The organism is Streptomyces sp. NPDC004658, assembly GCF_040609555.1.
In the GTDB taxonomy this organism is placed as follows: Bacteria; Actinomycetota; Actinomycetes; order Streptomycetales; family Streptomycetaceae; genus Streptomyces.
This window is the reverse complement of the sequence record NZ_JBEXKG010000025.1, coordinates 1-56,827: the sequence shown is the minus strand read 5'-3', so window position 1 is coordinate 56,827 and position 56,827 is coordinate 1. Positions and strand designations below refer to the sequence as shown.

Genomic DNA, 56,827 nt, shown 5'->3' with positions numbered 1-56,827 from the left:
GTGATCCGGTCCAGACGGTCCTGGTCGAACGGGCGGTACGGGGGTTCGGCGTCCCTGTGGCCGAGGAGGATCCGGTCGGCCGCCAAGGGCGCCAGGGCGGCGGCGCCTTCCCGGTTGCGCAGGTCGGATACGACGGACTCGGTGCCGTAGGCGTCTTCCAGGGTCGGGTGGACGCTGGTGGAGCGGGTGAACACCGTGGTCACGGTGAGCGGTCGGGGATGGGCGAGGAAGGTGCCGGAGGCGGACAGGGCGAAGTCGTCGTGGTGCGGCTCGATGACGAGCACGGGGCGGCCGGCCGGGCGGCGCATCTCGATGAGGTAGCGCTGCCCGCTGTGCGGGGCCTTGAGCTCGATGATCCGGTGGTCGTGTGCGCGGTGGCGTTCGGCCAGCTGCTCGGTCCACTGCCGGTGGGCGTGCATGAGGTCGTCGGGGAAGGTGTAGATCCCTTCCGCATCCGGTACGGGCAGCGTCACGGTCATGGTGGGCTCCGAGGTCATCGGACGGTGGTCTCGTACCAGTGGCGCCACATGCGTGGGGAGCTGAGCCGCAGCCGGGCGGTGACGGGGTTCTGCCACCACAGCATCCGGAGGCTGGACCACTGGTCGTAACGGCGGGTGGAGGGGCGTACGCGCAGCTCGTCGAGGATCACGACCAGTGCGTTCGTGCTGCGGCCGTGTGCCGTTAGGCGGCGGAAGAACTCGACGTCCTCGCTCATGAACAGGTCGTCGCGGTATCCGCCGATCTCCTGGAAAGCAGCGGCCGTGGCGAACTGGGCGACGCCTTGCGCGCCGCCGTGCGTTTCCCGGTAGTGGTCCCAGTAGGCACAGAGCAGCCGCGCGCCGAGCCGCTCGGGGGTGTACAGGGGCGGGATGGCCCCGCCGACGGCGCCGCTGTCCATGGCGGTGGCCGCGGCGGTGATCGCCTCCATGGGCAGAGCGACGTCGGCGTCCGTGAAGAACAGCCTGCGGCCCTCGGCGGCAGCCGCGCCGGCGTTGCGGACCCGGCCGATATTGCGGACGGTCTCGCTGATCACTCGGACGCCGAACGAGGCGGCCATGTCGGCAGTGGCGTCGGTGGAAGCGTTGTCCACCACGACCACCTCCCCTCGTTCGCCGCTCGTCTCCTCCCAGCGTTCGAGGGACGAGAGGACGGTGGGCAGGTAACGAGGCAGGTAGGCGGCTTCGTTGTGGGCTGGAATGACCACCGTCAGTCCAGGGCTGGTCATCGCTGTGTGCCTTCCCTTCGGGCCGTGCGGAAGAGGTGCGGTGTCTGACGGGCCAGGTCGGCCAGGCGGTCCGACCACAAGTGGCGGCTGGTGCCGGGCGTGGCGTGAACCCAGCAGCGCGCCGTGTGGACGACCACCCACGCCGAGAGCCGGGTGTCGTCCAGGGGCGCCGCGTAGGCGTCGAGCAGGGTGCGGCGGTCCCATGGAGTGTGGGCCGCGGTCATGACGAGGGCGTGAGCGACGTCTGCCTCTCGTAGGCCGGGCGCGGCATCGGTGAAGTCGACCAGATAGCGCGTGCCGTGCGGGCCGGAGAGGACGACGTTGTCGAAGTGGATGTCGCCGTGGCACCACACGCTGGGTGCTCGTTCCGCTGTGTCGGCGATGACGGCGAGAGCAGGGCCGATCTGATTCAGCAATTCTGGAGGGCAGCGGCGGGTCAGAGGGGAGAACGAGTCGAAGAACGGGCGGCGGGGCACTACCTGCTCGACAGGTGCTCGGTGCAGGCGCGCGAGGAGGCTGCCGAGGTCTTTGAGGGCTTGGGCATGCGGAATGCGGCCGGAGCGCACGGAGACCCCAAGTGTGTGCCCGCCGAGGTCGCAAGTGATGAGCGCGGTGGCTCCCTCGCTGGAGATGGTGCCGCTACCGAGCACCTGCGGGACAGGCACAGTGACGCCGGCCGCGCGGATGGCGACGGCCTCGGTCAGCGCGTTGCGGCGGGCGGTGTGGTCGTGCAGCTTCACGATCACTCTGCGGCCGTCGCGGAGGCCGGCCCGGAACACGGCCGTCCGGGAGCCCGCCGACAGGCGCTCCGCGGTCCGGGCAGGTGTTCCGAGCAGGGTGCTGCATGCGCGGGAGACCATCGCGGGCGGCGTAGTCATCGAAGCCCCACCGGCTCGGGATGGGCGGCGCCCAGCGCACGGACGTGCCGCAGGGTCCGCTTCAGAAGAGTGCGGTACTCCTGCACGTCCTCCGTACTAGGACACGCCGCCTGCCAGGGCTTCTCTGGGCCTACGAAGTGGAGCAGGCGCGCGGCCGGGTCCGACCGCAGGGGTCGGGTGACGACGCGGTGCACCCAGTTGCCGCGTTCGAGGTACCGGCCTACTTCGAACCGGTTGTAAGCAGCGTCGACCGCTCGCACGCGGCCGGCGTGGAGGAGCCACAGGTTCAGGGCGTCCTGGTCGTTGTGGAGGATGTGTCGGTGGTGTCTGACCAGGGCCTGCTCGACGCCCTGACGGATCCGCGGCAGATCGGCGGTGTGAGCCCACAGGAGACCGGCGTTGTAGTAGGGACGGTCCCTCAGAAGCGGCCAACGTTCCGCGGCACCCGGCAGGGCGGGACAGCGGCCGACTGCCGGGTTGAACTCGTCGCGTACGGCGCCGACCTCGCCAGGGCGGAGAGCGTCGAGCGGGGTGGTCAGGTCGCCGCGGACCAGAACATCGGCGTCTACATAGATCAGGTACGGGCGGCGGACGAACTCGGGTGTGAACTCGAATCGCAGGTAGGTGGTGACGGTGATGTACGAGGCGTCCGCCATCTGAGCGGAGCGCAGTGGGGAGCGACGGGCCAGGGCGAACGAGCCGAAGCCGACCCGCTTGGCGAGGTCGGCCAGGAGCAGCATCTCGGACGCTCCCAGGTCGAAGCTGAGGAGGCGCAGCGCCGCGGACTCGCGGGCGCTGGGGCTGAGACTGTCCGCCAGGGAGGCGATCGTGGCGAGGCCGGGGGTGAGGTAGTGCCGGTCGATGCAGATGCCGAATGCGTACACGGCGAGTCCGCCTTCCGGGCGTGGTGGAGGGAAAAGATCTGGCGATGAGCTGTGAGTCGTCGATGTCCGCGCACCGTGCGGCTGAGGAGCGCCGACAGCGGCGAGCAGGACTAGAACGCGCCGTCGGCCTCGTCCGGGCTGGCGTCCGGCTGGCTGACTGTCGGCCCCTGGCCGGCGGCGAGGTCCTGATGGTCGTTCGTAATCAGCGTGCCGAGCGTGACTGCGGCAGCGAGATGGCCGGTGAACCACACGCCGATGCAGAACCGCTCGACGGAATCGACGGCCCCGCCAGGGGCCTTGTGGCGGCTGCGCATCAGGTGGTCTTCTCTCGGCTCAGGCGTTCTGTGCGCGTCTCGATGACGTGGAGGGTGTCCGGCTCGTCCGTCTCCCACTGAATCGTGGGGCTGCCCGACTCGGGCCGCAGGACCCAGTCGGTGTCCTGCCTGATGTCGGTGACGATGGCGTGACGTCCGTCAGCGTCCTCGACCAGGTCACCGACCTCCGCCCGTGCCCGGGTCACGAGGCGGCTCCCGGCACGAGGTCTCCCCACAGCCACCAGCCTGAGGAGGCTTCGAGCAGGATGCGGCGGCGTTCGTGCTGCGCCGGGGTCTGGCGGGCCGGCGGCGACGTCGCCTCGGCGAGGAAGCCGCCCCGGTCACGGATGAGGACGCCGAGCGCAGCGAACTGACCGGCTTCTTCAGCGAGGTGGGTGATTCCGGCGACGACGATGCCGCGGATCAGACCGGAGGACAGTGCGCTCGTGACAGCCGCCCAAGCCGGGCGGGCGTCCAAGGGCACGCTCGGGTCGTCATCGGACCAGGTGCCGGCCACATGCCAGTGCCGGGCGTCGGCGTATTGGCGTGCGCGGCGCTCGGCCTCGCGGACAGCGGCCGACTCGGCCGCACAGGAGTAGACGGCAACCGGTACGTGTCCGATGCCGCCGGATGGGGATTTCGGCATGCGCTCAGCGTGCTGCCGATCCTGTGCGCGGGACAGGCACGGCTCGTGGCGGCGCCAGGAACTCGTGTGGCGATGGGCTGCCACGTCCCGTGCTGTTGCGCTGTCGTCCTGCGGCAGGACTGCCATGGAGCGTGGCAGTGGGGCTGATGGCAGCTTCCGGGCTGCTACGGGGCGTGGCGGTGGGCGGTCAGCGCACGGCGAGGGGCACACCGGCTGCGTGGGCGAGCCCACGGAGCCGCGCAACGGACACGCCCGCGAGGCGAGAAATGATCACTCCAGGGAGCATTTGGTGCCGCACCCACCCCGGCGCCATGCCGCAGACCTTTTCCAGGGTGTCGGCAGCCTGGTCCCATCGGCGGCAGTCCACGTGCGTCAACGCTACGTCGAGGCCGTACCGGGCCCGAGTGGCGAGGGGCACCGTCTCGTCCAGCCGGATGGTGTCCATGAGCCGGAGCGCACCGCCGGTGTCGCCGAGGGCGACGGCGATGCTCATCGCCTGCGTGGCGGCGTAGAGCGGCCCGAAGGGCTGGGCATGCCGACCACGAGCATGCTCCGCCCCGAGGCGGGCGCCGACTGCGTGCGCCTGAGAGAGGTACTCCCGCGCGGTGTCCGGCGCGGCGCCACCCCGGGATGCCGCCACAGCAGCGTTCGTGACGAGCTGCCCGTACACCGACAGCCGGTCCGGATCATGCTCGGACATCTTCGGCTCGATCCGGTCGGCCTGCGCGGCGGCGAGCGCGAAGCCCTGCGCGGTCCGCCCGTCGCGGAGATTCACCCACGCTGTGGTGGCGGCCAGGTGGGCATCCCTCAGATCGTCGCCGGCCTGGACGGCGATCTGCCGGCCGTAGGTGAGTGCCGCGTAGGCCAGGTCCCGTGAACCCCACACGTTCGCAGCCATCCCGGCAGTCTGGAAGACATCGGCCAGGACGCCGGCCGCTGCCTCCCACTCGCGAGCGTCCGCAGCGTCGTACCGGGCGCGGGCTTCGGGCAGCAAGGCACCGAGCAGCGCACCGAGTTCGGTGTAACGGCCCGCCCAGTAGGCCGCATCAGCACGCCGAACGACAGCACGCAGCTCCTCCACGGTGCCCGGCTCACTGTCGGTGGGAATGCCGATCGCGGCGTCGTGCGTGGCAGCAGACAGCGCGCGCAGCGCTGCGCGCTCGTCACGGTCCATGGCGCGACGGGGCGCCTGCTGGCCGAGAAGGACGGCGATGTCCGTCCCGAGGGCGGAGGCGATGGACAGAAGCGAAGGAAGGGAAGCGGTGCCGCCCCGTTCCAGCTTGCGCACGACACCAACGGAAACGTTGGCGGCTTCTGCCAACTGCTCCTGCGTCATGGGGCCACGCAGCCTCTTGATGCGTTCAGCGGTGCTGTACTCGGACCACTGCATGGCAGCAACTCCTCCCCGTCCGGCCAGGCACGGACCGTACCCACTGCTTTACGACGGGCAACACCCATGGGTACTACAGGAGCCGTTAGTTGGCTGGAAGTCGCCGCTAGACAGAAAGCACGGCGCTCACTCCGAGCAATGCCTCAAGCTCGGCCACCGTTGCGACTTCATCCGTCGCAAGGACGGTAGTGATGCCCAGGGCCTCGGCAGGTGGCAGATTCCGAGGGTGGTCATCGACGAACACGCATGCCTGCGCAGGAAGCCCGAGACGTTCCAACGTCAGCTTGTAGATGGCAGGGTCGGGCTTCGCCATGCGGACCTGCTCCGAAATGACGCGCACATCGAACAGATCCCAAATCCCGGCCTGCACGTATGGGTTGAAGGGATCGGTGCCGAAGCTGTTCGACAGGAGGGCGAGACGGTACCCCGCGCTCTTGGCGGCTCGCGCGAGTGCGGCCATGCGCCGGGCTGGGGGCACTGCGGCCCATGCCCGCCCCATCAGGTTGTCCGGTGCGACATGCGCACCGAGAAGAGCCGCAGTGCGCTTGTTCCACTCGGCCTGGTCGATCTCACCGACTTCCAGCGCCGCGTACAACCGCCGGCCTTCAGGGTGGTCGTTGAGAGTGGCACGCCATGCTTCTGGGGGAAGCCCTTCAGACTCGCACCAAGCGCGGTGCACGGAACGCGGATCAGCGGTCAAAACCCCGGCGAAGTCAAGGATGAGCCCATGCTTGGCTTGACGGTCCGTGGTACCCATGGGCTGCGGCATACTGAGTGCTCCCTCTCCCTTGGCCTCACAGAGACGCTACCGCGCACCGAGGACGCGGATGCCGCCAAGCCTTGCACTTCGTCCAACGACTCCGGCCCTACTGATGCGTTTCATGGCCGTGCTCCAGGCTGGAGGGGTGTACGCACGCCACTAGCGGAGGTCGTTCCAGCACGCCACCACCGGTTCGGTACGTCACTTTGCAAGCCGCACAATCACCCTTTCGTACTTCCGAAAACGACCACCGGCGTGTCCGGCATGAGAGATCATCTGATGACATGAGTCAGAGTGAGTCGCATGGGTAAGCGCCAACGCCGTCGCCAGCGGGCACAGGCGAACAAGAAGCTGACTGCCCCATCCCCGCTGATCATCGAGTTCCCGCCCGGCGAGCCGCGCATTCGCGCCGTCATCAAGGCCGACTGTCCCAAGCATGCACGGGAAGTTGCCGCCCAGTACTGGGAGATCACCGAGGAAGGCACCTGGACCCGCACGGTGGGGAGCATTGGTGACCAGCAATGGGTTGCAGCGACGGCCACGTCCGTCTCCCACGCCGTTCTGCTCAAGTCGCTCTGTCGGAACTGTGATGAACCCATCCGAGTCACCAACCGGTCGTGGGCCGTCAGGGTCGGCGGCAAGTACTTGGACCGGCTCAACGACAGGTACCTCTGTCCAGAGTGCAGCGACGTCCAGCGGCGGGACGAGGAACGTGAGCGCGAGCGGAGACTGCAGGCGGTGCGCGCCGAGAAGGAACGGGAGAAGCTGAAGGCCGAGGAAGAGGCGCGGACCATCGCCGCGGCCCTCGCCGACGAAGAGGCGAAGGACGGATCAACGAGCCGTCTGCCCTACCGCCGTCCGACCGCTCTCGCCCTGTACCTGGTCCTGGTCAATCACGCCGCATACAACCCTGGCAAGCCCCTGCCCAGCGTGGCCGACCTGGGCTCGCTCGGATGGACAGGCGACACAGAAAGGGACACAGAGGCCCTTCTCGATTTGTACCGTGCCCACCTGGTCGCCATCGCCTCCGAGACGCCGAGGAAGGCATTCGACGTCTCCGAGGAGGACGGCGAACTCCGCTTCTTCGGCCCGGAGGTGAAGTGGCGCCTCGTAGGCGGAAGCACGACGGCCACAGCCAACGCGCGGGCTGTCAGGACACACTTCATGACCGCTCCCGGCCAGGAAGCTCACGACGACCGTCAGGCGCTGGCCGAGCTCGTCGACCGCATGGAGATCATCAACGTCATCTCCTACCTCGACGGGCTTCTGACCAAGAAGTACGACTATCCCGCCGTGCCTGAAGGCCGGCGCCAGGAACTGGCCGACATCGTCAGGAAGGGATTCGCGGCGGGATACACGTCGGGGCAGATGATCTGCTTCGCCTGGCGGGCAGCGGACTCGGCGGCGGCTTGGAAAGAGCGCAACGCGCACATGGGCCCGCCCGAGGCGTCCTCTGGCGCGGTCACCATCCTCAACAACAAGATCGACACCGCGATCGAGGTCCACCATGCCATCCCGGAGTACGACCCGCCGCGCTGGCACCAACAGCCGCCTGCGCTGGCAGTGCTCAGGCAGTTGAATGCTGAGGTCGAGCGAGTGCGGGACCGCTCCGTGATCAGCGCCTGCCCCCAGTGTGACCACCAGGGGTTGCGCGAGACGGACACGGGGGCCATGGTCCGCTGTATTCACACGGCGACCGTCCCTGAGCAGCCTGAATCACAGGAGGATCCGGCAGAAGCCTGATCAGCGGAGACGCGTCTGGGGCCACTGCCGAAGCGGTGCCGACCTGGGCCTGGGTGTGGGCGAGGCTCCTTGGCAGCCACTCCCGTTTGGCTGTCAGTCCTGTTCGTGCAGGTAGCGGTATCGGAAGGGGTCTCGCGCGCGGAGGGCTTCGACCAGGCGCCCGCATTCGGCGTAGTCCTCGTCGGTCATGAGGGCGTAGACGTTGCTGGGCATGGTGCCGTCGGGGAGCGGGTCGACGTACTTCAGGCACAGGTTGACCAGGGCTGTCTGCAGGGCCCGATGTTCGATCACCAAGTCGTTCGCAAGCCGCTTCTGCGCGAGCGCGGCGTCTATCTCTGCCTGGGTGCAGGTGTAGATGAGGTCGTGTTCGGCAGGGGTGAACGGGCTGCCGTCGCGGCGGTACAGGAGATCGGGGTCGCGGCGGGAGGTGTCCCATTCGGTGAGGAGGACAACGACGTCGGGGCGAAGGGAGAGTTCGGGCATGGGGTGATTCCTTGAGGTGCCTTGGTCGAGACGGTGTGGGCTGCGAGGGCGAGGGCCCTGGCGTTGGGTTGTTTGTCGGACGCGGGCGTGCGGCAGGCGCGACGCGGGCTCGACTGCGGTGGGGAGACGGCGCCAAAGACGTGGCGGGGGGCATCTGGACACCAAATGCTCCGGAGGATCCCCGGTCTTGGTAACCGGGGATCCTCGGCTGCCTTCCGCCTGCGCTTGTCCGGTCAGCGCCGACGGGCGGTGCCGTTCGCTGCCCCGTTCGCGGGTTGTGCGGTGGGCGCAGGGGAGGGGGCGCGGTGCCTTGTCTCGGGTGGTCGTGTCCTGGGGCTTTCCGGGGCGGCGGGCAGGTGGGCGCTGCGGCGCAGGCGCCAGATGAGGACGTCGCTGATCGAGGTGGCGCTCTCGAGTTCTCGCCGTCGTGTGGCCTCGGCAAGCAAGGTGGCCGGGTTCTGGCCGGCGTCCTGGGCGTCGGCGAGGGTGGCGGCCAGGGCGGGCCAGCCGGGTTCGGCCAGAATCTGTTCGGCCAGGTCGGGCACTGCGTGGTGCAGGACGGCCACCTGCCGGTGCTGCAGGGGTTGGGGCATGCGGCGGCCTCGCTGCTGGAGCACGTCCATGGGCTGGCCGGCGGCGGCCTGGTAGGCGGCGCGGAGGTGTTCGGCCGCCTGGCGGGCGGCCTTCGCCTGCTGGGCGTGATGCCTCTTGGCATGCCAGTTCGCCGCGGCGATGGCGAGGAAGAAGGCCATGTCGATGAGCATGGCGGTGGTGGCGCCGTCTTCCCCTCGGCCCAGGGCAGGTCCGCTGAGGACGAGGTCGCGGGCGGCCTGGCGCAGGGCGCGGTCGTGCCCGCTTACAGCCTTCACGTGGGAGCGGCTCGCCCGCTCGAACACGGAGGCCGCCTCGCGTAGCTGAGCGCGGGTGTGGGCGGCGGAGGTCTTGGCCAGCGCGTCCAGCACCTCTCCCGCCGCAGCGATCTGGGCCGCTGCTGCACCGTCGTCGCCGTGGTCGATGATCAGAAGTGCCTGCCAGGTAGCCGCGGTGGCCCGGCGCCGCGCGAACGCGGCACCTGTCACGTCCGGCAGAGCGGACTGCTCCGGCCGCGAGCCGTCCGCCGAAGCGGTCTCCGCAGGAAGCGTCCAGCGTTCGCGGATGCGGGGCAGGGACAGGTCGGGTGCGAGCGTGGAGCCCGCGTAGAACACTGGCTCCTTCTCACCGTTGCGGTCATCGGGCAGGGCGACCTTGTAGCCGATCAGGTCGCCGGAGGGTGCGACGCGCTTGCGGATCAGCAGACCGGCGGCGGCCAGCCGGTCGAAGAACTCCTCCTCGCTCGTCGCGCCGGCGACCGCTCGCCGTACGGTCTCCCGCAGCTCCTCGCGCGCCGGACGCTCCCTGCCCGTGCGTTCGGCCTTGTGCCGCTCGGCGCTGGTGGCCCGCTTGGCGGCGGTGCCGTCCCCGGGCGCGACCTGGTGCAGGCCGAGTTCCTTTTCGATCAGTCGGCACTCGGCCTGGGCGCGTTTGCCGGAGCGGTGGTGATCGGGCCGGCGTCCGTCCTCGCGGACGAGGGTGGCGATGATGTGGATGTGGTCGTCGGCGTGCCGGACGGCGGCCCAGCGGCAGCCGGCGCCGTCGCCGGGGTCGATGCCGGTGGCGGCGACCATGCGGCGGGCGATGTCGCCCCACTGTTCGTCGGACAGGATCGGGTCGCCTGGAGCGGCGCGCACCGAGCAGTGCCAGACGTGCTTGTCAGGACGCCGGCCCGCGTCGAGCAGCGACAGGGGCTGGTCTAGGAGATGCTGGAGGTCCCTCTTCGTGACCGAAGGGTCACGGCCGGGGTCGGGGGCCATGCCGTCGAAGGAAGCGACCAGGTGCGGGTCGACATGCTCCTCGTGGGTGCCCTTGCCGTACAGGTAGTGCAAAAGTCCGAGGGTGTTGCTGCCCTGCTGGTGGATCCGAGGGATCAAGCCGCCTCGCCCTCCTGCCCGTTGGCGACCCTGTCGGCTGCCCGCTGGACCGCCTGTGCGGCACGCTGCAGGTCGGCGAGGACGGCGGCGAAGTGCGGTGCATCGACACCGGAGTTGAGTGCCTTGGCGATCTGGTTGACGTTGCTGCCCGCCCAGCCGAGCTGACGGCGCACACCGAACAGCGCGGTCAGGATGTCCCACTCGGTGGCGATGGCCGCTGCGGTGCGGGACTGGTCGCGGGCAGCGGCCAGGGCAGAGTGGGCCAGGAACCCGGCCACGCTCATGCCGACGTGGTCGGCGCCGGACTGGATCAGAGCGAATTCCTGGTCGTTGAGGCGGACACTGTGAGCGGGGCGCTGCTTCTTGTCACGCGGACGCGACCTCCCCTTCCTGGCCCTGCCCTTGTGGCCGGCCTTGCCTGGCTGCGGTCCGCCCTCGGTCGCAGCCTTCCCGTCCGGTGCCCCCTGGTGCCGGACGGGACCCGCCATCCCAGGGTCGGGACCGGGTTCGGGCGCTCCCCCCGCGGGGGAGTGTCCGGACCTCCAACTTGCTCCGCCTGGGGCCAGGGTGTTGGTGTCCTGGCGGATGCTGGGGGGCGCTTCGCGGTTTGTCTGGTGCACGGAAGTCTCTCTCGGCCAGTTGAGGCATGGCGTGTGGTGTGGCGCTGTGTGGTTCGCGGGGCGGGACGCTGGGACGGACGGGCCAGGTGGGTGGTGTGTCCTCAGGCCCGGGCCGAGAGTGGGGACCGGTCCCCACTTCTTCTGGCTTCTGACGTGCGGGACTGGGCGCGGGTCGTTGGCGAATGCCGGTTCCGAAAGTGCGGGGACCGGTGGTCTCGGTCCCCACATCCGATGAGTCCGTTGGGGACCGGTCCCCAGGTTCGGTCCCCGGTCCCCGGGTTTCGTCCCGACGGTCACGCCGGTCCCCGGGCAGGTGACGTGGGCCCCCGTCGCAGCCCCACTTTCTACGCAGTCATAGGCCGCGTGACCTGCTGCTTCGCCGGGACCGCTCCCCGCGTCCGATGACTGCGTGGGGGACCGGTCCCCGGCCCCCAGGCTCGGTCCCCGAGTCGGACCTCGGTCCCCAATGGGTTGTCGCTGCGTTGGTCCCCGGATGGTCCCCGCACGTTGGGGGCCGGTCCCCGCGCCTGGTCCCCGGTCCCCGGAGTCGGTCTTCGGCCCCGCGTTCGGTCCCGAGGCCACTCCGGTTTCCGGACGAAGGCCCCTCGGGAGGTCCGTCCCCGTGATCGGCAGCCTGCCGCCGGGTCAGGTGGGGCGGTGACGCCTTCGGTCGGGGCCGTCGAGGATGACGCGTTCGGTCATCTCGGCGAGGCGGGAGGCGACGCGGTCACCGAGGGTGACGCGCAGCTGCTCCATCGGAAGGTTGGTGGTGATGAGGGTGGGGAGCATGTGCTCGTACCGGTGGTTGATGAGCCGGTAGGTCAGCTCCTCGGTCCATTCGCTGGTCTTGGCCGCGCCGAGGTCGTCCAGGAGCAGCAGCGGGCTGCGTGCCAGGGTCTGCAGGTCGCGTTCGGTGTCGTGGCCGGCGCGGGGGCGCAGGCGGGCGTGGAGGTCCGCGGTGGTGGTGGCTTCCCAGCGCAGGCGGACCCCGCGGGCGAGGAGGGTGCGGATGGCGCCGTACGCCTGGTACGTCTTGCCCGTGCCCGTGGGGCCGGCGATCAGCAGCGACGGGCCTTCGGCGATGCCCGGTCCGCCGGGGCCGGGGCGTCCGGCGCGGGTGATCTCGTCGGCCCAGGCGGTGATCTGCGGATGGCCGGCCAGGGCGCGGCGGTAGCGGGCGGGGATACGGGCGTCGGCCAGCTCCAGAGCGGTGACCGGCTCGGCCGGGGATTCCCCGGCAACCGCTGCGGCGGGGTCGATGCCCCGCCTGGCCAGGATGCCGTTGAGGCGGGCGGCGACGGGGCCGACCTGCTGGGGCTCGCGGGTGAGGGTGGCGGTCAGAGCTGCTCTCCATAGGCGGCGGCGACATCGGCGGGGTTTGTCCACGCCCTGTGGGCAACTGTCCCGGCGGGGGTGGCGTTCATGGCCTCGTGCACGAGGCTCGGCAAGGTGCTGGGGTGCAGACCCTTGGCGCGGTGCCGTTCGAGGCCGGCCCGGATGTGTGCGGGGTCGATGCCCTCGTCGAGCAGCTTTCGCACCTCGCGACCGAGGTGGCCCAGGACGTCCTTGGGCGGACGGTGTGTGCAAGCGGCGGCGTACTCGGCGATGAGGTGCTGGGCCGAGACGGTGTCGGGCGCGGGGGCGCTTGCGCCCCCCGAAGGGGTACTTCCTAGATCCATGTTCCTAGGTCCTAGATCCGGACCCTGAGGACTCACGGACGGCTCCGTGAGCCTGTCGTGCGCCTTCACGGAAGGCTCCGTGGAACCGCCCTGACCTGCGGTTTCGCTGACGTCTTCGATATTCGCCGCCGTCTCCTGCCGTTGGCGGGAGCCCTCACGGACTGTTCCGTGAGGCAGCGCTGCGGCCTCGGTGAGACCGAGCCCAGCTCGTGGGGTGCCACCGACGGCGTCGTGGTGGGGGCATGTGGGGAGCCTGCTCTTGCTGGGCCGGTTGATTTTCTGGTGCTGGTGCCAGGTGACGACGTGCAGGTATCGCTTGTCGTCCGGGCCGGTGTAGCGGCAGATGAGGCCGGCGTCGGCGAGCTGGGCGAGGTCCTTCTCGACGTCGGCGGGGGTGTGTTCGGGGCGCAGGACCCAGAGCTGTCCGGCGATGATCGCGGCGTGGTCGCGGTGACGGCCCTGGTCGTCGGCCTGGGTGAGCAGGCCGAAGAAGGTGCGCTCGGCGGTCAGGGTGACGGCGGCCAGGGACTCGGAGACGAAAGCTTCGGGCTTGATGGTGCGGATGCGTGCCAAGAGCGGGGCGGTCCTCACTCGGTGGCCAGAGGGCGGGCACCCATGGCTCACCGTCGAATGGGGTGTGGCGTCAGGCGTGGGGAGTTGGCCGACCGGCTGCCGCGCGGCGCGCTGAGAGGTTCGCGGCTTTTCCGGGGCTGTCGTCAACATAGCCACACCCAGTCCAGACAAGTCCAGCCCCAAACGGCCAGATCTCTGACGGCAGAAAGGCAGTCGGAAATCAGGTCGGAGAAGGCGGTGGGAAAACGGTAGGGCACGATCGGCCGCTGACCAAATAGTTGCCCGGAAACCCGAGCCAGAAGGATCACACCGGCAAGCCGTTGACGTCTGTGGGCGGCGAAGTTACAACACAACACCCCACGTTAGACAGGCTCTGGGCGCTGCTCGAAGCACGGGCTGTCGTGAGGGGCGTACCCCGCATGCCGAGCGCGCGGGGCGCAACATAGCCGACGATCGCCGGTTAACCAAACCGGCGAGTGCACGTTACAACGGAGCCATGGCAGCACGTTCACTGGAAATCGGCCCAGCCGGAATAAGGGCAGCCCGAACCATCGAAATTCTCCGTACCGAGCGCGGCCTCGCACAGCGGGAACTTGCCGCTCGTGTCACTGCTCTCGGCCGGCCGATGTCCAACACGATGCTGTCCCGCATCGAACGTGCCCAGCGACGCTGCGACATCGACGACCTGGTCGCCATCGCACAGGCGCTGCACGTGCCGGTCCCGGCCCTCCTCCACGGCCCAGCGACCGCCTGAACCCGACTCCGCCACCCCGGAACCGCCCCCAGAATCGCCGCCCCGCTTCATCCCGAGTGAGGAACCACCGCCCTTGCACCCACCCGCAATATCCCCTGCCCGCTTCCGCCTTCAGCGCGCCCGAAAGGAGGTGATCACCAATGGCTGACCGTCTGCTGACGGTGGACGAAGCCGCCGAACAACTCGGCACGGGCGAACGGTTCGTTCGCCGCCTCATCGCCGAACGCCGCATCCGCTACGTCAAGCTCGGCCGCCCGGTCCGCATCCCGGAGAGCGCCGTCACCGAGTACATCGAGGCACGCACCGTCGAGCCGGTCCGCCGCACCCGTCTCCAGTACGGGAGGGCAGCCTGATGGCAGGACGCAGACAGCAGCGCCGACGGGAGTTCGGCACCGTACGCAAGCTCGCCTCGGGCCGGTGGCAGGCCCGTTACGTCGGCCCGGACGGGACCCGTCACAAGGCCCCCGAGACGTTCGACACCAAGACCGACGCCCAGGACTGGCTCAACCTGGTCCGCGCGGACATCGAGCGCAGCCAGTGGCGGAACCCGGACGCCGGCGCGGTCAACTTCGAGAAGTACGCCCTGCGGTGGCTGGAGGAGCGCGGTTTGGCACCGATCACGGTCGACCGCTACAGCGGCCTGCTCCGCCTGCACATCCTGCCGGCGTTCGGCGGCAAGGACCTGGACGAGATCACCCCGCCCTCCGTCCGCGCATGGCGCGCCGAACGACGGAAGGCGACGGGCGACACCACGGTCGCCAAGTCGTACCGGCTGCTGAAGGCGATTCTGCAGACCGCAGTCGACGACGACCTGCTCCCGACCAACCCCTGCCGTATCAAAGGCGCCGGTAAAGAAGAGGCCGACGAGCGCCCCACAGCCACCGTGGAGCAGGTCTTCGACCTCGCCGACGCCTTGGGCCCACGCTGGCGGCTCATGGTCCTGCTCGGCGCCTTCGCCTCCCTCCGCCCCGAGGAACTGGCCGAACTGCGCCGCCACAGTGTCGATCTCGACGAGTGCTCCCTGCGGATCACGCACGCGTCGCCGGAGTTGACGAACGGCAGGCGGGTCACCGGCGCGCCCAAGACCCGCGCGGGCAAGCGCACCGTGTACCTGCCCGACTTCCTGCTGCCGGAGCTGCGCCGGCACCTTCGGTGGTTCGCGGAGAAAGAGCCGGACGGCCTCCTCTTCGTCGGCGAGAAGGGCGCCCCGTTCCGCCGCTCGACCTTCGGCCGCAAGTGGCGCAAGGCCAGGACGAAGGCCGGCATGCCCGCCAACTTCCGCTTCTACGACCTCCGGCACACCGGCAACACCCTCGCCGCCGACACCGGCGTCAAGCTGAAGGACCTCATGGTCCGCGCCGGCCAGTCCTCGGAGCGTGCCCAGCTGATCTACCAGCACTCGACGGCGAAGCACCAGCGCAAGCTGGCCCAAGGCATCGACGCCGAGGTCCGCGCCCAGCGCCAAGAGGCTACGGCGGCCAAGCAACATTCCCGAGAGGCGTAAGAGCTGGCCACCGCGTGTGGGGATCTGGCTGTATTGGCCGGATCCCCCAGGGGCGCTGAGCTGCCTGTTTGGGCCAGAGGTGACCTCTGTGAATGCATTGCACTGGCCTCTCGCGGCGCTGACCTGGCCAATTTCTTGATTTTCCACCTCATCTGAGGGAGGATTTCCGGAAGTCGAGTCAAGTGTGTAGAGAGGCTGGTCATGACCGTCGTGCATGCAGAAGACCTCAGGGTTCGCGATCGCCTCGCCGAGCTGGGACTGTCGGTCGACGAGATCGAGAGCGCCCTGCGCCGAGCCGAGGCAGAGCGCAACTTCTGCACGCCGCTCGATCCGGTCTCCTTGCCCGGCAACATCTTCTGGGGGCGCACCATCCGCTTCCTGCGGGAGGCGTACATCCCTGAGGGATGGACCAGCGTCAGCCCCAGCAACGTTCCGCTGCTCGTCGCGCCCTCCGGCAACTTCGCGATCACTGCCTCCAGCGGCAGTGCGGAGACCGGGTACGCGGCGCTTACGCCGTCCACCCGCTACCCGAAGGGCAGCGCGGTGATCAAGCGGGTGGAGACCAACCGCCAGCTGCTGCTGCCGTTCGGCGAGACTGAGGTTCAGCCCGAGCCGCACGACGCCGGCGACGGCATCCCGACCTGGTTTCTGCTGTACCACCATTCGAAGACCGACCAGGGAACCCGCCTCCACGCCGAGCTGTCGTTCCCCAATGACACGGGCAACCGTGGCAAGATCAGCAGCTGGTACGAGCGGATCATCCTCCCCTGGATCGACTTCGAGGGCTTCACTCCGTTCGTCGACGACTCCGACGACCAGGGCGGCATCGACATCCCGATCGAACGCCTGGCCTGACCGTCCCGCCCCGACCTCCTACTTGGCTCCTCCCATGACCACCGCATCCCGGCTGGTGCTCGCGCGCAAGCGCCGAGGACTGACCGTCACCCGCCTCGCCCAACTGGCTGGCCTGACGCCACGCAGGCTGTCCGACTTCGAGAACGGACGGGCCACCCCCAGCCCTCCGTCGCTGGAGGCGCTCGCGACAGCGTTGGGGTTCCCCCCTTCGTTCTTCACCGCTGAGGAGGTTGCCGAGCTGACCGTGGACTCGGTCAGTTTCCGTGCTCTGAGCAAGATGACCGCCTCACAGCGGGACATCGCCCTCAGCTCCGGGCGGCTTGCTCGTGTGCTCCAGGACTGGATCGGCGGGCACTTCCGGCTGCCCGCTCCCGACATTCCGTCGTTGACCTCCTTCAGCCGTCTGGGCTCGAACGAAGACCAGATTCCCCACCCAGGGGAGGCAGCGGGAACTGACTGTCCGGCGGAGGAAGCCGCCGCGCTTGTGCGCGCCCGCTGGGGACTCGGGAACGCGCCGATCCCGAATTTGGTGCACCTCCTGGAGGCGCACGGCGTGCGAATCTTCTCCCTCTCCCGGGACTGCCCTGAGGTCGACGCCTTCTCCTTCTGGGACCGCGGCATCCCGTTCGTGTTGCTCAGCACCGAGAAGACCGCGGAACGCGGCCGCTTCGACGCCGCCCATGAACTCGGCCACCTTGTCCTGCACGGCGAGGAGCAGATGCCCCACGGTCCGCAGGCCGAGGCCGAAGCGCACCGCTTTGCCGCCGCCTTGCTCATGCCGCGAGCGGACGTGCTCGCCCACGCCCCGCGCGGCGCAAGCACTCAGTGGATCCTCCAGGCCAAACGCCGCTGGAAGGTCGCCGCCATGGCCCTGGCCCACCGGCTGCACGAACTGGGCCTGACCACTGAGTGGCAGTACCGCACTCACTGCGTGGAACTTAGCCGCCTCGGCTACCGCAGGGCTGAACCTGGTAGCGGGGTGGCTCGGGAGACATCCCAGGTGCTCGCCAAGGTGTTCACCGCCCTGCGCAAGGAGGGAACGCGACGCGCTGATGTGGCCCGTGAGCTGCACCTCCAGCCTGCCGACCTCAATGACCTGATCTTCGGGCTCGTGGTGACCGCTCATGAGGGGGACGGGCCGCGGCATGGCGGCACGGTAGGCCGGCCCCGGCTGTCCGTCGTTCGCTGAGTCCACGGCGATGGATCACCCCTAGCCGGTTCCATGGAGCACCTGGGTGCCCTGGCTACCGTCATTCGGTTGGCGCCCCTGCCGCGCCCACCATTCACGGGACCCAGGTCAGAGGAACCAGCGCTTTGCTTAGGCGATTTCACAGGTAAGTGGCGCAGCTCACACGAAATCCGTCTCAATATTCGAGACGGATCGCATGCGGGTCTCGCTCGATTGCGCCGCAATGCCGCTTGCGGCGCGGTTCCCCTGCGTTTAGGGCACGCAGGGGGCACGTCCGCCGCAAATTGGACTGGACAACAAACAAACCCCAGGCCGCTGACCTGGGGTTTTTCTCTGGAGCGGGTGACGAGAATCGAACTCGCGCTCTCAGCTTGGGAAGCTGATGTTCTACCATTAAACTACACCCGCGTAACACGGACGGTACGGCCCCGGAGGGTCCGGTGTCCGGATGCCTGCTCACTTTACATCATCGTCGGCCCCCGGTGTTCGGACCCCGGGGGCCGAGTCCGTTGCGGAGGGGGGATCCGGCTGCGGGCGGCAGGAGTTGGGGCGTACCGTGGAGGCGTCCGGTGGGGCCGGAGTGCCGCCTGGAGAGTCGTCTCTTTGATCCCGTAATGTGGCTTTTGTCGTCCGGGCCGCAACGCCGGACGAGGCTCTTGGGGAAGGGACTTGAGGGACTTGATGGAACGCACCGTCGTCCGATGCGCGGACGGGCACGTCTTCAGCACCGCTTCGTTCCCGATGCAGCAGGCCGGGCGGCTCGGCCCCGGCCGGCTCGTGCGGTGTCCGCGGTGTGCCCGGCTCCGCAGTGCGGTCCCCGTCGCCCTGCAGAAGAGGTGACGGCAGCGCGAGAGGACCGGCTGTAGTCGGGGTGTGACAGCGGGCGCGCGGTCCCGTCGCGATTGCGACGGGTCCGCGCGCCTTGCGTATCCTCGCTACGTGCTTCTCTCAGACAAGGACATCCGGGCCGAGATCGACGCCGGGCGGGTACGGATCGATCCCTATGACGAAACCATGGTGCAGCCGTCGAGCATCGACGTGCGGCTGGACCGGTACTTCCGGGTGTTCGAGAACCACCGGTACCCGCACATCGACCCCTCCGTCGAGCAGGCCGATCTGACCCGGCTGGTCGAGCCCGAGGGCGACGAGCCGTTCATCCTGCATCCCGGGGAGTTCGTGCTCGCCTCCACGTACGAGGTGATCACGCTGCCCGACGATCTCGCCTCCCGGCTGGAGGGGAAGAGTTCGCTGGGGCGGCTGGGGCTGGTCACGCACTCCACCGCCGGGTTCATCGACCCCGGCTTCAGCGGGCACGTCACCCTGGAGCTGTCCAACCTCGCCACGCTCCCCATCAAGCTCTGGCCGGGGATGAAGATCGGGCAGCTGTGCATGTTCCGGCTGACCTCGCCCGCCGAGCACCCGTACGGCAGTGAGCGCTACGGCTCCCGGTACCAGGGCCAGCGCGGGCCGACCGCCTCGCGGTCCTACCTCAATTTCCATCGGACCCAGGTGTGAGGGCGACGACAGCATGAGCAGCGCAGACGTGCGGGAGAACCTGACCTACGAGCGGTTCGGGACCGCCATCCGCGAGCTGGCGCAGACCATCGCCGACGACGGGTACGAGCCCGACATCGTGCTCAGCATCGCGCGGGGCGGGGTCTTCGTCGCGGGCGGGCTCGCCTACGCCCTCGACTGCAAGAACATCCACCTCGTGAACGTCGAGTTCTACACCGGTGTGGGGACGACCCTGGAGATGCCGGTCATGCTCGCCCCCGTCCCCAACGTGATCGACTTCTCCGACAAGAAGGTGCTGATCACGGACGACGTGGCCGACACCGGCAAGACCCTGAAGCTCGTCCGCGACTTCTGCCTCGACACCGTCGCCGAGGTGCGCTCCGCCGTGATCTACGAGAAGTCCCACTCCCTCGTGAAGTGCGAGTACGTGTGGAAGCGGACCGACGACTGGATCAACTTCCCGTGGAGTGTCTTGCCTCCGGTACATAAGTCGGGCGAGGCGCCCAAGGAGAACAGAGAAGCGCTCTGACCTGCCTACAGGTCGATCACGACGCCTTCCGAAGCCTGCGTTTCGCCGATAGACCGCCCGTGTTCGCGGCTGTTGGTGTCAGCCGCTGGTGTCAGACATCGGTGGCCCACTTGACGGTTCTCCTTGCCGGGGAGTACAGGCGCCGCTCAATTTGCGTCGCCAGCATGACGAGCCTTGGCGAACACTCCGGCCCGGAGCTGAAGCACCGCACCGAGCACGACGATCCCCAGGGCAACGGTGGAAACAACCATCCCCGCTCCGGATGAGAAGCCGAGAAGTTTGGCTCCGCCGTCCAGGACGAAACCGCCACCCATCGCTATCCGACCCCAACCAGCCCTAGGTGACCGCGCGTACTCTGCGATTCCTCGGCTGCCGGTCAAGGTCAACACGCCCAGGACTACGGCAAAGCAGCCGGAACCCAACATGACCCACGCAGTCATAGCACCCCTCCTTGGGAAGGCTATTGCACGAGCAGGGCCTGCAGCCTTGCGGTGCGGCAAAACACCGGTACAGGGCGTGCCAAGCCGCACCCGCCTCCCTCCTCGACCCACCGTCCACCCCAGCTCCCATCCCGTCCGCCCTCGACCCACACCCCGTGGAGCGGGCGTGGTTCATGGCGTCCAGGTGGAGCGCGCCAACCCTTGCTCCTGCCACCTCGTGCGGATGGTCCCGATGCGGACCCCGGCCAGGATCTCGCGCTGTGCCTCGCGATGCGCGCCATGGTGCGGCCGTCCGGCGTCCCGATGTTGATGTCATTGGTGACGGTGGCGAACTCCAGCCGCGGGCGTTCGTCGTAGATCTCGATGAGGCGTTCCAGGTCCCTCGGCTGCCGGGCGAGCCGGTCCAGGTCGTAGGCCACGATGCCGTCGATCAGGCCGGCGCGGAGGTCCTTCAACATCAACTCGAGATCGTCGCGTTCGTAGACCTTCACGGCCTGCCACGACCTGTAGATCCCCACCCTGCGTGCCAAGATCGGGCCCCCTGCCTCCAGAACAGGGCTCAGGCCGTCATCGAGTCAAGTCAGACTTGAGTGTCGAGCCGCCCGTGGTCAAGCGTGCGGGGCAGGTTCTGGACGCCTGAGAACGTTCCGGACGCCTGAGAAGCACAGGCCCACACGGACGAGGGGCCCCCGGCGCGCGGCCGGGGGCCCCTCCGTGTACCCGAACCGTCAGAACGTGCCCAGCTTCACGATCGACAGCAGCGCGATCAGCTGGATCGCCGACGCCCCCAGCGCCCGCGGCCACGGCAGGTCGTGGGAGCGGGACACCATGAGGGTCAGCAGGGCGCCCGCGCCGACCCAGGTGGCCCAGCCGAGGAGCTGGACGAAGCCGGCGTCGCCGCCGAAGAACATGGCGACGACCAGGCGGGGCGCGTCCGTGAGGGCCGTGATCAGCATGGACAGGCCCACCGTGGGCTGCCAGGCGCCGTCTCCGCCGAGCTGGCGGGCGAGGGTGTGGGTGACCACGCCCAGGACGAACAGACCGAGCACCATCACGACCGCCGTGATCAGCACGATCGGCACCGCGTTGGAGAGCGTCGCGCTGATCGCGTCCTGGCGGGCGCCGTCGAAGCCGAAGACCGCGAGCAGGCCGTAGAGGAAGGTCACGACGAGGGCGGGCGCCCACATCGTGTAGTCCCGCATGCGCAGGAACGTGTCGTTCGGGGACAGGACGATCCCCTTCAGTAGGTCCTTCCAGTGCAGGGGCGGGCCGAGCGGCGCGGCGGGCGCGGCGGCGGAGCCGGCCTGGTAGGTCGCGCCCTGGGTGTAGCCGGCGGCCTCGTCGACCGAGAAGGCCTGGGTGTGGCCCGGGTTGTTGGCCGCGTAGGGGTCGTGCCCGCCGGGCCCGGGGTGGCCGCCGTCGCCGAAGTACTCCGGTCCGTCGTCGGCCGGCCCCGGGTACCCGTACGGCTGCCCCTGCCGCTGGTACGGCGGCTGCGGCGCCGACGGGTAGCCGTACGAGGGGCCGGACGGGCCCGGCCGGCCGTACGGCGGCTGCCCGTACGACGGCCCCCCGGGCTGCGCCGGGCCGTTCCCGTGCCCCCGCCCGTGTCCGTGCCCGTACGACGGCCCCTGCGGCGCCTGCTGTCCTTGGGGGGTGCGGTTGTCCCGGCCCCCGCGTCCGATCCTGAATCCAGCCACGTCAACGAACGTACCTGGTCCGGCGGGCCGACGTGCCGGGCCCGGCGGTCCGGGCCCGGCTTTGCGGCCGACCTGTGACATCCCCTAAGGGGACGTCAGGGGGACGATTCAGGGTCCGGCCCGGGTTCTCCCGGGCGTTCCCCCGCTGACGCCCCGCGGTGTCAGCCGTTGAGGACCGAGCCGTACCGCGGGGCACCCGCCGTGGAGACGCCGGTGGCCGACGGACCGAAGGACAGCGCCCCGGCCGTCGTCGGTCCGCCGGCGGTGCCGCGCAGCGACCAGACGGCGCCGTCGCCCGCGTTCTCACCCGGGCCCGCCACGGTCAGCTCGGCCCGGTGGTCACCGGAGTGGTCGGCGAGCAGGACGCGTGCGCCGAAGCGGTCGCCCTTCCCGGCGGTGCCGGGGACGCCCGCGCTGTTCTGGGTGTACGACACGGCGCCCTTGGTCGTCAGCCCGTGGGCGGTGCCGCGGAGGACGGTGACCGATCCGGCGCCGGAGTCCTCGCCGGACGCGCCGATCGCCAGGTCCTTGAACCCGTCCCCGTCCACGTCGCCCAGGAAGACGCTGCCGCCGAACGCGTCGCCGGTCTCGGCCGCGCCCGGCACGCCCGGGGTGTCCTGGCCGAGGACCAGCGGGGCGCGGGAGCCGTCCCGGCCGCCCGGTCCGCCGTAGACCACGGTGACCTTGCCGCCCTTGCCTCCCGCCGGGTCGGCGGAGGTCTCGGCCGGATTGCCGACGGCGATGTCGGCGTACCCGTCCTTGTCGATGTCGCCGATCGCCGAGACCGTGCCGGCGGGCAGCTGCTCCCACCAGTCGGTGTAGTTCGCGATGGACGGGTCGGTGACCAGGTGGGTGACGGCGGCCCCGGTGCGGGGCTGCCGGCCGTGCACCACCAGGCTGGTGGACCAGGCGGGGGAGATCCGCCCGGCGGACACGGAGGTGACGCCGTACGACGGGGAGTAGACCGCGGGGAAACCCGCGCCCGAACCGCCCTGGAAGGAGCCGGACCGGGTGACGGGGCCGTTGACGAAGCTCAGGGCGCAGGAGCCGGTGGAACCGATCACGACATCGAGGTCACCGTCACCGTCGAGGTCGCCCACGGCCAGCGCCTGCCCGTAACGGTCCGTCTCCTCCTTCCAGTAGTCGACGACCGTACGGGCCCCGGAGAGACCGGACTTGGCGCCCCAGACGACGACCACCGTGCCGCCGTTGGTGTCGCCGTCGACGTCCTCCCCGGGGGCGCCGATCAGCAGGTCGGCGTAGCCGTCCTTGTTCAGGTCGGCGGAGGCGACGGCGCTGCCGAAGGCGTCGCCCGCCTCGGCGGTGCCGGGCACGCCGGCCGTGTTCTGGGTGATCAGAGTGCGGGTGGCCGTCTTCAGCCCGGTGGAGCTGCCGTAGACGACCGAGACGGCTCCCGCCTTGGACTGGCCGCCGACGGTCGCGTCGGGGGCGCCGATCGCGAGGTCGGCGCGGCCGTCGCCGTTGAAGTCCTACGGGGCGGCGGCCGTGGCCGCGTGGGCGGCGGGCACGCTCAGGGCGAGCGGGGCCAGCGCGCCGGCGAGAGCGACGGCGAGGACGCGTGGACGCATGGGGTTCCCTCGGGAACGCCCGGGGCGCGGGTACGTCACTGGGCGATGGCCCACGCGAAGTCGCCGAGGCCCTGCACGGAGACGTCGCGGGCCCCGATGAACTTGGCGTAGTCGGTGGTCAGTCCGGACGCGGTGCCGCGCAGCACGGTGACGGCGCCGTAGCCGTTCTCGCCGCCCGCGCCGACGACCAGGTCGGCCTTGCCGTTCTTGTTGATGTCGGTCAGCCGCACCGACTGCCCGAACTGGTCCCAGGCCTCGGAGCCGCCGGGCACGCCCTCCGTGTCCTGCGTCCAGGTCTTCGCACCCTTGGTGGTCAGGCCGGAGGCGGAGCCGAACAGGACCGTCACCGCGCCGGCCTCGTTGAACTTGCCCAGGTCCTCGCCGGGGGCGCCGACCGCGACGTCGGCGTAGCCGTCGCCGTTGATGTCACCGGTGCTGACCGACGAGCCGAACAGGTCGTCCGTCTCGCCGGTTCCGGGCGCCCCCGCGGTGTCCTGGTTGATGACGGTCGGGGTCTGGGCGGGGTCGGGGCCGTTCGGGCCGCCGTACCAGACGGAGATCTGGCCGCCCTTGTGGCCGGACTTCTTGGACGTGCCGGGGTCCGTGGGGTCGCCGAGGACGACGTCGCCGTAGCCGTCGCCGTTGACGTCGCCGATGGTGCCGGGCAGACCGTCGGCCTTCGGCAGGTCCTTCATGACGTGCTTGGAGCCGTTCCAGGTGAAGTACGTGATGTCGCCGCCCTCGTCGCCGTCTTCGAGGAACGGGTAGAAGCGCTCGGCGGTGCGGTCGCCGTTCACGTCGCCCGCGAACACGTTGGCCGTCGTGCCCAGTTCGCCGACGCGGAGGTTGCTCACCGGGGTGCCCGTGCGGGTGAAGGGGCCCTTGTAGACACGGGTCTCGGTGCGCCCGGTCAGGGTGAGGTCGTTCTTCCCGTCCCCGTCGAAGTCGGTGACCGCGATGCCGGTGCCGAAGTTGTTCCACTCGTCCTGCGTGGACGGCTGGGGCACCAGGGCGCCGCCGGACAGGCCGGACTTGCCGCCCCACAGGATGGTCGCGCTGCCCACGGCGTCCCGGTCGCCGATGGTCTCGTTCGGGGCGCCCACGACGAGGTCGGAGTAGCCGTCGCCGTCGAGGTCGCCGGCGGCCAGGCTCAGGCCGAAGAGGTCCCCCGCTTCGGCGGTGCCCGGGACACCGGTGGAGTTCTGCGTGATCAGGGTGCGCTTGGCGGCCGAGACGCCCGACGACGAGCCGTAGAGCACGACGACCGCACCGGCCTGCTGCGCCGAGCCGACCTGGTGGCCGGCGGCGCTCAGGGCGATGTCCAGGTAGCCGTCGCCGTTGAAGTCGCCGGCCAGACGGGAGGGCGCGGCGGCGGCGGGGGTGAGGGGCAGGGCGGTGAGCAGGCCGGTGGTCAGGGTGGCGGCCAGCAGGAGGACGCGCTTGCGCAAGGTGGGGCTCCGGAAGGGGAGGAGGCCGGGCCCGCGAGGCGCGGGCCCGGCCGGGGACGAACGGGACGGGGGCGGGTCAGTCGGCGAAGAGGGAGCCGAACTGCGGGGTGCCCGAGGTGGAGACGCCGGCGGTGCCGGCACCGATGAAGCGGCTGCCGGAGGTGGTGATCTTCGTGCCGCTGGACGGCAGGTAGGTGAGGGCGCCGTCGCCGTTGTCCTCGTTGGCGCCGATCACCAGGTCGGCCTTGCCGTCGCCGGTGACGTCGTCGAGCTTGACGTCGGCGCCGAAGAGGTCGTTCTTCTCGTTGCCGCCGGGGACACCGGTGGTGTTCTGGTTGAAGGACTGGGTGCCGGAGGCGGTGTCCACGCCGGACGCCGAGCCGTACAGGACGGTGACCGCGCCGGTGTCGGTGACGCCGTCGATGTCCTCCAGCGGGGCGCTGACCACGAGGTCCTGGTAGCCGTCGCCGTTGATGTCGCCGAGGTCGAGGTCCCAGCCGAAGGAGTCGCCCTTCTCCGAGGTGCCGGGGACGCTGCCGGTGTTCTGGCTGATGCCGGTGGTGCCGGCCGGGCCGGAGGCGGAGCCGTAGGTGACGTTCACCCGGCCGCCGTTGGAGGCGTCCGGGACCGGGGTGCCGTCCTCGGTGGTGGCGTCCCAGCCGGCGCCGCTGACGATGTCGCCGAAGCCGTCGCCGTTGATGTCGCCGATCGCCGTGATGATGCCGGGCTTGAGGGCCTTGGCGGAGGAGCCGCTCAGACCGCTCGTGGTGCCGGGCAGCCAGTAGTTGGTGTTCCAGCCGTACTGCGTGGAGGTCTCGTAGCCGTCGACGACGAGGTCGGTGCGGCCGTCGCCGTTGACGTCACCGGCAGTCAGGCTCATCGGGCCGAACGGGTAGTCGTTGCTGCCGTTCAGGATGGGCGGCTTGACGGTGGTGACGCTGCCGGCGGTGCCCGAGCTGCTGATGCCGCCCTTGTAGAGGTAGAGGGTGGCGGAGGAGCTGCCGACGACCAGGTCGGTCTTGCCGTCGCCGTCGAAGTCGCCGGCGGCGAGGTCCTTGCCCCAGTAGTCGTGCGAGGAGGCGGCCGGGTCGACCAGGTGGGCGGACTTGCCGGTCAGGCCGCTCTTGGAGCCGTACAGGATGACGAGGTCGCCGCCGTTGGTGTCGGTGCCGACCTTCTCGAACGGCGAGCCGACGGCGAGGTCGTCGTAGCCGTCGTTGTTGAAGTCGCCGTAGGCCGTCTCCCGGCCGAAGCCGTCGCCGGCCTCGGCGGTGCCGGGGACGCCGGTGGTGTTCTGGCTGATGACGGTGCGCTTGGCGGAGGAGACGCCGGTGGTCGTGCCGTACAGCACGACGATCTGGCCGGCGTCCTTGTGGCCGCTGACGTAGGCGCCGGCGGCCGAGGTGGCGACGTCGCCGATGCCGTCGCCGTTGAAGTCGGCCTTCGCGACCTTCACGGAGTCGGCGGCGGTCGCGGGCGAGGCGGCGAAGGTGAGCAGACCCCCTGTCAGCGCGGCCGCGGTGGCCGTCGCGAGGGCGAGTCGGCGGTGCTTGTGCATGCGGTTCTCCTGCGGCATGCGGGGGATGCCTGGCGGGCATCCGCGGTCGATGGGGTGCGGACTCCCCGTGTTCGACGCGAGTTGATCCGCGGTTCACAGGAGGCCGGCGATCAGGAGACCGGTGCCGGGGCGTAAAGGTTGTACGTGAGTTCGGTAATTTTCCTTGAGGCTGCTGTGACCGCCGGTGGGGACTGGAGGCCACCGCCGGTTCGGCGCCGGCGGGCTTTCCCGTGGCGCCCTCGTACACGTGCTCAGGCGCCTACTTGGCCGGCGCCTCTGCCCAGCGCACCGCCACCCGGTCCTCCGTGTTCGCGTTCCGGCCACGGCCGACGGACCTGGCGATGGTGATGCGGTCGACGAAGAAAGCCAGGAAGCCACGTCGCTGCTCCAGATCCCAACCGCCCCATGTCGACTCCGGCCCGATGGGGTCGCCCTCGGGGGCCGTCCACTCCGAGGGGATGACCACTGTGCCACTCTCATCCCGCCCCAGCTCGGCTACGCGCTCACTCACGCGAGCCTCATGGGCGGTCAGCCGCTCGACGGATTCGGCGAACATGGCCGTGCCAGTCGCCCCGGCGTACAGCCCCGCTTGACGGTCGGCGTACAGCGTGCGGAGGGCTTCCCGTACGTGCTGCAACTCAGCCTGCGCGGCGGCCAGTTCGGCCCGACGTTCGCCCGTGTCCGCCTGGGCGGCACATCGGCGCGCTGCCTCCCCAAGCCATTCCAGGTCTTCACTGTCCTCGGGGTCCAGCGCAGTCAGGCGGGACCACACGGTACGGGCGACCACATCATCGGCGGCTTCCATGTTGATGGCCAGGCCACCATGCCCGGGCACAGCGCCGGACTGGGCCCGGTTGCACCGGTAGAGCTGTTTTCCGTTGCGCCGATCGGTCACCATGGACGACCCGCACACTCCACAGAACAGCATCCCCGCCCCGCCGAGCAGCGACGGCACGGACCGGCCACCCTGCCTCACGACCTGCGGCGTACGGCCGTCCAGAACGTCCTGAAGGCGCCACCAGTCATCAGCGGGAACGATGCCCTCATGTGCTACCAGGGGGGCGCCGGAATCGTCGCGCAGAATGACCCGCTTGGTGCCCTGGCGTTCAGCGGCATAGCCGGCAAGACGAGGGTCACGCAGGATGCGCAGCACGGTCGAGGACACCCACGCAGTACGCTCCAGCGGCTTGCTCAGGCCCCTGCCCCGCCGGGCAGTCACGCGCGCTGCCATGTCCGCCGCTTTGGTCGGCACGCCGTCTGTGTTCAGCCTGCGGGCAATGGCGGATGCGGCCATGCCGGACAACGCCCACTCGACCATCTGACGCACGTGCGGTGCCTCTGCCGGGTCCGGGACCAACTTGACCACCACCAGGTCCCCCCGCGGCTGACGGATCGACTGGAAGCCGTACGGAGCCATGCCGGACACGTGGGAGCCAGCAGCGCGCAGCGTTTCCTTGGTCGCCGTGATGTACGCCGACTTCAGGTCTGACTCTTGCTGAGCCAGCGCAGCGATGAGGCCGAAGATCGCTAAGCCCATGGGGGTGGACGTGTCCAAGTAGGGCTCTTCGACACTGACGAGCCGCACGCCGTATCTGGCAAGTTCCTCGTTGATCAGCATCGCTTCGAGGGCGCCCTGCCGGGTGAGCCGGGAGAGCGAGAAGACGACCACTGCGTCTACGTGTCCGGCGCGAACGGCGGACATCATCTCTTCGAACTCGGGGCGGACCACTTTGCGGTCCCAGCCGGATTTGCCCACGTCGGCGAAGTGACCGGCGTTCCCCCACCCCTTGGCCGTGATCAGTGCCTCGCACGTGGTCCGCTGCGCTTCGGGGGACGACGCGGAGTCGTCCTCACGCTTCCTTGACTGTCGGATGTAGGACACTGCGCGCACATGATCCGGATCAGGGGCCCGGTCGGGGCCCCGTTCGACGAGAGGTGCCACGTGCCTAGCGTAGTGAAGATCAACGTGCTGACCGTCCCCGCCGAGCAGCGGGAGGTCCTGGAGCAGCGGTTCGCCTCGCGGGCCCACGCCGTGGAGAACTCCGACGGCTTCGAGTGGTTCGAGCTGCTGCGGCCCGTGGAGGGCACCGACCAGTACCTCGTGTACACGCGCTGGCGTGACGAGGAGTCCTTCCAGGCGTGGATGGAGGGGCCGATGAAGTCCGCGCACCAGGGCGGCGGCGAGGGCGGCGAGCGGCCGAAGCCGGCGGCCTCCGGCTCGACCCTGTGGTCGTTCGAGGTGGTGCAGCAGGCCGCGCCCAGGAACGCCTAGCGGATACGACGGCGCCCCCTGCCTGTGCGGGTCAGGGGGCGCCGTCGGGTTCCGGGCGGGCCGGGGGCCGCTACTTCACCGGCTCCGGCTCCGGCTCGTTCTCCGCCTCGGTCTCGCCCGCCGGGTCGACCGGCGTCCTGACGGAGTCGAGCAGCAGCTGGGCGACGTCCACGACCTGGATGGACTCCTTGGCCTTGCCGTCGTTCTTCTTGCCGTTCACCGAGTCGGTGAGCATGACCAGGCAGAAGGGGCAGGCCGTCGACACGATGTCGGGGTTGAGGGAGAGGGCCTCGTCGACGCGCTCGTTGTTGATGCGCTTGCCGATGCGCTCCTCCATCCACATGCGCGCGCCGCCGGCGCCGCAGCAGAAGCCGCGCTCCTTGTGGCGGTGCATCTCCTCGTTGCGCAGGCCCGGGACCTTGCCGATGATCTCGCGCGGGGGGGTGTAGATCTTGTTGTGGCGGCCCAGGTAGCAGGGGTCGTGGTACGTGATGATGCCCTCGACCGGGGTGACCGGGATCAGCTTGCCCTCGTCCACCAGGTGCTGGAGCAGCTGGGTGTGGTGGATGACCTCGTAGTCGCCGCCGAGCTGCGGGTACTCGTTGCCGAGCGTGTTGAGGCAGTGCGGGCAGGTGGCGACGATCTTCTTCGCCGACTTCGGCTTCGCGGACTCGGGCACGACCTTGCCTTCGTCGTCCAGCTCCTCGCCGAACGCCGTGTTCAGGGCCATGACGTTCTCCATGCCGAGCTCCTGGAAGAGGGGCTCGTTGCCGAGGCGGCGGGCGGAGTCGCCGGTGCACTTCTCGTCGCCGCCCATGATCGCGAACTTCACGCCCGCGATGTGCAGCAGCTCGGCGAAGGCCTTGGTGGTCTTCTTGGCGCGGTCCTCCAGGGCGCCGGCGCAGCCGACCCAGTACAGGTACTCGACCTCGGTGAGGTCCTCGATGTCCTTGCCGACGACCGGGACCTCGAAGTCGACCTCCTTGGTCCACTCCAGGCGCTGCTTCTTGGCCAGGCCCCAGGGGTTGCCCTTCTTCTCCAGGTTCTTGAGCATCGTGCCCGCCTCGGACGGGAAGGCGCTCTCGATCATGACCTGGTAGCGGCGCATGTCGACGATGTGGTCGACGTGCTCGATGTCCACCGGGCACTGTTCGACGCAGGCGCCGCAGGTGGTGCAGGACCACAGGACGTCCGGGTCGATGACGCCGTTCTCCTCGGCGGTGCCGATCAGCGGGCGCTCGGCCTCGGCCAGGGCGGCGGCGGGGACGTCCTTGAGCTGCTCCTCGGACGCCTTCTCCTCGCCCTCCATGGTCTTGCCGCCGCCGGCGAGCAGGTAGGGCGCCTTGGCGTGCGCGTGGTCCCGCAGGGACATGATCAGCAGCTTCGGGGAGAGCGGCTTGCCGGTGTTCCAGGCGGGGCACTGCGACTGGCAGCGGCCGCACTCGGTGCAGGTGGAGAAGTCCAGCAGGCCCTTCCACGAGAACTGCTCGACCTGGGAGACGCCGAAGACGTCGTCGTCGCCGGGGTCGGTGAAGTCGATCGGCTTGCCGCCGGAGGTCATCGGCAGCAGGGCGCCGAGCGAGGTCTCGCCGGTGGCGTTGCGCTTGAACCAGATGTTCGGGAACGCCAGGAAGCGGTGCCAGGCCACGCCCATGTCGGTCTTCAGGGCGACCGTGATCATCCAGATGAAGGAGGTCGCGATCTTCAGGCCGGCGAAGAAGTAGGTGAGGTTCTGGAGGGTGGAGACGTCCATGCCCCCCAGCCACTTCACGACCGGGTACGAGATGAAGAAGGAGGCCTCGTAGCCGTCGACGTGGTGCTGGGCGCCTTCGAGGGCGTGCAGCATGAAGATGCAGACGCCGACGATGAGGATGACGGCCTCGACGAAGTACGCCTGGCCGAAGTTGGAGCCGGCGAAGCGGGACTTGCGGCCCGGCTTGCGCGGGTGGCTCAGCTGGCGGATGAGGATCAGGGCGAGGATGCCGATCACCGTCATGGTGCCGATGAACTCGACGTAGACGTTGTACGGTGCCCAGTCGCCGAGGACCGGCAGGAGCCAGTCCGCCTTGAACAGCTGCCCGAACGCGTTGACGATCGTCAGCAGCAGCGTGAAGAAGCCCACCGCCACGAACCAGTGCGCCACGCCGACGATGCCCCAGCGGTTCATCCGGGTGTGGCCGAGGAACTCCTTGACCACGGTGAGGGTGCGCTGTGTGGGATCGTTGGTCCGCGTGCCGGCGGGCACCGGCTGGCCCAGCCGCATGAAGTTGTAGATCTGCAGGAGGGCGCGGCCGAACAGTGCCACGCCGACCACGATCAGGACCAGCGACACGATGATCGCGGCGAGTTGCATTGGGGCTCCTGAGGCGGCCTCGGTTCGAACGAGCTGTCTGAGCTGATCGACATTACTAAGCGGTAACTTATGTAGTCCGTCTGAGACTACCCCCATCTTCCGTCGGGATGCAGCAGAGCGCGGGGTGATCTGGGTCGCCGCCAGCCAATCGGATCGTGTTATTCGTACCGAATTGATACTTTCGCCCCTACCTTAGAGCCGTGCTCTACGGGATCGCCGCCGCCACCGCAGCCCTTCTCCTCACCGCCGTGCTCGCGGCGGCGCTCCGGCTGCCCGCCCGGAGGGCCGGGATCCTGGACCGGCGCCGGCAGCGCCCCCTGCCCCTCCTCGGCGGTCTCGCGGTCGTGGTCGTCACCTGCCTGGTCGCCGGAACGGGTGAATGGACCCGGGTCGCCCCGCTCGGGGACGGGGTCGGACGGCTCCTCGTCGCGGCGGCCGCCGTCGCCGGGCTGGGCCTGGTGGCCGACGTGTGGCGGCTCCGCGCGCGCGTGCTGGTCGCGGGGACCGCCGTGGCGGCGGTCTGCGTGGTGCCGTACGACGAGACGGGCGGGCCGGGCGGGATGCTGGCCATCGGCTGGATCGTCCTGGCCACCCTCGCGTTCAAGGGGCTCGACCACGCCGACGGGCTGGCCGGGACGGTCGGAGTGGTCACCGCCTTCGGTGCCGGGGTCTGTGCCGCCGCCGAGGTGATGGACGGCCTCGCCGTGCTGCTGAGCGTGGTCGCCGCCGCGCTCACCGGCTTCCTGATGCACAACTGGCATCCGGCGCGGGTCGGGCTCGGCGCCTGCGGCTCGCTGTTCACCGGGTTCGTCTTGTCGTCGGCGGTGGTCTTCACGCGCGCGGGGTACGACATCGGGCCGAGCGCGGCGGTGGTGTTCTGCCTCAGCGCGGTGGCCGTCGCCGACGCCCTGCTCGTGGTCCTCGCCCGGGGGGTGGCCCGGCGCCCGCTGCTGCGGCGCGGCCCCGACCACCTCGCGCACCGGCTGCGGCGGCTCGGGCTCACCCCGCAGGGGTCGGTCGTGCTGCTGGGGGCGGGCTCCTTCTCCTCGGTGCTCGTCGGGGTGCTCGTGCACACGGGGTGGACGGGGGACTCGGCCGTGCTGTGGGTGGCCGGTGGCGTGGCCTTCGCCGTTCTCGTCCTCCTTTTGATTCCCGCTCCGCAGGGCCGCCGTCCGCCGTCCACGCAGGTCAGCGGGCACTTGCGTGTAAGGAACGGATAAGAGTTGAGTCTGGCTGGCTCAGGTCTGTTGACCCAGAGCGTCTCCTCATGCACACTTGAGCCTGTTCCACTCAAGTCAGCTGGAGGAATCAACCATGGCACGTGCGGTCGGCATCGACCTGGGCACGACTAACTCCGTCGTCAGCGTTCTGGAGGGCGGCGAGCCCACCGTCATCACCAACGCCGAGGGTGCCCGGACCACGCCGTCCGTCGTCGCCTTCGCCAAGAACGGCGAGGTGCTCGTCGGCGAGGTCGCCAAGCGCCAGGCGGTCACGAACGTGGACCGGACCATCCGCTCGGTGAAGCGCCACATGGGCACCGACTGGAAGATCCAGCTCGACGGCAAGGACTTCAACCCGCAGCAGATCTCCGCGTTCATCCTGCAGAAGCTGAAGCGGGACGCCGAGGCCTACCTGGGCGAGAAGGTCACGGACGCGGTCATCACCGTCCCGGCCTACTTCAACGACTCCGAGCGCCAGGCGACGAAGGAGGCCGGCGAGATCGCCGGTCTGAACGTCCTGCGCATCGTCAACGAGCCCACCGCGGCCGCGCTCGCCTACGGCCTCGACAAGGACGACCAGACGATCCTCGTCTTCGACCTCGGTGGCGGCACCTTCGACGTGTCCCTGCTGGAGATCGGCGACGGCGTCGTCGAGGTGAAGGCCACCAACGGCGACAACCACCTCGGTGGTGACGACTGGGACCAGCGCGTCGTCGACTACCTGGTCAAGCAGTTCCAGTCCGGCCACGGCGTGGACCTGTCCAAGGACAAGATGGCCCTCCAGCGCCTCCGCGAGGCCGCCGAGAAGGCCAAGATCGAGCTGTCCTCCTCCACCGAGACCTCGATCAACCTGCCCTACATCACCGCGTCCGCCGAGGGCCCGCTGCACCTGGACGAGAAGCTCACCCGGGCTCAGTTCCAGCAGCTGACGGCCGACCTGCTGGAGCGCTGCAAGACGCCGTTCCACAACGTCATCAAGGACGCCGGCATCTCCATCAACGACATCGACCACGTCGTGCTCGTCGGTGGCTCCACCCGTATGCCCGCGGTCGCCGAGCTCGTCAAGGAGCTGACCGGCGGCAAGGAGGCCAACAAGGGCGTGAACCCGGACGAGGTCGTCGCCATCGGCGCCTCGCTCCAGGCCGGTGTCCTCAAGGGCGAGGTCAAGGACGTCCTGCTGCTCGACGTCACCCCGCTGTCCCTCGGCATCGAGACCAAGGGCGGCATCATGACCAAGCTCATCGAGCGCAACACCACGATCCCGACCAAGCGCTCGGAGATCTTCACCACGGCCGAGGACAACCAGCCGTCGGTGCAGATCCAGGTCTACCAGGGCGAGCGCGAGATCGCGGCCTACAACAAGAAGCTCGGCATGTTCGAGCTGACCGGTCTGCCGCCGGCGCCGCGCGGCGTCCCGCAGATCGAGGTCTCCTTCGACATCGACGCCAACGGCATCATGCACGTCACGGCGAAGGACCTCGGTACCGGCAAGGAGCAGAAGATGACCGTCACCGGCGGCTCCTCGCTCCCGAAGGAAGAGGTCGACCGCATGCGCGAGGAGGCCGAGCGCTACGCGGAGGAGGACCACAAGCGCCGCGAGGCCGCCGAGACCCGCAACCAGGGCGAGCAGCTGGTCTACCAGACCGAGAAGTTCCTCAAGGACAACGAGGACAAGGTCCCCGGCGAGATCAAGACCGAGGTGGAGTCCGCCGTCGCCGAGCTGAAGGAGAAGCTCAAGGGCGAGGACACCGCCGAGATCCGCTCCGCCACGGAGAAGGTCGCGGCCGTCTCGCAGAAGCTGGGCCAGGCGCTGTACGCCGACGCCCAGGGCGCGCAGGCCGCGGGCGGTGCCTCCACCGGTGCCGGTGAGGCCAAGGCCGACGACGACGTCGTGGACGCCGAGATCGTGGACGACGAGCGCAAGGACGGTGCCGCGTAATGACGGAGGAGACCCCGGGCTTCGAGGAGAAGCCCGACGTCCCCTCAGGCGCCACCTCCGACGACGCCGAGCCGAAGGCCGCCCCCGAGGAGGGGGCGGCCCCGGCCGGGGACGGACACGCAGAGAACAACGCCGGTCTGGTCGCCCAGCTGGACCAGGTGCGCACGGCGCTGAACGAGCGCACGGCGGACCTCCAGCGGCTCCAGGCCGAGTACCAGAACTACCGCCGCCGCGTCGAGCGCGACCGGGTCGCGGTCAAGGAGATCGCCATCGCGAACCTCCTGACCGAGCTCCTGCCCGTGCTCGACGACATCGGCCGCGCGCGGGAACACGGCGAACTGGTCGGCGGCTTCAAGTCGGTGGCCGAGTCGCTGGAGACCGTCGCGGCCAAGATGGGCCTCCAGCAGTTCGGCAAGGAGGGCGAGCCCTTCGACCCGACGATCCACGAGGCCCTGATGCACAGTTACGCGCCGGACGTCACCGAGACGACCTGCGTGGCGATCCTGCAGCCCGGGTACCGCATCGGCGAGCGCACCATCCGCCCCGCGCGGGTGGCCGTCGCCGAACCGCAGCCGGGTGCGCAGACCGTCAAGGCCGAGGGCGCCGAGGAGGCCCCGGCGGCCGACGACAAGGAGAGCGGTGGCCCGGAAGAGGGCTGACGTGAACACTGACGGGAACCGCGGAAGGGGGGTGCGTCGAGGATGAGCACCAAGGACTTCATCGAGAAGGACTACTACAAGGTCCTCGGCGTCCCCAAGGACGCCACCGAGGCCGAGATCAAGAAGGCGTACCGGAAGCTCGCCCGCGAGTTCCATCCGGACGCCAACAAGGGCAACGCCAAGGCGGAGGAGCGCTTCAAGGAGATCTCCGAGGCGAACGACGTCCTCGGCGACCCCAAGAAGCGCAAGGAGTACGACGAGGCGCGCGCGCTGTTCGGCAACGGCGGCTTCCGCCCCGGACCGGGCGCGGCCGGCGGCTCCTTCAACTTCGACCTGGGCGACCTCTTCGGAGGCGCCGCCCAGGGCGGAGGCTTCGGCGGCGGACTCGGTGACGTCTTCGGGGGCCTGTTCAACCGCGGCGGCGCCGCGGGCACGCGTACCCAGCCCCGGCGCGGCCAGGACGTCGAGTCCGAGGTCACGCTGAGCTTCACGGAGGCCATCGAGGGCGCCACGGTGCCCCTGCGGATGTCCTCCCAGGCGCCCTGCAAGGCCTGCTCGGGCACCGGCGACAAGAACGGCACACCGCGCGTGTGCCCGACCTGCGTCGGCACCGGCCAGGTCGCCCGGGGGTCCGGTGGCGGTTTCTCGCTCACCGACCCCTGCCCCGACTGCAAGGGCCGCGGCCTGATCGCCGAGCACCCCTGCCTGGAGTGCAAGGGCAGCGGGCGCGCCAAGTCGTCCCGCACGATGCAGGTCCGCATCCCGGCGGGCGTGACCGACGGGCAGCGGATCCGGCTGCGCGGCAAGGGCGCGCCCGGCGAACGGGGCGGCCCGGCCGGCGACCTGTACGTGGTCGTCCATGTCGGCGAGCACCCGGTGTTCGGACGCAAGGGCGACAACCTCACCGTCACCGTGCCGGTGACCTTCGCCGAGGCGGCTCTCGGCGGCGAGGTGCGGGTGCCGACCCTCGGCGGCCCGCCCGTCACCCTGAAACTGCCGCCCGGCACGCCCAACGGCCGTACCATGCGCGCCCGGGGCAAGGGCGCGGTCCGCAAGGACGGCACCCGCGGCGACCTCCTGGTCACCGTCGAGGTGAGTGTCCCGAAGGACCTGTCGGGGAAGGCTCGTGACGCACTGGAGGCGTATCGCGAGGCGACCGCGGGCGAGGACCCGCGGGCGGAGCTGTTCGAGGCCGCGAAGGGAGCTTGAGAGTGATGGACGGCCGTCGACGTAACCCGTATGAACTGACCGAGGAGACCCCGGTCTACGTCATCTCGGTGGCGGCCCAGCTCTCCGGACTCCACCCGCAGACGCTGCGCCAGTACGACCGCCTGGGCCTGGTCTCACCCGACCGCACCGCCGGCCGGGGCCGCCGCTACTCGGCCCGTGACATCGAACTGCTCCGCCAGGTGCAGCAGTTGTCGCAGGACGAGGGCATCAACCTGGCGGGCATCAAGCGGATCATCGAACTGGAGAACCAGGTCGCCGCCCTCCAGTCCCGTGTCGCGGAGCTGGAGGCGGCCCTGGACGGCGCGGCGGCGGCGATGCAGCAGCGGGAGGCCGCCGTGCACGCCTCCTACCGGCGCGACCTGGTGCCGTACCAGGAGGTCCAGCAGACCAGCGCGCTGGTGGTGTGGCGGCCGAAGCGGCAGCAGCAACAGGACTGACGCGCACAGGCGCACACGACGAGGGGCCCGTGATCCGGGCCCCTCGTCGCGTGTGCGGGCGCGGTCTCGCGGGGACGGCCCTCGCCGGTGTCCGGGGGGAACCCGGCTGGCCGAGTTCGTTCGGTCCTCCGGTCGAGTCGGTGCGCGCCGCGCTGGCCGCCGTGATCGCGGCTCGTGGCGAACCGCCGCGCTTGTACCGGTCTTTGCCGCTCCCATGAAATCCCTTGGCGTGGACGGTCCGTAAAGGCCCCTTGAAGGCTGTTTCGCGTGACCTCCACAGATGCAGCTGAGCGTGGTGTTGCGCACTCGTTAAGTGATTCTTCTTGACGCCGGGTGCGGCCTCCGCGTTGTCTTTTCAGACACCTGGGCCGTATAGCAACGCCCACGTCCGGAACGCACCTGAAGTGAGCCCTCGCATGCGTCGTATCGCCATATCCGTGGCCGCGTCCACGATGACCCTCTCGCTCGCCGGCTGTGGCGTGCTGAACGTGACGGGGGACGGCGCGAGTGCGAGCCCGACCAAGGGCAACGACATCACGGTGGGCCTGCTGCTGCCGGAGAAGGCGAACACCCGCTACGACGCGTTCGACTACCCCATCATCAAGGACAAGGTGGCCGAACTCACCAAGAAGCAGGGCAAGGTGGAGTACGCCAACGCCGACGCGAGCGCCACCCGGCAGGCCGAGCAGATGCAGAACATGATCGATGGCAAGGTCGACGTCATCCTGCTCGACGCGGTCGACGCGCACGCCATCGCCGGCGAGGTGAAGAAGGCCAAGGACGCGGGCATTCCGGTCATCGCCTACGACCGCCTCGCCGAGGGGCCGATCGACGCCTACATCTCCTTCGACAACGAACTCGTCGGCGAGGTGCAGGGCCGCTCCCTGCTGGAGGCGCTGGGCCCGAACGCCGACACCTCCGACAAGATCGTCATGGTGAACGGCTCGCCCACCGACCCGAACGCCAAGCAGTTCAAGGAGGGCGCGCTCTCCGAGCTGAACGGCAAGGTGGACATCGCGGCGAGCTTCGACACCGTCAAGTGGAAGCCGGAGAACGCCCAGGCCGAGATGGCCAGGGCCATCGCGCAGATCGGTAAGGACAACATCGCCGGCGTCTACTCCGCCAACGACGGCATGGCGGGCGGCGTCATCAAGGCCCTGAAGGCGGCCGGCGTCACCAAGCTGCCCCCGATCACCGGTCAGGACGCCGAACTGGACGCCGTGCAGCGCGTGGTGTCGGGCGATCAGTACATGAGCGTCTACAAGTCCTACCCGGACGAGGCCGAGGCCGCCGCGCAGATGGCCGTCACCAAGCTCCAGGGCAAGGACATCCAGTTCGACGCCCTCACCCAGGACCGGGTGGACAGCCCCACCACCAAGGACATCCCGGCCAAGCTGGTCCAGGTGACCGCGCTGACCAAGCACACCATCAAGGACACCGTCGTCGCGGACGGCATCTACTCCGTCGGCGACATCTGCACCCCCAAGTACAAGGCGGCCTGCGAGGCGCTCGGCCTGAAGTAGGAGGCCCGCGTCCCACCCCCGGCTGGTCGCGGCGCGCGGCCCGGACGGTGCCCGAACCCGGACACAGCGGGATGTTCCGGTGGCCGCCGTGGAGGGAGCCGTGTTGCGGACCCGGTTCGGCGCCGCGCATAGTTGCGCCACGGCAGTGGCAGCACACCGGGGGTGGAATGGGCGATGGCCGGGCGCGGGGCGGAGGAGCACCCTCACGGTGCCGACCGGCTGTGTGAAGCCGGGGATCGGGTGTACTCCCGTGCCGTACGCCGGGGGCGGGTGCCGCGCACGGACGCCGAACCCGTGCCCTGCCTGCTGGAACTGGCCCTGCTGCACCCCGACCCGGACGACATGGACTGGCTGGTGCCGACCTCCCCGCAGGAGGTCATGACCCGGCTGCTGCGCGGGGTCTACGACGAGGTCAGCGCGAGCCAGCGGCGGGTGGGCTCGGCGGTGGCCGCGTTCGAGTGGTACGCGGGCCTGGGCCGGCAGCTGGACGCGCTGGCGGCGCCGGCCGAGGGCAGTGCCATCCGGGTCCTGGACGGGCTCTCCCGCATCCAGGCCGCGATGGACGAGGCGACCGAGGCGTGCACCACCGAGGTGCTCACCGTGCAGCCCGGCGGCATCCGGCGGGAGGCCGAGCTCTCCGAGGGCCTGCACCGGGCGCTGGCGCTGCGCGGCCGGGGCGTGCGGATGCGGGACCTCTACACGCACGTGGCCCGGCACGGCCAGGGCCTGCTGAACTACCTGGAGCTGATGGGCGGCGCGGTGGAGGCGCGCACCCTGGACGAGGTCATCGACCGGCTCATCCTCTTCGACCGCACGGTGGCGTTCATCCCCGCCAACGCCGACCGCACGATGGCGCTGGAGCTGCGCCATCCGGCTCTGATCGCCTATCTGGTGACGGTCTTCGAACGCCTGTGGCGCCTGGCGATCCCGCTGACGGCCCCGCTCCCCGACACCGGCATCGAGGGCATCTCGCACCGCGAGCAGTCCATCGCCGCGCTGCTCGCCGAGGGCCACCAGGACGCGGTCATCGCCGAGCGCCTGGGCATCAGCGTGCGCACCTGCCGCGCCCACATCGCCCGCCTGTCGGAGACCCTGGGCGCGGCCAGCCGTACCCAGCTCGGCGTCCGGATCGCCCAGGTCGGCCTCGACGGGCATCGCCCGTCGGCACCGGCCACCGCCCTCACCGGTCCGGATCAAGAATCCCCGACCGCGCGATGAGGAACCCGAGCTGCGCCCGGCTCTCACTGCCCAGCGTGGCGGCGAGCTTGGCGATGTGCAGCCGTGCGGTCCGCACGTTCATCCCGAGGCGGTCGGCGATGACGGCATCGGTGTGCCCCTCCACGAGAAGCGCGGCGATGGCCCGTTGACGCGGGGTCACACCGTTGACCGACCGGGTCTGGACGGCCTGGGGGTACATGGGGGTGGCCAGGTGCCAGAGGCGGTCGAAGGTGGTGATGAAGTGAGCGATCAGGGCAGGGTTACGGACCTCCAGGGCCATCGTGATGTCGCTGTCGGCCGGAATGAAGGCCACCGTACGGTCGATGATGATCTGTCGCTCCGGCAGTTCGTCCAGCGTGCGTGCCTCGGCCCGGCCGCGGAGCTGCTCGTAACGGGCCAGGGTGATCGGTACGTGTCGCATGGTGCTCTGGTACAGCGTGCGTATGCGGCCGCCCCGGTCGAGGAACGCCTGGTCGCGCGGCATGGAGCGGGTTTGACCGACCTGGCCGCGGTCGTCCATGTAGTGGGTGTTGGGCTGGACGCAGAGCACGTCGGCGACGGCCTCGGCCATCGCTTCGTCGATCGCGTCGTTGATGCGCGCGACGCCCTGGAGGAGCCGGAGGTGCGCCGTCTCGGCCGGTGGGCCGGGCGGGCCGCCGACGGTCAGGAGTGGCTGGAGGATCCCCAGCAGCCGTCCTTCGCGCTGCCACTCGTCGGCGATGCGGGCGCGGGACGCGCGCAGGAAGCGGTCGAGTGCGGCGGCGGGGGAGACGGGATCCAGCCGTCCGGGGTCGTCCACGGCGGGGTGCAGCAACCCGGCGTCGACCAGGCAGGGGACGTCGGCCGCGTCCGCCGCGGGGACGTGCCCCTCCCGCAGGGCGCGTTCGTACAGCTCCCGGCCGGCGGCGCACAGATCCTCGATGCGGTGTGCCTGATGCGTCACCGGGGCCGCCGCCTCAGTGATCCCGGTCCAGGATGCCCGACTGGGCGATGAGGTAGCCGAGCTGGGCGCGGCTGCCGCTGCCGAGGGCCTGGGCGAGTTTGGCGATGTGGGCTCGGCAGGTCCGGACGTTCATGCCGAGCCGGCGGGCGATGGCTTCGTCCACGTGTCCTTCGACCAGGAGCTTGGCGATGGAGTGCTGGATCTCGGTGATGCCGTCGGGGGCGGTTTCGTAGGGGCTGCCTGCGCTCAGGGGCACGGCGTGGTCCCACATGAACTCGAAGACCTTGATGAGGTAGCTGACGAGGCCAGGTTGACGGATTTCCAGGGCGACCTTCTGGTCGTCACGGGTCGGGATGAAGGCGACGGTCTGGTCACAGATGATGAGCCGTTCGACCAGGCCGTCGATGGTGCGCTGCTCGACCTTGCCGTCGGAGAGCCGGGCGGCGTAATCCAGCCGCTCCGAGCTGTACCGGGCGGTGTGCGGGTAGAGCGTCCTGATGCGCACCCCGCGTTCGATCAGCGGCCGGTCGCGTCCCAGTCCCTGCTTGAGGCTGCGCTCGGGCCGGTGGCCGCTCGGCTGGACCGTGAGCATCTCGGTCTGGCACTGCGAGGTGGCCAGGTCCAGCGCCGCGTTGATCCGCTCGCTGCCCTCCAGCACGGTGATCGAGTCGCTGGAGACCGACATCTGGGCGCCGAGCGCCATGAAGGGGGCGAAGGCGTCGGACAACTGGATCGACTGCCGCCTGCGTTCGGTGATCTCGTGCTCGATCGGATTGAGCCGTTGGGCGAGGGCGACGGCAGGCGGCACCGGACGCAGCCATTCCGGGTCGTCGGGGTCAGGGTGGAGGAGGGCGAACTCCATCAGGCAGGGAGCCGGCGTCACGTCTTCCCGAGCGATTCGCCCCGTACGCAGGGCGGCAGCATAAAGTTGTCCGCCGACATCGCACATCTCGGTCATCGCATGGGGATGTGTCGCCTTAGTCCGATTTGCCACCAAATCTCCACCCCCCAGGGTCCTGAACATGCAGGAACATGATGCACCGATCGTGTGGCGTTGATGTGCCCGAATGAGCCATCGTCGTACCCGACGGGGGAAGAGGGGACCTTCAAGTGAGGACGAAGCCGACTATGCGTAACAAAATGCTTCGCTCGGTGCTTGTCGCCACCTTCGCCGCCGTCGCGACCGTCGGGGTTCTCGTAGGAGGGTCCGGCGGAAGGGGTGACGACGCTGGCGACAGTGTCTGGCCACTGGCTCCGAAGGGGCATGTGCTGGCGGACAGTGTCTGGCCGGCGGCAGCGGTAGCGGAGCCGACGGCAAGCGGAGCTGGGAGCTGACGTGACAACTCCACCCGACGACCGCTCCTTCCGTCGTGAAATGGCCACCGCCTACCGCTCCGGCTGGCACTTCATCGACCTGGTCACGGCCATCCCGCACAGCGGTGACTCGCTCATGGTCACCGTGTTCGGTGAGCCGGTCGTCGTCACGCGGGACGAGGACGGAGACGTGCGGGCGTACCGGTGCCTGCGCAAGCCGCGGGGCGCGCCGCAGCCGGTGCGCTGTGCCATCCGGTACGGAATGATCTTTGTGAACCTGGACCAGCGGGACCACCGGCTCTCCGAGCCGGCACCGTCCGACGTGCGAACCATCTCGGCCACCCCCCGCAGTGCCTGACGCGATTCCCCCGTCGTAACAGATCGCTCAGGTGCTTCCCCCCGCAGCGGCGTCACCGTGACCTGAACACGGTGACGCCGCTGCAGTTTGCGGGGACATTTCGGGGTATGGGCGTACTCCACGGTGGCCGGAAACGGCTGCGCTGCGGCCGTGCTCAGCCGCGCCCCAGCATCCGCTCCACCTCGATCTCGATCACCACCCGGGACGGGTTCGGCGAGGGCGTCCGCCGGTACCGCTCCGCGTACCGCCGCTCCGCCTCCGCGACCCGCTCCGGCTCGGCGCGCACCCGTGCCCGCCCCTCCAGCGTCGCCCAGCGCCGCCCGTCCACCTGGCACACCGCCACCCGGGCCCCCTCGGCCCCGGCCGCGAGCACATGGGCCACCTTCGTGCTCGCCCTGTTCGTGATCACCCGCGCCAGCCCCGCCGGGGCGTCGTAGGTGACCCCCACCGGCACCACGTGCGGGCTTCCGTCGGGGCGCAGGGTCGTCAGGGTGCACAGATGCCGTTCGCGCCAGAAGGCGAGATACGGCTCGTCCGGGGCAGCCGGGTCCTGGGAGTACGAGGCCATGCCGTGCAACCTAACCGACACCGCCGGGACCCGTGCACGGTCCGCCTTGAGTGGAATAGACTCAACTTTGTGTACGTTGACTGAGGCAGGACCGTCGGGTAGGAGGAGAACGCACACGTGGACGCCGAGCTGACCAACAGGAGCCGGGACGCGATCAACGCGGCGAGCAATCGTGCCCTCACCGAGGGGCACCCGGATCTCACCCCCGCTCACCTGCTGCTGGCTCTGCTCCAGGGGCAGGACAACGAGAACATCACCGACCTGCTCGCGGCCGTGGAGGCCGACCAGGCCGCCGTACGCGCCGGCGCCGAGCGCATCCTCGCCGGTCTGCCCAGCGTGACCGGGTCCACCGTCGCGCCTCCGCAGCCGAACCGCGAGATGCTGGCCGTGATCGCGGACGCCACCGAGCGCGCCAAGGCGCTCGGCGACGAGTACCTGTCCACCGAGCACCTGCTCATCGCCATCGCCGCGAAGGGCGGCGCCACCGGGGACGTGCTCAAGGAGCAGGGCGCCGACGCGAAGAAGCTTCAGGAGGCCTTCCAGAAGGCCAGGGGAGGACGCCGCGTGACCACCGCCGACCCGGAGGGCCAGTACAAGGCCCTGGAGAAGTTCGGCACCGACTTCACCGCCGCCGCCCGCGAGGGCCGGCTCGACCCGGTCATCGGGCGGGACCAGGAGATCCGGCGGGTCGTGCAGGTGCTGAGCCGTCGTACGAAGAACAACCCCGTCCTCATCGGCGAGCCGGGCGTCGGCAAGACCGCCGTGGTGGAGGGGCTCGCCCAGCGCATCGTCAAGGGCGACGTTCCCGAGTCGCTGAAGGACAAGCGGCTGGTCGCGCTCGACCTCGGCGCGATGGTGGCCGGCGCCAAGTACCGCGGCGAGTTCGAGGAGCGCCTCAAGGCCGTCCTGTCGGAGATCAAGGACTCCGACGGGCAGATCATCACCTTCATCGACGAGCTGCACACCGTCGTGGGCGCCGGTGCCGGCGGCGACTCCGCCATGGACGCGGGCAACATGCTCAAGCCGATGCTCGCGCGCGGCGAGCTGCGCATGATCGGCGCGACCACGCTGGACGAGTACCGCGAGCGGATCGAGAAGGACCCGGCGCTGGAGCGCCGCTTCCAGCAGGTCTTCGTCGGCGAGCCGAGCGTCGAGGACACCATCGCGATCCTGCGCGGGCTCAAGGGCCGCTACGAGGCCCACCACAAGGTGCAGATCAACGACTCCGCGCTGGTGGCCGCCGCGACCCTGTCCGACCGGTACATCACCTCCCGCTTCCTGCCGGACAAGGCCATCGACCTCGTCGACGAGGCCGCGTCCCGGCTGCGCATGGAGATCGACTCCTCGCCCGTGGAGATCGACGAGCTCCAGCGCGCCGTCGACCGGCTGCGGATGGAGGAGCTGGCCCTCAGCAAGGAGACCGACCCGGCCTCCGTCGCCCGCCTGGAGAAGCTGCGCCGCGACCTCGCCGACAAGGAGGAGGAACTGCGCGGCCTGACCGCCCGCTGGGAGAAGGAGAAGCAGTCCCTCAACCGGGTCGGTGAGCTGAAGGAGCGCCTGGACGACCTGCGCGGCCAGGCCGAACGCGCCCAGCGCGACGGCGACTTCGACACCGCGGCCAAGCTGCTGTACGGCGAGATCCCGCAGCTGGAGAAGGAGCTGGAGGCCGCCTCCGCCGCCGAGGAGGAGGTCGCCAAGGACACCATGGTCAAGGAGGAGGTCGGCTCCGACGACATCGCCGACGTCGTCGCCGCCTGGACCGGCATCCCCGCCGGACGCCTGCTGGAGGGCGAGACGCAGAAGCTGCTGCGCATGGAGGAGGAGATCGGCAAGCGGCTGATCGGCCAGAGCGAGGCCGTACGGGCCGTGTCGGACGCCGTACGCCGTTCGCGGGCCGGGATCGCCGACCCCGACCGGCCCACCGGGTCCTTCCTCTTCCTCGGCCCGACCGGTGTCGGCAAGACCGAACTGGCCAAGGCGCTCGCGGACTTCCTCTTCGACGACGAGCGGGCCATGGTCCGCATCGACATGTCGGAGTACGGCGAGAAGCACAGCGTGGCCCGGCTGGTCGGCGCGCCCCCCGGGTACGTCGGCTACGAGGAGGGCGGCCAGCTCACCGAGGCCGTGCGCCGGCGCCCGTACAGCGTGGTCCTGCTGGACGAGGTGGAGAAGGCCCACCCGGAGGTCTTCGACATCCTGCTCCAGGTGCTGGACGACGGCCGCCTGACCGACGGTCAGGGCCGGACGGTCGACTTCCGCAACACCATCCTGGTCCTCACCTCCAACCTGGGCAGCCACTTCCTGATGGACCCGCTGACCACCGAGGAGCAGAAGAAGGAGCAGGTGCTGGAGGTCGTCCGGGCCTCCTTCAAGCCGGAGTTCCTCAACCGGCTGGACGACCTGGTGGTCTTCTCGGCGCTGACCAAGCCCGAGCTGGAGCGGATCGCGGGGCTCCAGATCGACCGGCTGGCCAAGCGGCTGGCCGAGCGGCAGCTCACCCTGGACGTCACCCCCGAGGCGCTGGCCTGGCTGGCGGAGGAGGGCCTGGACCCGGCCTACGGCGCCCGGCCGCTGCGCCGGCTGGTGCAGAGCGCCATCGGCGACCGGCTCGCCAAGGAGATCCTGTCCGGCGAGGTCAAGGACGGCGACACGGTCCGCGTGGACCGCTTCGGCGAGGGCCTGCTGGTCGGTCCCGCCACCGGAAAGACGCTCTAGCGGACACCCCGGCTGTCAGCTCTGGGCTGACCGGCGGGTCGGGGGTTGCCATCCCCCGACCCGCCGGTGGGAGGATGGCCGCATCCGCATGAAGGGAAAAACACGGTGAGCATCGACCCGTCCTCGATTCCGAACTTCGGGGGCCAGCCCGAACCGCAGCCCCAAGGACCGGCGGGCCCCGTCCTCCCGGATCAGGACCTGGTGAAGCAGCTCCTCGACCAGATGGAGCTGAAGTACGTCGTCGACGAGGAGGGTGACCTCGCCGCGCCGTGGGAGCAGTTCCGCACCTACTTCATGTTCCGGGGAGAGGCCGAACAGGCGATCTTCTCGGTGCGGACCTTCTACGACCGGCCCCACAAGATCGACGAGAAGCCGCAGCTGCTGGAGTCCATCGACGACTGGAACCGCCGAACCCTGTGGCCGAAGGTGTACACCCACACCCACGACGACGGCACCGTCCGTCTCATCGGCGAGGCCCAGATGCTGATCGGCACGGGCGTCGACATCAACCACTTCGTCTCCTCCACGGTCAGCTGGGTGCGGGCCGCGATCGAGTTCGACAAGTGGCTGGTCGAGCAGCTCGGCCTGGAGCAGGAGGTCAACGACTCCGAGAAGCCCGAGGACGACGGCGAGTAGCAGGAGGGCCCGGACGGCCCGGGGGCCTTCGCCCCTGGGCCGGACGTCCCGCGCTCACATGCGCCGCAGCCGCTCCGCCGCCTCGCGGAGGACGTCCTCCCGCTTGCAGAAGGCGAACCGCACGAACGGCGCGCCCGCCTCCCGGTCGTCGTAGAAGACCGCGTTCGGGACGGCCACCACGCCCGCCCGCTCCGGCAGCGCGCGGCAGAAGGCGAAGCCGTCCTTCTCGCCCAGGGGCCGGATGTCGGTGGTGATGAAGTACGTCCCGGCCGGCCGGAACACCTCGAAGCCCGCCGCCGTCAGCCCCTCCGCCAGGATCTCCCGGCGCGCCAGCATGCCCCGGCGGAACTCCTCGAACCAGGAGTCGGGCAGCGCGAGGGCCTCGGCCACCGCGTACTGGAAGGGGCCCGAGGAGACGTACGTCAGGAACTGCTTCACCGCGCGGACCGCGGCGACCAGCTCCGGTGCGGCCGTCACCCAGCCGACCTTCCAGCCGGTGAAGGAGAACGTCTTGCCGGCCGAACCGATGCCGACCGTCCGCTCGCGCATGCCCGGGAACGTGGCGAGCGGCAGGTGCTCGGCGCCGTCGAAGACCAGGTGCTCGTAGACCTCGTCGGTCACCACCAGCAGGTCCCGCTCCACCGCCAGCTCGGCGACGGCGGCCAGCTCCTCGCGCGTGAGGACCGTGCCGGTCGGATTGTGCGGGGTGTTGATCAGCAGCAGCCGGGTGCGGTCGGTGACCGCGGCGCGCAGCTCGTCCAGGTCCAGCCGGAAGCTTCCCTCGTGCGGGCGCAGGGTGACCGGCACCCGGGTGCCGCCCGCCATCGCGATGCAGGCCGCGTACGAGTCGTAGTACGGCTCCAGCGCCACCACCTCGTCCCCCGGCTCGACCAGCGCCAGCAGCGCGGCCGCGATGGCCTCGGTCGCGCCCGCCGTGACCAGCACCTCGGTGTCGGGGTCGTAGGACAGGCCGTAGCGGCGCAGCTGGTGCGCGGCGATCGCGGTGCGCAGCTCGGGGACGCCGGGGCCGGGCGGGTACTGGTTGCCGCGGCCGTCGCGGAGCGCCCGTACGGCGGCCTCCCGGATCTCCTCGGGCCCGTCGGTGTCGGGGAAGCCCTGGCCCAGGTTGATCGACCCGGTGGCCACGGCGAGCGCCGACATCTCGGCGAAGATCGTCGTCCCGAACGCGGCGAGCCGGCGGTTGAGGTGGGGGCGTGCGCTGGAGGTCATGCCGGTCATCCTGCGCTCAAGCTCTGGAGTTCCTCAACTCTGCTTTGCGGTCCGCCGGGGCCGGGCATCCCCCGGTCACCGCGGTAGGACGCGGCAACGGCGAGGCGCCCACGGGGGGCCGCTTCGGGGGAAGGGAAGGAGGGTGACGCCATGACCGTCGGCATCATCCTTGCGGTGGCCGTGGTGCTGGTCATCGCGGCGGCGGGCCGTAACCGCCGCAACCGGCGCGCCGGGGTTCAGCTCGGCAAGGGCGGCCCGCGCCGGCGGAACCGGGCGTACCGCGCGTCGGCGTCGTCGGCCTCCGCGGGCAGCGGGACCCACCACAGCTGGTGGGTCGGCGGTGGGGACGCCGGCTCGTCGGGTGGGCACGGGGGACACGGCGGGCACGGGGGACACGGAGGGCACTCCTGCGGAGGCGGTTCGTCCTGTGGAGGGGGCTCGTCCTGCGGTGGGGGTTCGTCGTGCGGCGGGGGGTCGTCGTGCGGCGGGGGCGGATGCGGCGGGGGCAGCTGACACGGGGCAGCCGCGCCTCCGGAACAGGGGGATCCGCATCCGGGCCGCACACGGCCGGGCGCCCGCCGGGGGGAGACCTTCCGGCGGGCGCCCGGCCGCGCCGTTTCCCGCGCCCGGCGCACGCTGTGGTTGAACAGTTGAGCTGTGGAGCCCTCTGAGGGATGGAAACCCCACGAAGTTGGGTAAAAACGCTGTGGCGGCGCCACTGTTCATGATTCCCTCTAAATCGCCAACGCAGCCCCTCGGACGTCCCCCAGGCTCCCCATCCCGGCCGGGCCGGCTGGGCTGACATGGCCGATCTCCCCTCTTCTTGCGTGTTAGCGGAGCCGATCCATGCTCACGACCCTGAACACCACCTACACCGATACGCGCGCCGCCGATCTCGCCTGGGCCCTGGGACGCGAGCCGCTGCCCGCCCTGGCCACCCTCGATCTCGAACTCACCGGCGCGAAACTTCAGTTGAGGCTGCTCGGCGCGTCCCACCAGGTGCTCCTGGAGGAGGAGCGGGGCCGCTGTTCGGAGACGGTCGCCTGCATCCCCGGCTCCAGCACCCCGCTGCCGCTGGGCGTCGCCAAGCGCGTCGGCGACTGGGAATACGAGTTCGCCGCCCGCGTGGAGGTGCTCACCCCCGGCTCGTTCGCGGGTCGCGCCCAGGAGCTGCTGGCCCTCGTCTCCGACCATCCGCACGGCCTCGCCGGGGTCTTCCCGGGCAGCCCGCACGCCTTCACCGCGATGCTGGCCCAGCACCAGGGGGGCCAGGTGCACTGGCGCACCTGGCACGCCTACCCCCAGGACGGCCAGCTGGTGGCCACCCGGACCCGGGTCGGGGCACGGAAACGGGCGGCGGCTGCGCACCCCGCGGCGACATAAACCCGCCATGCGTCAACCGTCCTCAGATCCACACGTGTGGGTGACGAAGCGTGCCGAGCAAGTGACGTAACGTCGCAGCGTGATCGAACCGCACGCCCCCGCGCCCCCGGGCGCCCCGCCCTCCTGGACAGGCCCCGCACGGCTGCCCGTCCGGCCCGGCACCGGGCGGTTCCTGGTCCTCGTGTGCGTCTTCGTCTGCGCGGCCTGCGGACTCGTGTACGAACTCGAACTGGTCGCCTTCGCCTCGTACCTGATGGGCGACTCGGTCACCCAGGCCTCCGTGGTGCTCTCCGTGATGGTGTTCGCGATGGGCATCGGCTCGCTCGGCGCCAAGCGGCTGCGCTGCCACGCGGCGGCCGGATTCGGCGCGGTCGAGTCGGTCCTCGCGCTGATCGGCGGGTGCAGCGCCATGGCCCTGTACGCCGTCTTCGCCTGGACCGCCGGCTGGGGCGGCATGTGGGCCGACGGGCCGCGCTGCCTCCTCGTCGCCTTCTCGCTCGCCATCGGCCTGCTCATCGGCGCCGAGGTGCCGCTGCTGATGGAGCTGATCCAGCGCATCCGCCGGCAGGACGCGGGCGGCGCCGTGGCCGACCTGTTCGCCGCGGACTACGTGGGGGCGCTGGTCGGCGGCCTCGCCTTCCCGTTCCTCCTGCTGCCGTTCCTCGGCCAGCTGACGGGCGCCCTGCTGACGGGGACGGTCAACGTCGTCGCGGGCGGCGCCCTGGTCCTCGGCCTCTTCCGCCGCGACCTCACCCGCCGCGCCCGCTGGACGCTGCTCCTCGCCGGCCTCGTCGTCCTCGGCGTCCTCGCCTGCGCCGCCGCCCTCGCCGGCGACTTCGAACGGGCCGCCCGGCGCGCCGTGTACGGCACCGACGTCCGGGTGGCCGTGCAGACCGACGTCCAGGAGGTCGTCCTCGCCGGCGGCACCCACGGCGAACCCCTCGACCTCTTCCTCGACGGCCGCCTCCGGGTCGGCGGGCGGGACGAGCGCCGCTACCACGAGGCCCTGGTCCGGCCCGCGCTGACCGGCCCGCACGCGCGCGTACTGATCCTCGGCGGCGGCGACGGCCTGGCCGCCCGCGAGGTGCTGCGCCACCCCGGGGTGCGCCGCGTGGACATCGTCGAACTCGACCCCGGCCTGGTACGGCTGGCCCGCCGTGATCCCGGCCTGTCCGCCGCCAACGGACACGCGCTCGCCGACCCGCGCGTGCGCGTCACCACCGCCGACGCGCTCACCTGGCTGCGGGGGGCGCGCGGACCGGCGTACGACGTCGTGATCAGCGACCTGCCCGACCCCGGCATCACGGCCAGCACCAAGCTGTACTCCCAGGAGTTCTACGGCCTGACCCGCCGCGTCCTGGCCCCGGACGGCCGGCTGGTGGTGCACGCGGGGCCCGTCACCGCCCGGCCCCGCGCCTTCTGGACCGTCGCCGCGACCCTGCGCGCGGCCGGCTTCGCCGCCTCGCCCTACCGGGTGCTCGGCCACGACTCCGCCTTCGCGGCCGGCCCCGACCGTTCGACGGGAGCGTCCCGGGCACCGCACGACTGGGGGTTCCTGCTCGCGAGGCGCGGGGACGCGGCGCCCGTCCTCCGCGTGGGCCGCGAGCGCGCCGGGAGCCTGACGCAGGCCGAGCTGGCGGCGGACGCGCGGGCGGCGGCACGGACGCGGGTGGCCGGGGTGCCGGTGTCGACACTGGTGCATCCGAGGTACTGAGGGGCTTCACGACCGGGTGAGTTCCGGCGACAACTGGGTAGGCTCCACGGACATGGAGCACCAGGTCTTCGTCCCGGCCCCGGCCGAGCGGATCGGCGCGGCACTGGCCGACCGGACACGCGTGGCCCGGGCGATCCCCGGCCTGCAGCAGGACGCCGGTGCCGAACCGATCACCGGCCGGCTGAAGCTGCGGGTGGGCGGACACTCCGTCACCTTCCGCGGCACCGTCCGGGTGACCGCCCGCGAGGACGGCACGTACGCCGTCGTCGGCGACGCCACCGAGGCCCGCGGCACCGGCGCGGTCAAGCTCGCCCTGACCCTGCGCCTCGCGGACGCCGAGGGCGGCTGCACCGTCACGGCCGAGGGCACGGCGGACGCGACCGGCCGGATCACGGAACTGCCGGCGGAGACGGTGCACGCGGCGGCGACCCGGCTGCTGAGCCGCGCCCTGGAGTCCCTGGCCGCCGGTGCCGACGCGGGCACCGACACCGACACCGACACTCAGGACACGCCACCCGCCGGCCCCGCCCGCACCTCCGTCTTCGAGACCGAGGTCTCCCCGTCCGCCCTGGCCCCGGACGCGGACGAGGACCTCGACACGGGCGCCGGCGAGGGCGCGGACGCCGACACCGGGATCGTCACCGCCTCCACCGACCGCCCCTCCGGCGACTTCGCCGACACCGGTGAACCCCCCGCCGAGGCCGCGCACGCCCGCCGCACGATGATCGGCCGCAGCGCCGAAGAGGTCGACCACGCCCCGCCGCGGGGCCGCTACGCCCCGGTCCCGGCGCCGCAGACGGTCACGGCGACATCGGCGCTGCGCTGGGCGGCACCGGCGGCGGCACTGGCGGTGGCGTCGGCGATCGTCGTGAGCAGAGCCCTGCGGAAACGCCGCTGAGCGACGGCACCGGGGGCCGGCACCGATCCACCCCAAGTACTGTCGTCCCGTGAGTAACGAAGACATCACGCTGACCGCAGGCGAAGCGGAAGCACGCGTCAGCCCGGCCAACGGCGGCCGCCTCGGCAGCCTCAGGATCGGCTCCCTGGAACTGCTGCGGCAGGGGCCCCGTTACGGCTGCTTCCCGATGGTGCCCTGGTGCGGGCGGATCAGGGACGGCCGCTTCCTGGACGGCGGCACCGTCCGCCAGATGCCGCTCAACTCCCCGCCGCACGCCATCCACGGCACCGCGCGCGACGGCGCCTGGCGCACCGCCCGCGTCACGGAGAACGAGGCGGTGATCACCTGCGAGCTGACCGATCCCTGGCCGCACCCCGCCCGCGTCACCCAGATCGTCGCCCTCGCCGAGGACGCGCTGACACTGACGATGTCCGTGGAGACGTACGACGACTCCTTCCCGGCGCAGCTCGGCTGGCACCCGTGGTTCCACCGCAACCTCGGCGGCGAGGACGTCCGGCTGGACTTCAAGCCCGCCTGGCAGGAGGAGCGCGGCGCCGACCACCTGCCGACCGGCAACCGCGTCGACCCGAGGCCCGGCCCCTGGGACGACTGCTTCGGCATGCCCGGCGGCGTCGACGTCACCCTCACCTGGCCCGGACAGCTGGAGCTGAAGGTGGCGAGCCGGGAGGAGTGGGTGGTGGTCTACGACGAGCAGGCCGAGGCGGTCTGCGTGGAGCCGCAGACCGGTCCGCCGAACGGGCTGAACACCCTCCCGCGCCTGGTCACCCCGCTGGACCCGCTGGAGGCGACGACCACCTGGAGCTGGCGGCGGCTCTAAGCTGGTCGGCATGACGGACGTACGCGGCGCGCTGCTGCAGCAGATCAAGGACAAGGCCGTGGTGCACGGCAAGGTGACCCTCTCCTCCGGTCTGGAGGCCGACTACTACGTCGACCTGCGCCGCATCACCCTCGACGGCGAGGCCGCGCCGCTGGTCGGCCAGGTGCTGCTGGACCTGACCGAGGACCTGGAGTTCGACGCGGTCGGCGGGCTCACCATGGGCGCCGACCCGGTCGCCGCCGCCATGCTGCACGCCGCCGCCGCGCGCGGTCGCAGGCTCGACGCGTTCGTCGTCCGCAAGGCCGCCAAGGCGCACGGGCTCCAGCGGCGCGTCGAGGGCCCGGACATCGCGGGCCGCCGGGTCCTGGTGGTGGAGGACACCTCCACCACCGGCGGTTCCCCGCTGACCGCCGTCGAGGCCGTCCGCGAGGCCGGTGCCGAGGTCGTCGCCGTCGCGACCATCGTGGACCGGGCGACCGGTGCCGCCGAGAAGATCGAGGCCGGCGCGGGCGTTCCGTACCGGTTCGCCTTCTCGAAGGATGAACTGGGTCTGGACTGACCGGGCGGTTTGACCTGCACTTGACCGGGGCGCCGACCCAGCCCCCCAGGTCTGGAAAGATGGGGCCGACGATGACGTCGCACCCCAGGTCTAGGTCAGGGCCGTAACGCAGAACGCCAACCCGCAACACAAGGAGCGGACAGGATGCCCATCGCAACCCCCGAGGTCTACAACGAGATGCTCGACCGGGCGAAGGCAGGCAAGTTCGCCTACCCGGCCATCAACGTCACGTCCTCGCAGACCCTGAACGCGGCCCTGCGCGGCTTCGCGGAGGCGGAGAGCGACGGCATCGTCCAGATCTCGACCGGCGGGGCCGAGTTCCTCGGCGGGCAGTACAGCAAGGACATGGTGACCGGCGCCGTCGCGCTCGCCGAGTACGCGCACGTCCTCGCCGAGAAGTACCCGGTCAACATCGCCCTGCACACCGACCACTGCCCGAAGGACAAGCTCGACGGGTACGTGCGTCCGCTGCTCGCGATCTCCGAGGAGCGCGTCAAGGCCGGCCGCAACCCGCTGTTCCAGTCGCACATGTGGGACGGCTCCGCCGAGACCCTCGCCGACAACCTCTCCATCGCCCAGGAGCTGCTGGAGCGCGCCCGCGCCGCCAAGATCATCCTGGAGGTGGAGATCACCCCGACCGGCGGCGAGGAGGACGGCGTCTCCCACGAGATCAACGACGAGCTGTACACCACCGTCGACGACGCGATCCGCACCGCCGAGGCCCTGGGCCTGGGCGAGAAGGGCCGCTACCTGCTGGCCGCCTCCTTCGGCAACGTGCACGGCGTGTACAAGCCGGGCAACGTCGTCCTGCGCCCGGAGCTGCTGAAGGAGCTGAGCGAGGGCGTCGCCGCCAAGTTCGGCAAGGCCTCTCCGTTCGACTTCGTCTTCCACGGCGGCTCCGGCTCCACCGAGCAGGAGATCCAGACCGCGCTGGAGAACGGCGTCGTCAAGATGAACATCGACACGGACACCCAGTACGCCTTCACCCGTCCGGTCGCCGGCCACATGTTCCAGAACTACGACGGCGTCCTGAAGGTCGACGGCGAGGTCGGCAACAAGAAGGCCTACGACCCGCGCACCTGGGGCAAGCTGGCCGAGGCGGGCATGGCCGCGCGTGTCGTCCAGGCCACGCAGCACCTGCGCTCGGCGGGCAACAAGCTCAAGTAAGCGGTACGGCGTCCCAGCGGGCCCGGCGGCTGTCCCTGCCGCCGGGCCCGCTGTATACCTGGGGGCATGCCCGACGTCCGGCTCGGCTCTTCCCAGGGCAAGTGGATCCTGCTCACCACCGTCCTGGGCTCCAGCATGGCGATGCTGGACTCCACCGTCGTCAACGTCGCCCTGCCGCGCATCGGCCGGGACCTCGACGCGAGCCTCTCCGCCCTGCAGTGGACGGTCAACGCGTACATGGTCACGCTGGCCGGCCTGATCCTGCTGGGCGGCTCGCTGGGCGACCGCTACGGCCGCCGGAAGGTCTTCGTCCTCGGGGTCGTCTGGTTCGCGGCGGCCTCCCTGCTGTGCGGCCTGGCCCCCACCTCCGGAATCCTCATCGCCGCCCGCGCCCTCCAGGGCATCGGCGGGGCCCTGCTCACCCCCGGCTCGCTCGCCCTCATCCAGGCGTCCTTCCATCCCGACGACCGCAGCCGGGCGGTCGGCCTGTGGTCCGGCTTCGGCGGGATCGGCGCCGCCGTCGGCCCCTTCCTCGGCGGCTGGCTGGTGGCCGGACCCGGCTGGCGCTGGGTGTTCCTCCTCAACGTGCCCGTGGCGCTGCTGTGCGCGCCGATCGCGCTGCGGCACGTACCGGAATCCGCCGATCAGCGCGCCCACGGCCGCTTCGACGTCCTCGGCGCGGCCCTGGGCGCCCTGGCCCTGGCCCTGCTGACGTACGCGCTGATCGAGGCGCGGGCCGGCTCCCTGGGGGTGGCCCTGACCGGGGCGGCGGGCCTCGCGGCGGCGGTGGCCTTCGTGCACGTCGAGCGGCACCGGCCCGACCCGATGCTCCCGCCGGACATCTTCGCCTCGCGCCAGTTCACGGCGGTCAACCTCGTCACCCTGTGCGTGTACGCGGCCTTCGGCGGCTTCTTCTTCCTCACCGCGCTCCAGCTCCAGGTGGTGGCGGGCTACTCCCCGCTCGCCGCCGGTACCGCCCTGCTGCCCACCACGGCCCTGATGCTGCTGTTCTCCTCCCGCTCGGGCGCGCTGGCCGACCGCACCGGGCCGCGCCTGCCGCTGACGGTGGGCCCGCTGCTGTGCGCGGTGGCGATGCTGCTGATGCTGCGGGTGGGCAAGGGGGCGGACTACCTGACCGACGTGCTCCCGGCCCTGCTGGTGATGGGCGCCGGCATGGTCATCCTGGTCGCGCCCCTGACGGCCACGGTCCTCGCCTCCGTCGACACCGCCCGGGCGGGCCTGGCCAGCGGCATCAACAACGCGGCGGCGCGCGCGGCGGGGCTGCTGGCGGTGGCCGCGCTGCCGCTGCTGGCGGGGATGGGTCCGGAGGCGTACCGGTCGCCCACGGCGTTCGACGCGGCGTTCGACCGGGCGATGCCGATCTGCGCCGGGGTGCTGGTGCTGGGCGGGGCGCTCGCCTTCGCCCTGGTCCGCCGGCCGGCGCCGGGGTGCCGGCGGCCGGAGTGCCGGACCCACGGCAGCGTGACGGCTCCGCCGTTGGAGGCCGACCGGCCGGGGTGAGCGCCGGGTGGCTCTCCGACCGCGACCCGTGGGGGCTGGTGGCGTGGTTCTTCGGCTGGGGCCCGGTGGGGGGGCTGGTCGCGCAGTTCCCCGCGCCCCTGCGGGGCGCTCGTTCGGGCTCGTCGCGCGATGCGCGAAACTGAGGTCATGACGATTCACGAGAACCTGCTCGGCGGCCCGCCCCCCACCCACCTCCCCGACGACCCGGCGCCCCGCGAGGCCCTGGCGAACGGCACCGCGCCGGCGGACGTCGCCGCCAAGTACCCCACCTCCTCGCTCGCCTGGGCCCAGCTGGCCGACGACGCGTTCGAGCGGGGCTCGGTCGTGGAGTCGTACGCCTACGCCCGTACGGGCTACCACCGCGGTCTGGACGCCCTGCGCCGCAACGGCTGGAAGGGCCACGGCCCGGTGCCGTGGGAGCACGAGCCGAACCGCGGCTTCCTGCGCGCCCTGCACGCCCTCGCCCGCGCCGCCCAGGCGATCGGCGAGCAGGAGGAGTACGAGCGCTGCACGCAGTTCCTGAAGGACTCCTCGCCGACGGCGGCCCAGACCCTGGGCTGACCCGTACGTGACGCACGAGTCCGCCCTGGCCCCGTGCCACGACGCCGCTGCCGGGGCGCGGAGGCCGGGGCCCCTGGGGCTGTCCCGGGACTTCTGGCTGGTGTGGACCGCGGCGGCGGTCTCCGGGCTCGGCGACGGGCTGGAGCTGAGCGCGTTCCCCCTGCTGGCCACGCACTGGACCCGTGACCCGGTGCTCGTCTCCGCGGCCGCCGCCGCCATGCAGGCACCGTGGCTGTTCCTGGGGCTGCCGGCGGGCGGGCTGGTCGACCGCTGGGACCGCAGGAAGGTGCTGCTGATCGCCGACTGCTGCCGCGCGCTGCTCGTGGCGGCCCTGGCGGCGGCGGTGGCGCTCGGCGTGGGGAACATCTGGCTGCTGCTGGTCGTGCTGTTCGCCCTGGGATCGGCGCAGATCTTCTTCGACACCTCCGTGCAGGCGGTGATCCCCGCCGTGGCCGGGACCGGCTCGCTGGTCCGTGCCAACAGCCTCCTCCAGGGCAGTTCCACCGTGCTCGTCCAGTTCGTGGGGCCGGCCGCGGGTGCCGCCCTGTTCGCGGTCGCACGCTGGCTGCCGGCCGGCATCGACGCGGTCAGCTACCTGCTGGGCGTGGTCCTGCTGGCGGGCGTACGGGGCCGCTTCCGCCCGCCGCGGACGTCGTCGCCGCAGGGCGCCCCGTCCCTGCGGCACAGCGTCGCCGAGGGACTGCGCTGGCTGCGCGACGACCGGGTGGTCCGGGTGCTCGCCCTGGCGACGGTCCTGCTGGGCATGGGCAGCGCCGCCGCCTGGGGGGTCATGGTCCTGTTCGCCCGGCAGCAGTGGCACCTCGACGGCGCGGGCTACGGGCTGCTTCTGACGGCGAGCGCCGTGGGCAGCGTCGTCGGCTCCCTGGTCGCCGCCCCGCTGGCCCGGCGGCTGCCCCGCCGGTTGCTGCTGGTCGGTTCCGCCGCCGGCTCGGCGGCGGCCTTCGGCCTGCTCACGGTCACCCGCCCGGCCGCGCTCGCCGCCGCCCTGCTGGCCCTCAACGGGCTGATGGTGGTGGTGTGGAACGTGGTCACGGTCTCCGAACGGCAGGCCCGCATCCCGGACGCGCTCACCGGCCGGGTGACCGCCGCGTACCGGATGCTCGCCTGGGGCGGCATGCCGGCCGGCGGGCTCCTGGGCGGCGCGCTGGCCTCCGCCCTCGGTCTGCGCGCCGCGCTGTCGGCGGGGGGCCGGCGGCGGGGCCTGGCCGCCCCGCGGGTCGCCGCCGGGGGGGGCCCCCGCGGTGGGGGCGCCCGGCCCCCGGCATGATCGGGCGTGCCGGGTCGGGGGGGTTTGGGGTGGCTTGCGG

General features: G+C 70.7%; 53 protein-coding genes, 1 tRNA gene and 1 pseudogene (1 of these 55 cut by a window edge). 28 read left to right on the top strand and 27 right to left on the bottom strand.

Annotation, left to right across the window (positions count from 1 at the left end; all coding sequences use genetic code 11):
- From ABZV94_RS12355 to ABZV94_RS12315, 9 genes are all read right to left on the bottom strand, one after another.
- Positions 1-497, bottom strand: the 5' portion of a protein-coding gene (locus ABZV94_RS12355) for a PIG-L family deacetylase (protein WP_249400219.1). It extends 400 nt beyond the left edge of the window; only the first 497 of its 897 coding nucleotides appear in the window; the start codon lies at positions 495-497; the stop codon falls past the left edge of the window.
- Positions 494-1,225 carry a glycosyltransferase gene (locus ABZV94_RS12350; protein WP_171154399.1) on the bottom strand — a complete coding sequence of 244 codons (732 nt, stop codon included), beginning with the start codon at positions 1,223-1,225 and terminating at the stop codon, positions 494-496. Before ABZV94_RS12350 ends, ABZV94_RS12355 begins: the two co-directional genes overlap by 4 nt.
- The gene (locus ABZV94_RS12345; RefSeq protein WP_356340011.1) at positions 1,222-2,103 is read right to left on the bottom strand and encodes a phosphotransferase; all 882 of its coding nucleotides are present in this window, start codon (positions 2,101-2,103) and stop codon (positions 1,222-1,224) included. Before ABZV94_RS12345 ends, ABZV94_RS12350 begins: the two co-directional genes overlap by 4 nt.
- Positions 2,100-2,987 (bottom strand): glycosyltransferase, encoded by an 888-nt coding sequence (locus ABZV94_RS12340; protein WP_356340009.1) that lies wholly within the window; start codon positions 2,985-2,987, stop codon positions 2,100-2,102. Before ABZV94_RS12340 ends, ABZV94_RS12345 begins: the two co-directional genes overlap by 4 nt.
- A gap of 110 nt (positions 2,988-3,097) precedes the next feature.
- Positions 3,098-3,301 (bottom strand): hypothetical protein, encoded by a 204-nt coding sequence (locus tag ABZV94_RS12335; protein ID WP_171154395.1) that lies wholly within the window; start codon positions 3,299-3,301, stop codon positions 3,098-3,100.
- A complete protein-coding gene (locus ABZV94_RS12330; RefSeq protein ID WP_171154393.1) occupies positions 3,301-3,507 on the bottom strand; it encodes a hypothetical protein in 207 nt (68 codons plus the stop codon). The genes ABZV94_RS12335 and ABZV94_RS12330 overlap by 1 nt, the downstream gene beginning before the upstream one ends.
- Positions 3,504-4,073 (bottom strand): hypothetical protein, encoded by a 570-nt coding sequence (locus ABZV94_RS12325; RefSeq protein WP_356340007.1) that lies wholly within the window; start codon positions 4,071-4,073, stop codon positions 3,504-3,506. The genes ABZV94_RS12330 and ABZV94_RS12325 overlap by 4 nt, the downstream gene beginning before the upstream one ends.
- Positions 4,074-4,134: 61 nt before the next feature.
- On the bottom strand, positions 4,135-5,337 hold the full coding sequence (locus ABZV94_RS12320) for a helix-turn-helix transcriptional regulator (protein WP_356340006.1): 1,203 nt from the start codon (positions 5,335-5,337) through the stop codon (positions 4,135-4,137).
- A 106-nt stretch (positions 5,338-5,443) separates the two neighbouring features.
- Positions 5,444-6,094 (bottom strand): HAD-IA family hydrolase, encoded by a 651-nt coding sequence (locus ABZV94_RS12315; RefSeq protein WP_356340004.1) that lies wholly within the window; start codon positions 6,092-6,094, stop codon positions 5,444-5,446.
- Between the two features lie 306 nt (positions 6,095-6,400).
- Here ABZV94_RS12315 and ABZV94_RS12310 point away from each other — a divergent pair, with 306 nt between their 5' ends.
- Positions 6,401-7,840, top strand: coding sequence for a hypothetical protein (locus ABZV94_RS12310; RefSeq protein WP_356340002.1), 1,440 nt, complete (start codon positions 6,401-6,403; stop codon positions 7,838-7,840).
- 93 nt (positions 7,841-7,933) lie between these two features.
- Here ABZV94_RS12310 and ABZV94_RS12305 read toward each other — a convergent pair whose 3' ends face one another.
- From ABZV94_RS12305 to ABZV94_RS12285, 5 genes are all read right to left on the bottom strand, one after another.
- The gene (locus tag ABZV94_RS12305; protein WP_171154386.1) at positions 7,934-8,323 is read right to left on the bottom strand and encodes a hypothetical protein; all 390 of its coding nucleotides are present in this window, start codon (positions 8,321-8,323) and stop codon (positions 7,934-7,936) included.
- A 233-nt stretch (positions 8,324-8,556) separates the two neighbouring features.
- Positions 8,557-10,290, bottom strand: a complete 1,734-nt coding sequence (locus ABZV94_RS12300; protein WP_356339999.1) for a relaxase/mobilization nuclease domain-containing protein — start codon at positions 10,288-10,290, stop codon at positions 8,557-8,559.
- Positions 10,287-10,778, bottom strand: coding sequence for a plasmid mobilization relaxosome protein MobC (gene mobC, locus ABZV94_RS12295; protein ID WP_356339997.1), 492 nt, complete (start codon positions 10,776-10,778; stop codon positions 10,287-10,289). The genes ABZV94_RS12300 and mobC overlap by 4 nt, the downstream gene beginning before the upstream one ends.
- A gap of 777 nt (positions 10,779-11,555) precedes the next feature.
- Positions 11,556-12,251: an ATP-binding protein gene (locus ABZV94_RS12290; protein ID WP_356340034.1), complete on the bottom strand. Its 696-nt coding sequence runs from the start codon at positions 12,249-12,251 to the stop codon at positions 11,556-11,558.
- Positions 12,248-13,162 carry a hypothetical protein gene (locus ABZV94_RS12285; RefSeq protein WP_356339995.1) on the bottom strand — a complete coding sequence of 305 codons (915 nt, stop codon included), beginning with the start codon at positions 13,160-13,162 and terminating at the stop codon, positions 12,248-12,250. Before ABZV94_RS12285 ends, ABZV94_RS12290 begins: the two co-directional genes overlap by 4 nt.
- Before the next feature lie 496 nt (positions 13,163-13,658).
- On the opposite strand from ABZV94_RS12285, the gene ABZV94_RS12280 reads away from it, so the two are divergent.
- The 5 genes from ABZV94_RS12280 to ABZV94_RS12260 all read left to right on the top strand — a co-directional run bounded on the left by ABZV94_RS12280 (position 13,659) and on the right by ABZV94_RS12260 (position 17,464).
- The gene (locus tag ABZV94_RS12280) at positions 13,659-13,916 is read left to right on the top strand and encodes a helix-turn-helix transcriptional regulator (RefSeq protein ID WP_171154378.1); all 258 of its coding nucleotides are present in this window, start codon (positions 13,659-13,661) and stop codon (positions 13,914-13,916) included.
- A gap of 140 nt (positions 13,917-14,056) precedes the next feature.
- Complete coding sequence (locus ABZV94_RS12275) at positions 14,057-14,269, top strand: excisionase family DNA-binding protein (RefSeq protein WP_171154376.1); 213 nt, start codon at positions 14,057-14,059, stop codon at positions 14,267-14,269.
- The gene (locus tag ABZV94_RS12270; RefSeq protein WP_356339992.1) at positions 14,269-15,420 is read left to right on the top strand and encodes a site-specific integrase; all 1,152 of its coding nucleotides are present in this window, start codon (positions 14,269-14,271) and stop codon (positions 15,418-15,420) included. The genes ABZV94_RS12275 and ABZV94_RS12270 overlap by 1 nt, the downstream gene beginning before the upstream one ends.
- A 201-nt stretch (positions 15,421-15,621) precedes the next feature.
- Entirely contained in the window at positions 15,622-16,275 is a 654-nt protein-coding gene (locus ABZV94_RS12265) for a hypothetical protein (RefSeq protein WP_356339990.1), read from the top strand.
- A gap of 34 nt (positions 16,276-16,309) precedes the next feature.
- Positions 16,310-17,464 carry an XRE family transcriptional regulator gene (locus ABZV94_RS12260; protein ID WP_356339988.1) on the top strand — a complete coding sequence of 385 codons (1,155 nt, stop codon included), beginning with the start codon at positions 16,310-16,312 and terminating at the stop codon, positions 17,462-17,464.
- A 334-nt stretch (positions 17,465-17,798) separates the two neighbouring features.
- Here ABZV94_RS12260 and ABZV94_RS12255 read toward each other — a convergent pair.
- A tRNA-Gly gene (locus tag ABZV94_RS12255) sits at positions 17,799-17,872 on the bottom strand.
- 531 nt (positions 17,873-18,403) lie between these two features.
- On the opposite strand from ABZV94_RS12255, the gene dcd reads away from it, so the two are divergent.
- Entirely contained in the window at positions 18,404-18,979 is a 576-nt protein-coding gene (dcd, locus tag ABZV94_RS12250; RefSeq protein ID WP_103814803.1) for a dCTP deaminase, read from the top strand.
- Positions 18,980-18,992: 13 nt separating this feature from the next.
- The gene (locus ABZV94_RS12245) at positions 18,993-19,508 is read left to right on the top strand and encodes a phosphoribosyltransferase (protein ID WP_356339985.1); all 516 of its coding nucleotides are present in this window, start codon (positions 18,993-18,995) and stop codon (positions 19,506-19,508) included.
- Between the two features lie 460 nt (positions 19,509-19,968).
- Here ABZV94_RS12245 and ABZV94_RS12240 read toward each other — a convergent pair whose 3' ends face one another.
- The 7 genes and pseudogenes from ABZV94_RS12240 to ABZV94_RS12210 form a co-directional block, all read right to left on the bottom strand.
- Positions 19,969-20,439, bottom strand: a complete 471-nt coding sequence (locus tag ABZV94_RS12240) for a recombinase family protein (protein WP_356339983.1) — start codon at positions 20,437-20,439, stop codon at positions 19,969-19,971.
- A 237-nt stretch (positions 20,440-20,676) separates the two neighbouring features.
- Positions 20,677-21,729, bottom strand: a complete 1,053-nt coding sequence (locus tag ABZV94_RS12235) for a YIP1 family protein (RefSeq protein ID WP_356339980.1) — start codon at positions 21,727-21,729, stop codon at positions 20,677-20,679.
- Between the two features lie 80 nt (positions 21,730-21,809).
- The gene (locus ABZV94_RS12230) at positions 21,810-22,982 is read right to left on the bottom strand and encodes an FG-GAP repeat protein (protein ID WP_356339977.1); all 1,173 of its coding nucleotides are present in this window, start codon (positions 22,980-22,982) and stop codon (positions 21,810-21,812) included.
- A gap of 75 nt (positions 22,983-23,057) precedes the next feature.
- A pseudogene (locus ABZV94_RS12225) lies at positions 23,058-23,126 on the bottom strand (hypothetical protein); the annotation flags it as partial.
- A 146-nt stretch (positions 23,127-23,272) separates the two neighbouring features.
- Positions 23,273-24,685 carry an FG-GAP-like repeat-containing protein gene (locus tag ABZV94_RS12220; RefSeq protein WP_356339975.1) on the bottom strand — a complete coding sequence of 471 codons (1,413 nt, stop codon included), beginning with the start codon at positions 24,683-24,685 and terminating at the stop codon, positions 23,273-23,275.
- 76 nt (positions 24,686-24,761) lie between these two features.
- Positions 24,762-26,243: an FG-GAP and VCBS repeat-containing protein gene (locus tag ABZV94_RS12215; RefSeq protein WP_356339973.1), complete on the bottom strand. Its 1,482-nt coding sequence runs from the start codon at positions 26,241-26,243 to the stop codon at positions 24,762-24,764.
- 259 nt (positions 26,244-26,502) lie between these two features.
- The gene (locus ABZV94_RS12210) at positions 26,503-28,185 is read right to left on the bottom strand and encodes a recombinase family protein (protein WP_356339970.1); all 1,683 of its coding nucleotides are present in this window, start codon (positions 28,183-28,185) and stop codon (positions 26,503-26,505) included.
- Between ABZV94_RS12210 and ABZV94_RS12205 the strand changes: the two genes are divergently transcribed.
- Positions 28,186-28,515 (top strand): antibiotic biosynthesis monooxygenase, encoded by a 330-nt coding sequence (locus tag ABZV94_RS12205; RefSeq protein WP_356339967.1) that lies wholly within the window; start codon positions 28,186-28,188, stop codon positions 28,513-28,515.
- Between the two features lie 70 nt (positions 28,516-28,585).
- On the opposite strand, the gene ABZV94_RS12200 is transcribed toward ABZV94_RS12205, so the two are convergent.
- Complete coding sequence (locus ABZV94_RS12200; RefSeq protein ID WP_356339965.1) at positions 28,586-30,868, bottom strand: (Fe-S)-binding protein; 2,283 nt, start codon at positions 30,866-30,868, stop codon at positions 28,586-28,588.
- A 200-nt stretch (positions 30,869-31,068) separates the two neighbouring features.
- On the opposite strand from ABZV94_RS12200, the gene ABZV94_RS12195 reads away from it, so the two are divergent.
- The 7 genes from ABZV94_RS12195 (at position 31,069) to ABZV94_RS12165 (ending at position 39,094) form a co-directional block, all read left to right on the top strand.
- Positions 31,069-32,088, top strand: coding sequence for an MraY family glycosyltransferase (locus ABZV94_RS12195; protein ID WP_356339963.1), 1,020 nt, complete (start codon positions 31,069-31,071; stop codon positions 32,086-32,088).
- A 94-nt stretch (positions 32,089-32,182) separates the two neighbouring features.
- Complete coding sequence (gene dnaK / locus ABZV94_RS12190) at positions 32,183-34,027, top strand: molecular chaperone DnaK (RefSeq protein WP_356339961.1); 1,845 nt, start codon at positions 32,183-32,185, stop codon at positions 34,025-34,027.
- A complete protein-coding gene (gene grpE / locus ABZV94_RS12185; RefSeq protein WP_356339960.1) occupies positions 34,027-34,686 on the top strand; it encodes a nucleotide exchange factor GrpE in 660 nt (219 codons plus the stop codon). Before dnaK ends, grpE begins: the two co-directional genes overlap by 1 nt.
- Positions 34,687-34,728: 42 nt before the next feature.
- On the top strand, positions 34,729-35,895 hold the full coding sequence (gene dnaJ, locus ABZV94_RS12180; RefSeq protein WP_356339958.1) for a molecular chaperone DnaJ: 1,167 nt from the start codon (positions 34,729-34,731) through the stop codon (positions 35,893-35,895).
- A gap of 5 nt (positions 35,896-35,900) precedes the next feature.
- Positions 35,901-36,353 (top strand): helix-turn-helix domain-containing protein, encoded by a 453-nt coding sequence (locus ABZV94_RS12175; RefSeq protein ID WP_330338735.1) that lies wholly within the window; start codon positions 35,901-35,903, stop codon positions 36,351-36,353.
- A 416-nt stretch (positions 36,354-36,769) separates the two neighbouring features.
- Positions 36,770-37,876: a substrate-binding domain-containing protein gene (locus tag ABZV94_RS12170; protein WP_356339956.1), complete on the top strand. Its 1,107-nt coding sequence runs from the start codon at positions 36,770-36,772 to the stop codon at positions 37,874-37,876.
- Positions 37,877-38,050: 174 nt separating this feature from the next.
- Positions 38,051-39,094, top strand: coding sequence for a LuxR C-terminal-related transcriptional regulator (locus tag ABZV94_RS12165; protein WP_356339954.1), 1,044 nt, complete (start codon positions 38,051-38,053; stop codon positions 39,092-39,094).
- Here ABZV94_RS12165 and ABZV94_RS12160 read toward each other — a convergent pair.
- Together ABZV94_RS12160 and ABZV94_RS12155 are read right to left on the bottom strand one after the other, a co-directional pair.
- Positions 39,057-40,037 carry a helix-turn-helix transcriptional regulator gene (locus tag ABZV94_RS12160; protein WP_356339952.1) on the bottom strand — a complete coding sequence of 327 codons (981 nt, stop codon included), beginning with the start codon at positions 40,035-40,037 and terminating at the stop codon, positions 39,057-39,059. The genes ABZV94_RS12165 and ABZV94_RS12160 overlap by 38 nt on opposite strands.
- 13 nt (positions 40,038-40,050) lie before the next feature.
- Positions 40,051-41,061, bottom strand: coding sequence for a helix-turn-helix transcriptional regulator (locus ABZV94_RS12155; RefSeq protein WP_356339950.1), 1,011 nt, complete (start codon positions 41,059-41,061; stop codon positions 40,051-40,053).
- A gap of 312 nt (positions 41,062-41,373) precedes the next feature.
- Here ABZV94_RS12155 and ABZV94_RS12150 point away from each other — a divergent pair, with 312 nt between their 5' ends.
- A complete protein-coding gene (locus ABZV94_RS12150; protein ID WP_030648261.1) occupies positions 41,374-41,709 on the top strand; it encodes a hypothetical protein in 336 nt (111 codons plus the stop codon).
- A 154-nt stretch (positions 41,710-41,863) separates the two neighbouring features.
- Here the strand turns inward: ABZV94_RS12150 and ABZV94_RS12145 are convergent, their stop codons facing one another.
- A complete protein-coding gene (locus ABZV94_RS12145; protein ID WP_356339948.1) occupies positions 41,864-42,277 on the bottom strand; it encodes a TIGR03618 family F420-dependent PPOX class oxidoreductase in 414 nt (137 codons plus the stop codon).
- A 117-nt stretch (positions 42,278-42,394) separates the two neighbouring features.
- Between ABZV94_RS12145 and clpB the strand changes: the two genes are divergently transcribed.
- On the top strand, positions 42,395-44,992 hold the full coding sequence (gene clpB / locus ABZV94_RS12140) for an ATP-dependent chaperone ClpB (RefSeq protein ID WP_356339945.1): 2,598 nt from the start codon (positions 42,395-42,397) through the stop codon (positions 44,990-44,992).
- 105 nt (positions 44,993-45,097) lie between these two features.
- Positions 45,098-45,628 carry a YbjN domain-containing protein gene (locus ABZV94_RS12135; protein WP_356339943.1) on the top strand — a complete coding sequence of 177 codons (531 nt, stop codon included), beginning with the start codon at positions 45,098-45,100 and terminating at the stop codon, positions 45,626-45,628.
- Between the two features lie 54 nt (positions 45,629-45,682).
- Here the strand turns inward: ABZV94_RS12135 and ABZV94_RS12130 are convergent, their stop codons facing one another.
- On the bottom strand, positions 45,683-46,867 hold the full coding sequence (locus ABZV94_RS12130; RefSeq protein ID WP_356339940.1) for a pyridoxal phosphate-dependent aminotransferase: 1,185 nt from the start codon (positions 46,865-46,867) through the stop codon (positions 45,683-45,685).
- An 837-nt stretch (positions 46,868-47,704) separates the two neighbouring features.
- Between ABZV94_RS12130 and ABZV94_RS12125 the strand changes: the two genes are divergently transcribed.
- The 9 genes from ABZV94_RS12125 (at position 47,705) to ABZV94_RS12085 (ending at position 56,787) form a co-directional block, all read left to right on the top strand.
- Positions 47,705-48,241, top strand: a complete 537-nt coding sequence (locus tag ABZV94_RS12125) for a DUF2617 family protein (protein ID WP_356339938.1) — start codon at positions 47,705-47,707, stop codon at positions 48,239-48,241.
- A gap of 79 nt (positions 48,242-48,320) precedes the next feature.
- On the top strand, positions 48,321-49,955 hold the full coding sequence (locus tag ABZV94_RS12120) for a polyamine aminopropyltransferase (protein WP_356339936.1): 1,635 nt from the start codon (positions 48,321-48,323) through the stop codon (positions 49,953-49,955).
- Positions 49,956-50,007: 52 nt separating this feature from the next.
- Entirely contained in the window at positions 50,008-50,853 is an 846-nt protein-coding gene (locus tag ABZV94_RS12115) for an SRPBCC family protein (RefSeq protein WP_356339934.1), read from the top strand.
- A 49-nt stretch (positions 50,854-50,902) separates the two neighbouring features.
- The gene (locus ABZV94_RS12110) at positions 50,903-51,691 is read left to right on the top strand and encodes an aldose 1-epimerase (protein WP_356339931.1); all 789 of its coding nucleotides are present in this window, start codon (positions 50,903-50,905) and stop codon (positions 51,689-51,691) included.
- A gap of 10 nt (positions 51,692-51,701) precedes the next feature.
- A complete protein-coding gene (gene pyrE, locus ABZV94_RS12105; protein WP_356339930.1) occupies positions 51,702-52,250 on the top strand; it encodes an orotate phosphoribosyltransferase in 549 nt (182 codons plus the stop codon).
- A 144-nt stretch (positions 52,251-52,394) separates the two neighbouring features.
- On the top strand, positions 52,395-53,417 hold the full coding sequence (gene fbaA, locus ABZV94_RS12100) for a class II fructose-bisphosphate aldolase (protein ID WP_356339928.1): 1,023 nt from the start codon (positions 52,395-52,397) through the stop codon (positions 53,415-53,417).
- A gap of 66 nt (positions 53,418-53,483) precedes the next feature.
- On the top strand, positions 53,484-54,938 hold the full coding sequence (locus tag ABZV94_RS12095) for an MFS transporter (RefSeq protein WP_356339926.1): 1,455 nt from the start codon (positions 53,484-53,486) through the stop codon (positions 54,936-54,938).
- Between the two features lie 147 nt (positions 54,939-55,085).
- Positions 55,086-55,499: a DUF3151 domain-containing protein gene (locus ABZV94_RS12090; RefSeq protein ID WP_356339924.1), complete on the top strand. Its 414-nt coding sequence runs from the start codon at positions 55,086-55,088 to the stop codon at positions 55,497-55,499.
- A gap of 7 nt (positions 55,500-55,506) precedes the next feature.
- On the top strand, positions 55,507-56,787 hold the full coding sequence (locus tag ABZV94_RS12085; protein ID WP_356339922.1) for an MFS transporter: 1,281 nt from the start codon (positions 55,507-55,509) through the stop codon (positions 56,785-56,787).
- The last annotated feature ends 40 nt before the right edge of the window (positions 56,788-56,827 follow it).

Coding starts and splice junctions, on each gene's coding strand:
- ABZV94_RS12125 (WP_356339938.1), top strand. CDS start 47,705: ATGCTCACGACCCTGAACACCACCTACACCGATACGCGCGCCGCCGAT.
- ABZV94_RS12200 (WP_356339965.1), bottom strand. CDS start 30,868: ATGCAACTCGCCGCGATCATCGTGTCGCTGGTCCTGATCGTGGTCGGC.
- ABZV94_RS12280 (WP_171154378.1), top strand. CDS start 13,659: ATGGCAGCACGTTCACTGGAAATCGGCCCAGCCGGAATAAGGGCAGCC.
- ABZV94_RS12245 (WP_356339985.1), top strand. CDS start 18,993: ATGAGCAGCGCAGACGTGCGGGAGAACCTGACCTACGAGCGGTTCGGG.
- ABZV94_RS12325 (WP_356340007.1), bottom strand. CDS start 4,073: ATGGCAGTCCTGCCGCAGGACGACAGCGCAACAGCACGGGACGTGGCA.
- ABZV94_RS12145 (WP_356339948.1), bottom strand. CDS start 42,277: ATGGCCTCGTACTCCCAGGACCCGGCTGCCCCGGACGAGCCGTATCTC.
- ABZV94_RS12115 (WP_356339934.1), top strand. CDS start 50,008: ATGGAGCACCAGGTCTTCGTCCCGGCCCCGGCCGAGCGGATCGGCGCG.
- ABZV94_RS12305 (WP_171154386.1), bottom strand. CDS start 8,323: ATGCCCGAACTCTCCCTTCGCCCCGACGTCGTTGTCCTCCTCACCGAA.
- ABZV94_RS12350 (WP_171154399.1), bottom strand. CDS start 1,225: ATGACCAGCCCTGGACTGACGGTGGTCATTCCAGCCCACAACGAAGCC.
- ABZV94_RS12315 (WP_356340004.1), bottom strand. CDS start 6,094: ATGGGTACCACGGACCGTCAAGCCAAGCATGGGCTCATCCTTGACTTC.
- ABZV94_RS12265 (WP_356339990.1), top strand. CDS start 15,622: ATGACCGTCGTGCATGCAGAAGACCTCAGGGTTCGCGATCGCCTCGCC.
- ABZV94_RS12155 (WP_356339950.1), bottom strand. CDS start 41,061: ATGTTCAGGACCCTGGGGGGTGGAGATTTGGTGGCAAATCGGACTAAG.
- ABZV94_RS12335 (WP_171154395.1), bottom strand. CDS start 3,301: ATGCGCAGCCGCCACAAGGCCCCTGGCGGGGCCGTCGATTCCGTCGAG.
- ABZV94_RS12090 (WP_356339924.1), top strand. CDS start 55,086: ATGACGATTCACGAGAACCTGCTCGGCGGCCCGCCCCCCACCCACCTC.
- ABZV94_RS12175 (WP_330338735.1), top strand. CDS start 35,901: ATGGACGGCCGTCGACGTAACCCGTATGAACTGACCGAGGAGACCCCG.
- dnaJ (WP_356339958.1), top strand. CDS start 34,729: ATGAGCACCAAGGACTTCATCGAGAAGGACTACTACAAGGTCCTCGGC.
- fbaA (WP_356339928.1), top strand. CDS start 52,395: ATGCCCATCGCAACCCCCGAGGTCTACAACGAGATGCTCGACCGGGCG.
- ABZV94_RS12130 (WP_356339940.1), bottom strand. CDS start 46,867: ATGACCGGCATGACCTCCAGCGCACGCCCCCACCTCAACCGCCGGCTC.
- ABZV94_RS12170 (WP_356339956.1), top strand. CDS start 36,770: ATGCGTCGTATCGCCATATCCGTGGCCGCGTCCACGATGACCCTCTCG.
- dnaK (WP_356339961.1), top strand. CDS start 32,183: ATGGCACGTGCGGTCGGCATCGACCTGGGCACGACTAACTCCGTCGTC.
- pyrE (WP_356339930.1), top strand. CDS start 51,702: ATGACGGACGTACGCGGCGCGCTGCTGCAGCAGATCAAGGACAAGGCC.
- ABZV94_RS12095 (WP_356339926.1), top strand. CDS start 53,484: ATGCCCGACGTCCGGCTCGGCTCTTCCCAGGGCAAGTGGATCCTGCTC.
- ABZV94_RS12235 (WP_356339980.1), bottom strand. CDS start 21,729: ATGTCACAGGTCGGCCGCAAAGCCGGGCCCGGACCGCCGGGCCCGGCA.
- ABZV94_RS12270 (WP_356339992.1), top strand. CDS start 14,269: ATGGCAGGACGCAGACAGCAGCGCCGACGGGAGTTCGGCACCGTACGC.
- ABZV94_RS12260 (WP_356339988.1), top strand. CDS start 16,310: ATGACCACCGCATCCCGGCTGGTGCTCGCGCGCAAGCGCCGAGGACTG.
- mobC (WP_356339997.1), bottom strand. CDS start 10,778: ATGGCGGGTCCCGTCCGGCACCAGGGGGCACCGGACGGGAAGGCTGCG.
- ABZV94_RS12345 (WP_356340011.1), bottom strand. CDS start 2,103: ATGACTACGCCGCCCGCGATGGTCTCCCGCGCATGCAGCACCCTGCTC.
- ABZV94_RS12320 (WP_356340006.1), bottom strand. CDS start 5,337: ATGCAGTGGTCCGAGTACAGCACCGCTGAACGCATCAAGAGGCTGCGT.
- ABZV94_RS12275 (WP_171154376.1), top strand. CDS start 14,057: ATGGCTGACCGTCTGCTGACGGTGGACGAAGCCGCCGAACAACTCGGC.
- ABZV94_RS12215 (WP_356339973.1), bottom strand. CDS start 26,243: ATGCACAAGCACCGCCGACTCGCCCTCGCGACGGCCACCGCGGCCGCG.
- ABZV94_RS12310 (WP_356340002.1), top strand. CDS start 6,401: ATGGGTAAGCGCCAACGCCGTCGCCAGCGGGCACAGGCGAACAAGAAG.
- grpE (WP_356339960.1), top strand. CDS start 34,027: ATGACGGAGGAGACCCCGGGCTTCGAGGAGAAGCCCGACGTCCCCTCA.
- ABZV94_RS12165 (WP_356339954.1), top strand. CDS start 38,051: ATGGCCGGGCGCGGGGCGGAGGAGCACCCTCACGGTGCCGACCGGCTG.